The sequence below is a fragment of the Massilia sp. NBRC 108631 genome (genome assembly GCF_059704565.1).
In genome coordinates, this window is the sequence record NZ_BAAKJE010000069.1 from 1 (window position 1) to 55,567 (window position 55,567).

The following is a 55,567-nucleotide window of genomic DNA, read 5'->3' on the forward strand; positions in this document are numbered from 1 at the left end:
CCCAGCGAAACGGCGGCGCCGGCGGCCAGCGCGGCCAGCGCGGCCAGCGCGCCGGCCGCGATCCACGGCGCGGAGCGCAACGGCTTAGGCGACGGCGGCCCCATGGTCCGTCCCTATTGCGGGGCCCGCGCGGCGGGCAGCCGCCCGCGCCACTGCGCCGCAGCGGCCACGTCCACCGGCCGGCCCAGTTCGCCGCGCTCGGCCACTTTGACCATGCGCAGCACGGCCGGCGCCCAGCCGCGTTTCGCCGCCAGCTCGTACAGGCGCAGCGCCTCCGCGTCATCCTTGCGCACGCCGCTGCCCTGCTCCAGCAGCTCGGCCATCAGGTACTGCGCCTCGAGGTGGCTTTGCGCTGCGGCCTTGCGGATCCATTCGCTGCCCAGCTCGGTGTCGGCCGGCACGCCGCGCCCTTCGCGGTAGGCCTTGCCCAGCAAGGTCTGCGCGGGAGCCCAGCCCTTGTCGGCCGCCTTCTGCAGCAGCGGCACGGCTTCCTCGTGGTCGCGCGGCGACTGGGAGCGGTACAGTTCGAACCCCAGCCCCTGCACCGCCACCGGATCGTCCAGCTCTGCGCCCTGGCGCAGCAGGCGCAGCGCCTCTTCAGGGTCGCGCTCGACGCCGTTGCCGGTCTGGTAAGCCCAGGCCAGCGCGGCATAGGCGCGGATCACGCCGGCGTCCGCCGCCTTGCGCAGCCAGACGAAGGCTTGCTCCGGGTCCCTGGCCGTGCCTTTTCCGGTCGCGTACAGTCCGGCCAGGCCCATCATGGCCATCGCGTGGCCTTGTTCGGCAGCCTTCAGCAGCCACGCATGCGCCTGCTGGGCGGTGACCGCTCCGCTTTCCCGGGCCAGGAACAGCGAGGCGATCCTGAACTGCGCCTCTGCGCTGCCGGCCTCGGCCGCTTTGCTCAGCCACTCCAGCGCCTGTACATCGTCGCGCTGCACGCCCTTTCCTTGCTGGAGCATCATGCCCAGCTTGAGCTGCGCGTCGCCATCGCCCGCTTCAGCGGCCGCGCGGGTCTCGGCATAGACCGCCTGCGCCGCCGGGTCCTTGGCATCATCCTTCAGCGTCCACACGTACTGCATCTGCATCCACGCGGACTGCGGCTTGCCGTTGTGGGTGCCTGGCTGAAACTTGCATTTTGCAATGCCGAAGCGCGCCGCCTCGTCCAGCAGCGGGTAGCCGCTGGACTTGGTGACCTTGGATTCCTCGACGCTGCCGTCGGCGCCGATCTTGAACGCCATCGTCACCACCCCGGTCTGCTCGCGGCGCAAGGCTTCCTGCGGCCAGACAGGCTTGTCGCACTGGCTGAAATCGGCAACGGCGGCAGTCGGCGCCGCGCCGCCGGCGCCTTTGGCCCGGGCCTGATCGGCTGCCAGCGCCTGTCCTTGCAGGCCGGCCATCGCCAGCAGCGCCACGGCGGCTGGATGCCTCAGTTTTTGGCTGATCAAGCTCGTCTCCGCGTAGTTAGCAAAAAAATCATCTTACCCGGAAGAATGACCGCTTGTCCACCGCTGGAATCGATGTACACTTTCCGTTACCAGACAATCAGGGAGATGGCCGTATGTCCCGTATCGAATCCAGCAATTCCTTCCGCGTGCAAGGCCCTGTGGCCTCCATCGCCGACCTGGCCAAAGACAAGCCGGGCTTCGTGCTGCCCGCCACGCCCGAGCAGGTGGCGGAATTGCAGCTGCGCGAGGCGCAGATGCAGGCCCGCGAAGCGGCCGCGGTGCGCCACGCCAGGGACAACCCGGATCGGGTCTACGCGCAGATCGTCACCAACGGCGAGGTGGTGGCCACCGTGTATGCGTCGGGCGCCGCCGGCACGGTGCACAAGCTCGGGGTCAAGCTGACGCAAGACGGCTATGGCCTGCCGCTGGCCACAACGCGGCTGGCCGAACTGTCCAAGGCGACGGGTGGGGAAATCGTGTACGCCAAGGGGCCGGTCGCCGCGCCGGCGCCGCTGATGGAGTCCGACTTGCCGCAAGTGACCGCGCGCGGCCTGAACGACATGGTGCAGGACTTTGAATGGGCGCTGGCGCGGGCCCGCATGGAGGGCGGCGCCGAGGGCAAGGCTTAGGCGCCGCGCCAGGCGCCTACTTGACGCGCTGCTTTTCCAGCTTGCGCGCCAGCGTGCGGCGGTGCATGCCGAGGCGGCGCGCCGCTTCGGAGATGTTGAAGTCGGTCTCGGCCAGCACTTCGTGGATGCGCTCCCACTCCAGCGTCTTGATCGACGTGGAGCGGTTGGTCATCTCGACGCCGGCGCTGCCGGCCACGTGGGCGAAGGCCGCTTCGATGTCGTCCGTGTTGGAGGGCTTGGCCAGGTATTGGCAGGCGCCCAGCTTGATTGCCTCGACCGCCGTGTTGATGCTGGCGAAGCCGGTCAGCACCACGATCAGCATGTCCGGGTCGTGCGCGTGCAGCATCTGCACGCACAGCAGGCCGGACGTGTTGTTCTTGAGCTTGAGATCGACCACCGCGTAGCCGGGCGAATGCTCCTCCAGCAGCGCTTCGGCTTCCTCCAGGCTGGCCGCCAGCAGCACCTGGTAGCCGCGCCGCTCGAACGAACGGCCCAGCGTGCGCGCGAAGGCAGCGTCGTCTTCGATAATGATGAGCTGGCGTACCTCAGCCGCTTCCTGCCCTGATGCCTCTTCTGCGCTCATGCCTATTCCTCTTCCACTGCGATGGCCGTAAGCGGCAAGCTCAACTGGACGGCCGCGCCGCCTTCGGGACGGTTGCTGGCGCTAACCGTGCCGCCCAGGGTGCGCGCCACGTTCACCGTCAGGAACAGCCCCAGGCCGCGGCCGGGCGCCTCTTTGCTCGAATTGTAGGGCTTGCCGAACTGCTCCAGGATCCCGGGCGCGAAGCCCGGGCCGTTGTCGCTGACCAGCAGCTTCAGCGCGCCATCGTCGCAGGCGGCTTCCAGCCTGATCCAGTCCGGCGACGCTTCCAGCGCATTGTCCAGCACATTGCAGATCATTTGTTTCAGCGCCGAGTCGAACACCACCGGCAAGTCCGCGATCCGGTTATCGTACTCGAACGCGGCCACCGGGCGGCTGGCGCGCCACTCCTGCACCAGTTCGTCAAGGAAGGTGTTGATGGTGGTGCGCGCCGACGACTCCCCGCGCGCCTCGCCCGCCGACAGCAAAATGCCGCTGACGATGGACTTGCAGCGCGCCAGCTGGGCCTGCATTTCGCCGATTTCCTCCAGCAGTTCGGGATGCTTGCTAAATTCGGGCATGCGGCGCCAGTCCCCCAGTATGACCGACAAGGTGGCCAGCGGCGTGCCCAGTTCGTGCGCGGCGCCCGAGGCGAGCAGGCCCATGCGGACAATGTGCTCTTCCTCGGCGGCGCGCTGGCGCATGCTGGCCAGCATGGCGTCGCCGGCGCGCAGATTGCTCATGATGCGGGTGATGAACACCACCAGCAGCGCCGCGTTGAGCGCGAAGCAGATCAGCATGCCCTGGATGTACAGGCTGAAGTAGCCGCGCTCGTGGAACAGCGGCAGCGCGATCGGCTTGGACCACACCGACAGCCCGGCCAGGCAGGCGCTGGCGATGGCGACGATGGTCCAGGTCGACCACGCCTCCAGCAGCACCGCGCTCAGGATCACCTGCAGCAGGTAGAGGTAGACGAAGGGATTGGAGGTGCCGCCGCTCAGGTAGAGCTGGGCCGTGAGACTGGCCACGTCCACCAGCATGGCGATGAACAGTTCGGCGTTCGACACCGCCCATTTTTCATGCCAGCGCAGCTGGCTGGCCACGTTGAAGGCAATCAGGCAGGCCAGCACTTCCAGCATATACACCAGCGGCAGCTTGATGCCGAAGCCCCAGGCCACCACCGCGATGGTGGTCACCTGGCCGACCACGGCGATCCAGCGCAGCTGGATCAGCTGCTGCATGTTCTGGTGCCCTGCCGCCTGTCCCGCGCTGGCCTGGGCCAGGAAGGACGGCAATTTTGCTATCGAAAGTATTTGGCCCGACATCATCCCTCGCCCGGTTTATGCGTCCGCGCCGTCCCTGCGCGCGCGGCGGCGCTCGTCGCGGATCACCCACGCCAGCGCGGCCGCCATCATAACAGCCAGCGCGTACCAGGTGAGAGCATAAACCAGATGATTGTTGGGGAAAGAAATAACCGTCATGCCGCCGTAAGGGCGCGCGGCCGGGTCCAGGTCGGCCACGTACTGGCCGGCGTCGACATCGACGAAGTAAGGCGCCACGCGCGCCGTGTGCAAGCCGCGCGCGGCCGCCATGGCGTGCACGTCGCGCGCGTACCAGCGGTTTTGCGCCGGCTCGTTGGCGCGCAGGCCCATCGGGCCCTTGCCCACTTCGCTGATGCGCAGCAAGCCGTTCAGGCGCACCGCAGCGCGGCCGGCCAGCGCGGCGGCGGCACAGGCGTCGCTGCCGGCGGGCACGCTGTTGGACAGGCTGGATTCGACTCGGGCGGCAGCGTCCAGCGGCAGGAAGCCGCGGTTGACCATGACAATGCTGACGCCGTTGCTGCCGTCCGCCAGGCACAGCGGCGTCAGCAGCCAATAGCCAGGGCCACGTTCGGTGGTCGCCTGCGCTTTGGTGGAGTATTCGGGGAGCAGCATGCCCGTCAGGTGGACATGCTTGTATTCATCGGCCTGCGCAGAGACCTTGGCCCAGTCCTGCTGGCCGGGGGCGGGCACCGGCTCCGCGTGCACGCGCGCGTTGACGCGTTCGATCAGAGCCAGTTTCCATTGCAGGCGCTGGACTTGCCAGGTGCCCAGCGCGAGCAGTACCGCAATAACGAGCACCGCGCAGCCCACCAGCGTGTAGCGCAGGCCTGCGGAACGCAGACGCAGCGCGGCGGGGGTGCGCGGTGCGGACATCATGGCATGTTGCGCATTTGGTGCGCGTCCATGCCCGGCATCATGTTGGTGTTCATGTGGTACATGACCCAGATCGAGCCGGCCAGCACGATGACCACCAGGATCAGCGTGAACATCATGGCCAGCATCGACCAGCCGCCCTCCACTTTGGCGTTCATGTGCAGGAAGTAGACCATGTGGACCACGATCTGCACGGCGGCGAAGCCGAGGATGGTGAAGGCGGTGGTGGCCGGGTTGGCGAACACATTGCCCATCACCAGCCAGAACGGAATGGCGGTCAGGATCACTGACAGGATGAAGCCGATGGTGTACGACTTCAGGCTGCCGTGGTTGTGGTCGCCATGGCCGTGGTGGCCGTGATCGTCATGGCCATGGTGCTCGTGATTGTGATCGCTCATGGCAGAACTCCCATCAGGTAAACAAAGGTGAACACGCCGATCCAGACCACGTCCAGGAAGTGCCAGAACATCGACAGGCAGGTCATGCGGCGCATGTTTTCATGCGTCAGGCCGTGCTTTTTCAGCTGGAACAGCAGCGTGACCAGCCACACGATGCCGAACGTCACGTGCAGGCCGTGGGTGGCCACCAGCGCCCAGAACGAGGTCAGGAAGGCGCTGCGCTGCGGACCGGCGTTTTCATGCAGCAGGTGCATGAATTCGTACAGTTCCAGCGAGATGAAGGCCGCACCGAACAGGCCGGTGACGATCAGCCAGCCCATGGTGGCGCCCAGGCGTTTGCGGCCCGCTTCCAGCATGGCGAAGCCGTAGGTGATCGACGACAGCAGCAGCATCGAGGTGTTCAATGCCACCAGCTTCAGGTCGAACAGCTCGGCGCCGGTCGGGCCGCCCGCGTAGTTGCGGCCCAGCACGGCGTAGGTTGCAAACAGGACGGCGAAGATCAGGCAATCGCTCATCAGGTAGATCCAGAAACCGAGCAAGGTGCCGTTTTCCGGATGGTGCTCGCGCACGAAGTAGCGCGAGCTTGGGTTCAAAGTGGCGTCAGACATGGGCATTCAGCAGTTGGGTGCGAGCATTTTCGGTGCGGACCACTTCGTCCGCAGGAATGTAGTAATCGCGTTTGTAGTTAAACGTGTGAACAATGATGGTTGCCAGCATGGCGGCGAACGACAGCCCTGCCAGGATCCACATCTGCCAGATCAGCGCGAAGCCGACCAGGCCGCTGATCGCCGCGATGGCGAAGCCGGCCCAGGTGTTCTTGGGCATGTGGATCGCCACGTAGTCCTTCAGCGGACGCTGGTAGCCGTTCTTCTTCATGTCGGCCCAGGTGTCGTTGTCATGCACACGCGGGGTGAACGCGAAGTTGTAGTCCGGCGGCGGCGACGAGGTCGACCATTCCAGCGTGCGGCCGTTCCATGGGTCGCCGGTGACGTCCAGGTTCTGCTTGCGGTCGCGGAACGAAACCCAGAACTGCATCAGCATGGCGCCAATACCGCCGGCGATCATCACCGCGCCCACGGCGGCGATCTGGAACCAGATCTGCAGCGATGGATCGTCGAAGTGGCTCATGCGGCGGGTCACGCCCATCAGGCCCAGCACGTACAGCGGCATGAAGGCGAAGTAGAAGCCCACGAACCACAGCCAGAACGACCACTTGCCCCAGTACTCGTTGAGCTTGTAGCCGAACGCTTTCGGGAACCAGTAGTTGATGGCGGCGAACACGCCAAACACCACGCCGCCGATGATGACGTTGTGGAAGTGCGCAATCAGGAACAGCGAGTTGTGCAGCACGAAGTCGGCCGGAGGCACGGCCAGCAGCACGCCGGTCATGCCGCCGATGACGAAGGTGATGATGAAACCGATGGTCCACAGCATCGGCACTTCAAAGCGGATGCGGCCGCGGTACATGGTAAACAGCCAGTTGAAGATCTTGGCCCCGGTCGGGATCGAGATAATCATCGTGGTAATGCCGAAGAACGAGTTCACGCTGGCGCCGGAGCCCATGGTGAAGAAGTGGTGCAGCCAGACCAGGTAGGACAGGATGGTGATCACGACGGTCGCATACACCATGGAGGTGTAGCCGAACAGGCGCTTGCCGCAGTAGGTCGAGACGATTTCCGAGAACACGCCGAACACCGGCAGCACCAGGATGTACACCTCGGGGTGGCCCCAGATCCAGATCAGGTTCACGTACAGCATGGGGTTGCCGCCCAGCTCGTTGGTGAAGAAGTTGGTGCCGAAGGTGCGGTCCAGCGACAGCATGCCCAGCACGGCGGTCAGCACAGGGAACACGGCCACGATCAGCGCGTTGGTGCACAGGGCGGTCCAGGTGAACACCGGCATCTTCATCATGTCCATGCCGGGCGCGCGCATCTTCACGATGGTGACCACCAGGTTGACGCCGGACAGCAGCGTCCCCACCCCGGCCACCTGTAATGACCAGATGTAATAGTCCACCCCGACGTCGGGCGAAGCCAGGATGCCCGACAGCGGCGGATAGGCCAGCCAGCCGGTGCGGGCGAATTCGCCCACGAACAGCGACGCCATCACCAGGATCGCGCCGAAGGCGGTCATCCAGAAGGAGAAGTTGTTCAGGAACGGGAAGGCCACGTCGCGCGCGCCGATCTGCAGCGGCACCACGTAGTTCATCAGGCCGGTCACGAACGGCATCGCCACGAAGAAGATCATGATCACGCCGTGGGCGGTGAAGACCTGGTCGTAGTGGTGCGGCGGCAGGAAGCCGGCCGAGTCGCCGAAGGACATGGCTTGCTGGGCGCGCATCATCAGCGCGTCGGCGAAGCCGCGCAGCAGCATGATCAGGCCCAGGATCATGTACATGATGCCGATTTTCTTATGGTCGATACTGGTGATCCAGTTCGTCCACAGGTTGCCCCACAGGCGGAAGTAGGAAATGGCGCCGAGCAGGCCTATGCCGCCCAGCACTACGCCGGCGAAGGTCGCCAGCAGGATAGGCTCGTGGAAGGGAATCGCTTCCCAGCTCAGCCGTCCGAAGATGAGATCAGTATCGTGTTGCATTGTTGCTCTTCATGGAAAGATTAGGCACGGGAGTCGGCGTATTGCACAGCTCGGCCGCGGTTTTCGCGCGCACGATGTCATCCGCCATCATCTTGTTCATGCAGGTGGTGCCGTCGCCGACGCAGCGGTTCAGGATCGCGTCGTACAGGTCTGCAGAAACGGTCGGGTAGTAGCGCACCGGCTCTTTTTCGCTCGGCTTTTCCAGCACCTGGTAGTTGGCGCGGTCCAGCGCGACGCTGCCGGTGGCGCCGGAGGCCTTGACCTTGGCCACCCAGGTGTCGAAGTCCGCGTTGCTCACGCCGTGGTACTTGAAACGCATGTGCGAGAAGCCGGCGCCGCTGAAGTTGGCCGAGAAGCCGTCGTATACGCCAGGCTTGTTGATGATGGCGTTCAGCTGCGTCTCCATGCTCGGCATCGCGTAAATCATGCCGGCCAGCGCTGGCACATAGAAGGCATTCATCACGTTCGAGGCGGTAATCTTGAAACGTACAGGCACATCGACCGGCGTCACCAGCTCATTCACCGTGGCGATGCCCTGCTCCGGATAAATGAACAGCCATTTCCAGTCCAGCGCCACCACCTGCACTTCCAGCGGCTTGACGCCGGCGGCCAGCGGACGCTTCTCGTCAATGCGGTCCAGCGGACGGTAGGGGTCCAGCTTGTGGGTGCTGATCCAGGTCAGCAAGCCCAGCACGATGATGATCAGCAGCGGTGCGCCCCAGATCACCAGTTCGAGCTTGGTGGAATGATCCCAATCGGGTTCATATTTGGCTTTAGTGTTGCTTTGGCGATACTTCCACGCAAAGAACAGGGTCAGTGCGATGACTGGGACGACAATCAGCAGCATCAGCAAGGTGGACACCACCACAAGGCGGGCCTGCTGCGCGGCGATATCGCCGGACGGGTTCATCACCACGGTGTTGCAGCCTGCAAGCAACAACAGTGGCAAAAGAGCCAATCCACGATGGTTCAAGGGAGATTTCATGCGGTTATGTACGTTACATAAAATGAATAACATGGTACTGTAACCACAACGGCTGCTCCTGGACATTGGACACTTTGTCCTACCCCCGGGGATGGACCGTTGTACAACTAATAAGCGAGACAAGGAATATGGCCACGACGACAACATTCAACGGCGATCTTCCCGCCGAACATCCATCGCGCCAGACCAGTCAGGGGGCGCGGAATATTAATGCCAGGGATGGGCACATCGAACCCGGAGAGATAGCGATCGGGGTTGTGATAGGCCGAGCATCCGAATACTTCGACTTCTTCGTCTACGCCATCGCCTCGGTGCTGGTCTTCCCGCAAGTCTTCTTCCCCTTCGAAAGCCGCCTCGACGGCACACTGTACTCCTTTGTCATTTTCTCGTTCGCCTTTATCGCACGTCCGCTCGGCTCCATCCTGTTCATGACGCTGCAGCGGCACTTCGGACGCGAAGCCAAGCTCACCGCCGCCCTGTTCTTGTTGGGCACCTCCACCGCCGGCATCGCCTTCCTGCCCGAGTATGCGGACTGGGGCATGACGGCCATCATCATGCTGTCGGTGCTGCGCATCGGCCAGGGCGTGGCGCAGGGCGGCTCGTGGGACGGCCTGCCGTCGCTGCTGGCGCTGAGCGCGCCGAAGAACAAGCGCGGCTGGTACGCCATGCTGGGCCAGCTGGGGGCGCCGGTCGGCTTCATCCTGGCCGCCGGGCTGTTCGCCTTCCTGCTGGCCGAGCTGAACACGCTGGAATTTCTGGGCTGGGGCTGGCGCTACCCGTTCTATGTGGCCTTCGCCATCAACGTGGTGGCCCTGTTTGCCCGCCTGCGCCTGGTTTCCACCACGGAATACACCAAGCTGCTGGACGAGCATGAGCTGGATCCAACCCCGGTCATGGAACTGGCCCGCTCACAAGGCCGCAACGTGCTGATCGGCGCGCTGGCCGCGCTGGCCAGCTACGCGCTGTTCCACCTGGTGACGGTGTTCCCGCTGTCGTGGATCAATCTGTACTCGACCCGTTCGCTGAGCGACTTCCTGGGGCTGCAGATGATAGGCGCGGTGCTGGCCGCGTTCGGCATCATCGTCTCCGGCCTGCTGGCCGACCGCTTCGGCCGCCGCACCACGCTGGGCACCCTGGCCGCGCTGATCGCCGTGTTCAGCGGCTTCGTGCCGATGCTGATGGACGGCGGCGAGAGCGGCCAGAACATCTTCCTGATGGTGGGCTTCCTGCTGCTGGGCCTGTCGTACGGCCAGGCCGCCGGCGCCGTGACCGCCAACTTCCAGACCAAGTACCGCTACACCGGCGCGGCCCTGACGTCCGACCTGGCCTGGCTGGTGGGCGCGGGCTTCGCCCCGCTGGTGGCGCTGGGCTTGTCGGCCAACTTCGGCCTGGCCTATGTCAGCCTGTACCTGCTGTCCGGCGCTGTCGGCTCCCTGGCCGCACTGAGCCTGAACCGCGCGCTGGAAATCCGCGACTAAGCGCCGCCGCCTGAACAGCCAGCATCCCAGGGGCTCCCGGCACAAGCCGCGGGCCCCTGGCTTTCGAAGGCGCCGTTTGCCGCCGATATGAAAATCCGGAAAATATGTCCCTGAGATTGTTCGCCGCCCTGCTGCTTCTGACGCTTGCCAACCCCGCCTCGGCGAGCAGTGCCCCAGCCACCTATGCCGTGCCGTGGGCGGTAGCATCGGAAGTGCTGACCTACAAATCGTGCGGCTGCGCCGACAGCTGCTGGGTCGCCGAGCTAAGGGAGCGCAAGTCGAAGAAGCTGAAGGCCCGCCTGCGCTGTGACTGCTCCAGCCTGTTGGGCCGCTATCCGGCGCAGTCCTCCGAAAGAACGCTGCAGGAAAGTTGCTCGGATATCAACCAGCAGGACGACAAAATGGGCGCGGTGTCCCAAGCCATGAAACGCCTGGTCGGCGGTGAGCCTGCCGCAGCGGCCGGCATCCCTGCCCGCTAGTGCAAACCGGCGTCGCGCCGCACGGCATTGCCGGTGAGGACGCGCAGTATGGTCTTGGGGTCGACGGAATGGGCCAGCAGGTAGGCCCAGGCGTTCGCGGCGCCTTGGGCCGCGTCTATACGCCGGCCCTCTTCGATCACCTTGGCCAGGTCGTGGTTGTTTCGCTTGCAGCTGCTCATAGTACTGACTCCCTCGGGCTGCCTACGGAGCTGGGTAGGCATGTGCTTGCTCTGCACGGAGGACGCGCTGCGGTTTGGGCGCTTGGTACGCTGTTCTGGACAGTGCTGGAAATAGTAGCACGAGCCGGGCCAAAATGTTAATACCAATCCGCTATTTAGTAGTGTTCAGTGCGGCTGCCGGCAAGCGGGCCAGTAGCAGATCGGCCACACCGACGGCCGAGGCCGGATTCTGGCCGGTGATCAGTTCGCGGTCCGAAACGATATGCGGCGCCCAGTTCGGGCCGCTGCTGTACTTGCCGCCCGCGCGCTCCAGCGCCGTCTGCGGCGTCAGTTTCATCACGCCGCCATTCAGGTAGCCCTTGCCGGCCTCCTCTTCCGCATTGCTGATCACCGTCATGCGGTAGCCGGCATAGATCCAGCCCTTGCCGTCCACCCTGGCGCCCGATTCCAGCTTGGCAACGAATGCTTCGGGCTGGTCCAGCGCGGCCACCAGCGCGGCCGGGCCGTGGCAGACCAGCGCGGTAGGCTTGGCGCTGCTGTGGAAATGGGCCAGCAAACGGCCGACCGCCGGGCTGCGGATCAAATCCTGCATCGGCGCGTGGCCGCCCGGTATATAGACCGCGTCATACTGGGCGTAGCCGCCCTGCTCCACGCGGGCCAGGCTGAGCACCGGCGAGGCGGATACCGAGGTCAGCTTGAGCTGCGCCAGCAGCGCCAGATGTTCCCGCATGGCTGCTTCGCCGCCGAACAGCGAGGCGTCCAGCGAATTGCGGTCGACGGCGGGCGCCTTGCCCAGCGGTGTGGCGAACGTGATGCTGTGGCCGGCGTCCATCAGTTTTTTGACAGGCTGCATCAGTTCGTTGGCGTAGAAGCCGGTTTCATAGACGCGCTGGCCGCGCAACGCCAGCGTCGACGCGTCCGACAACACAACCAGCACGTTGGCGGCTTGCGCGCCGGCGGCGCAAAGGCCGAGCACGGCGGCCGAGGCAAGGGCAGCAGCGGTAGGAATGACAGCTTTCATGGCAAAACTCCTTGTGGGCTAAGTGGATAAGCGCTACTCTATTCCCATTGCCAGAGACAATAAACTGCCACCAATTCAAATCATTTGTTCTTGAAAGAGCTTAATGCCTCGCCAATTCGACTACCTGGGCGACGTGGAAGCCTTCCTCGTCATCGCCGACAAGGGCACCATCAGCGCCGCCGCAGTGTCCCTGGGCACGACCGCCTCCGTGCTGAGCCGCGCGGTGGCCCGGCTGGAAGCCCGCCTGGGCGTGCAACTGATGCGCCGCACCACCCGCCGCCTCAGTCTGACCGACGCGGGGAAGGCTTACCTGGACCAGGCCCGCAGCGCCTTCGGCCTGATGGCGGACGCCGAACGCTCGATGCGCGACCAGGGCGGCGAACTGTCCGGCACCGTGCGCCTGAGCGCCCCCACCACCTACGGCCACTACCGCCTGCCGGCGCTGCTGCAGCCGTTCATGGAGCAGCATCCGCGCGTCCTGGTCGAACTGAGCATCTCCAACCGCAATGTGGACCTGGTGCAGGAAGGCTATGACATGGCCATCCGCCAGGGCACGCTGCCCGATAGCGGCCTGATCGCCCGGCCGCTGGAAGATGCGCAACTGTGCCTGGTGGCCTCGCCCGGCTACCTGGCCCGCGCCGGCACACCCGCCAGCATAGCCGACCTGGCCGGGCACGCCTGCCTGCCGTTCACCATGCCCAGCACCGGCAAGGCGGCGCCATGGCCGCTGCGCGATGGCGGCGGCGACGTGGACTGGCTGCCTGCGGCGCGCATGCACATCACTGACGACGTGCTGGGCGTGGTCACGCTGGCCCGGCAGGGCCTGGGCATCTGCCAGACTTACCGCTTCATCGCCGACGAGCGCCTGCGCAGCGGCGAGCTTGTGCCGGTGCTGCCGCAGCATTGGGGCCGCAGCCGCCGCTTTTCGCTGATCTATCCGCCGCACCGCAGCCTGTCCGCCGCCTGCCGCGCACTGATCGCCGCGATCACCGGCGGCGCGGCAATGGAGCCGCGGCAGACTTCCTGACACACTGTTGTGTTCCGTAAACAGGCCATTCGCCAATTCCTTGTCCAGCCTGTAAAATTTTGCTCTACGCCAAGCCCCAACCCCGCTTGCAGTTAACACAATTCAGCCAGGGGCATCTTCATGACGTACCACCAAACCTGCGCGCACGCCTGTGCCGCGCTCTATCTCGGCCTGTGTGCCCAGGCGGCATCTGCGGCAGAATCCGCAGCAGCCGGCGATGCACCGGCACCGGCCGTTCCGGCCGTCACTGCCAACATCACCCTGGCCAGCCAGTACGTCTCGCGCGGCATCCGCCAGACCTGGGACAAGCCGGCCTTGCAAGGCGGGCTGGACTACGTGCATCCCAGCGGCTTGTCGGCCGGCACCTGGGCCTCCGCCATCAGCGACAAGTTCGTCGAAAGCGCTACCGTCGAGTGGGACATCTACGGCGGCTACAGCGGCGCCGTGGGCGGCGTCGGCTACAGCGCCATGCTCTACGTTTACCGCTACCCGAACGCCATCTACCGCGCCACGGGCACCAGATACCACTACAACGAAGTATCGCTGGGCCTGACCTACCGGGCCCTGTACGCCAAGTACAACCGCACCATTTCACGCGACTTCTTTGGCATTCCGGACGCGCGCGGCACCGGCTACCTGGACCTGGGCGCCAATGTCGAAGTGGGCGGCGGCCACACCCTGAACCTGCACTACGGCGACGGCCGCGTGGCCGGCGCGGGCAACCACATCTGGGACTGGAAGGACGGCAAGGTCGGCCTCACCAAGGCGCTCGAGGACGGTTGGAGCATCAGCGGCGCCTACACCCGCGCCAAGGGCGCCACCAACGCCTACGATATCTACACGCTGGGCATACCGAACCGGTCCGGCGCCTTCGACATCTCCAACGTCGCGCGCGGCACGGTAGTCCTGTCCCTCACCAAAGTCTTCTAAAGAAAGGCGACACGCATGAGCATGAGTCCGAAGCAGGCCTACGCCGCCCTGTCCCTGAACGCCAAAATCTGCGCCGCAGCCACCGCGCTGGTGGTGCTCAGCCTGGCCGTCACGGCCACCGTCACCGGCATCAAGAGCAGCAGTTCGGCCGAAGCGGCCGCCATGGAGCTGGCCCACACCGCCGCGCGCGAAGCGGCCGCCGCCGTGCAAGGCCGCATCGGCAGCAACCTGTCGGCCGTGATCAACGCCGGCGGCGCCCTGCGCGCAACCAAGGCCGCCGGCGTGCCGCTGGCGCGCGAGCAGATCGGCGAAATGAGCAAGGCCACCTTGCTCGGCTCGGAAGACCTGCTGGGCGCCGCTGTCACCTTCGAGCCGAACGCCCTCGACGGCAAGGACGCCGACTACGCTGGCAAAAAGCCGCATTACGACGACACCGGCCGCTACATGCCGTACTGGACCCGGAATGGCTCGGCCGTGTCGGTGGAACCCATCGTGTTCGATCCCAAACCCGGCGCCAACGACTGGTACGACATTCCCAAGCGCAGCGGCAAGGTCTACTTCACCGAGCCGTATGCCTATCCTGTCAACGGCAAGGACGTGCTGATGGCGTCGCTGGTCGCACCCATCCTGGTGGACGGCAAGTTCATTGGCGTCTCCAGCGCCGACTTCATGCTGACCCGGCTGGCCAAGATTTTGGCCGAACTGAAGACCATCGAAGGCGGCCAGCTGGCGCTGGTGTCGAACGGCGGCCTGTACGCCAGCAACCCGGACGCGCAGCTCACCGGCAAGCCGGCCAGCGACATCCCTGCCGCCGGCATCGAGCAGGTGCGCCAGGGCAAACCCTACCAATACGAGGACGCCAGCGGCCTGGTGCACCTGCTGCAGCCGCTGTACCTGCACGCCGACATCGCGCCATGGGCAGTGAAGCTGAGCTTCCCGCGCGCCGTGGCCAAGGCGCCGGCGCGCGAGCTGCTGGGCTATACGCTGGTGGTGTCGGTGCTGTGCGCGCTGGCCACGGCGGCGCTGCTGATCATGCTGGTCAACCGCCTCACGCGTCCGCTGCGCACACTGGGCGCGGCCATGACAGGCCTGGCCAGCGGCAATGCCGACCTGGGCGCGCGCCTGAGCGTGCAGGGCCAGGATGAACTGGCCGTCATCGGCAACGGCTTCAACCAGTTCGTCGGCAAGATCCACGGCGTGCTGTCCCAGGTGTGCGTGGCCTCCGGCAGCGTGGCCACCGCCAGCACCGAGATCAGCCAGGGCAACGCGGCATTGTCGGCCCGCACCGAGCAGCAAGCCAGTTCGCTGGAGGAGACCGCCGCCTCGATGGAAGAGCTGACCAGCACCGTCAAGCAGAACGCCGACAATGCGCGCCAGGCCAGCCAGCTGGCCACCTCCGCCTCCGAGGTGGCGGTGCGCGGCGGCGGCGTGGTGGCGCAAGTGGTGCAGACCATGGAGTCCATCAACCACTCGTCAAGGCGGGTGGTGGACATCATCAGCGTGATCGACGGCATCGCCTTCCAGACCAATATCCTGGCGCTGAACGCGGCCGTGGAAGCGGCGCGCGCCGGCGAGCAGGGGCGCGGTTTCGCGGTCGTGGCCTCTGAAGTGCGCAACCTGGCGCAGCGCAGCGCCAGTGCCGCCAAGGAGATCAAGGAACTGATCAACGCCTCGGTGGCGCAGGTGGAGGCCGGCAGCAGGCTGGTGGCCAACGCCGGCAGCACCATGGACGAGGTGGTGGCCAGCGTGGGCCGGGTGACATCCATTATCGGCGAAATCGCCAACGCCAGCGCCGAGCAGAGCACCGGCATCGCCCAGGTCAACCAGGCCATCGTGCAGATGGACGATGTGACCCAGCAGAATGCGGCGCTGGTGGAACAGGCGGCGGCCGCTGCCGAAAGCCTGCAGGACCAGGCCGCCATGCTGGTGGCGCTGGTGGGCGAGTTCCGCATGGGCGACAGCGCACGGCGCCCCGGTCCGGGGCTGCTCCGCTAGCTGTCCGGGTCTGCGCCAGCGGGCCTGTGCTCGGCCAGCTGGTCGAGCTGCATGCAGCGATAGCAGGCCCACAGCAGCAACTCCGGCGTTGCCGGCCCGCCGCGCTGAAACAGCGAGTGGCCTTGGGCGGCAAGCTGCGCACTGCGGACGGCGTACTCGCGGCCGAAGGCCGGCAGCCTGTGCTCCTGCAGCCCGCGCTCGGCCTGCCGGTTCAGCCAGTGCCGGAACTCGCGCAGCGGCTGCAGCGCAGGCTGCGGCCCGCGCGACAGGCGTGCGCTGCCTGCCACTGCCGCTGCCGATCCGCGCGGCCCGGCGGGCAAAGCCCCCTCGGCTGCGGCGACCGCGCCGGCCTCGGGCTGCGGAAAGTGCAGGCAATCCACCGGCATGCCATCGTCGCCCTGCAATACCAGGCTGAGCGGCTCGCCCAGCAGCCCCCCGGCCGTATCGGCGATTCGCGCCACCAGCAGCGTGCCCGGCGCGATTCCGCGCGCCGCATGCAGCTCGATGCGTTCGATGGCCGCCATGTTGAAGGGCGAATACGCCAGTTCCAGCACCAGCGGCGCATCCAGGCTGTCATACACCGTCCAGCACAGCGTCTGGCGGGCCGCGTCGAACACGGGCAAGCCCCAGCGGCGCGGCGCCAGCACGCACCAGTCGCGCATCGGGTCCGGTTCCGCCAGCAGACTGCGTCCCCACTGCGCCCGCTGCGCCGCGATATCGGCCCAGCGCGCGCGCGCCGGCAGACGGGCCGCGAAGCCAGCCGCTGTCTCCACGCTGGCTGTGGTGCGCTCGGCGGGCGACAGCCGGCCCGTGTCGTTGAGCTGCGGATTGACCAGCCGGACCAGCCGCCCGGTCGCCGCCGCCGGCGCGTGCAGGCCCTGCCAGGGCCCCGGTGCGCGGTAGCGCGCAAGCGGATTGAACCCCCGTTGCAGTACCGGGCGTGCCTCGGTGCAGGCGGTGAACTCGCGGCTGGACTCGGACCAGAACAGCATCGTCAAACCGGTGTATCCGGCCGGCGTGCGCCATGCGTGCGCGCCCAGGCCCAGCAAATCCAGCGTGCCGCCGCCCTCGTAACTGCTGCGCGCCCTGCCCAGCAAATGCTGCGGCGGCCGCTCGCCCGCCGCCTGCAGCGCGCGCGCCAGCCCGACGGCCAGTGCAAGCTGCTCCAGCAGCCGGTGCTCGTCGGCGCCGGCGCCGCGCGCCAGCAACGCAGCCGCATGGTCGGCGATCCGGCGCAGCAGCAGCGCCAGGCGGTAACAGTCCGCGCCCTGCGCCCACACGGCCAGGGTGTTGAAGCGTTGCTGCGTGTTGTCGGACAGGTGCGACAGGCCCAGGCTCAAGCAATCCTCGGCGGCGCCGCACACCGCCGCGAGCAGCCTGCGCCGCGATTCATCCTGCCTGGATTGCAGCGGCGGCCTGCGCGGGGCGTCGGCGGCGGACGAAGCGGACAGTGTGGCGGACGGTTTGGCGGACCGTGCGGCGGCGGGCGCATCCTCGACCCCGTTCAGGCGGCGGAAGGCCAGCGCCGCGGCGACCTGGATCCGGGGCAAGTGTGTCGTGGCGCTGCCGGCTACCATCGCCGCCAGCCCGCCGCCCATGTAGCGCAAGGTGATACGGGGATGGCGCAGCGCCAGCACGATGCTGCGGTCGCCGGACACCGTCAGGCCGCGCCGCAGGTCCAGCGCCTGGACGTACTCCCACGCCCATCGATAGCCGGCCAAGCCCGCGTGCGCCGTCAGGGCCTCGGCCGGCAAGGCGAGCAGCTCCGCGGCGAGGAGATCCAGACCATCCGGGTCCGCTGCCGCCACGGGCCCGTCACCCGATTCGGCCTGTCCTTCCCCGGCTGGCGCCTGGGCCGGCAGAGGCACGCCAGGCGGCGCAGGAGCCGTGGACAGCGTACCGGCCGTGATCCGCTGCAGACCGATCGCGGCAGCCAGGATGTGCTGGCAGACGCCGGCCGCCGGGCAGCTGCAGCGCGCCTGCGCCGGCCCGCGCACGTCGAACAGGATGCGCTGCCCGCCCATGCTCACCGCCAGCGTGGCCGGGTCGGCACCGCCGTCATCCACAATCTCGGCTTGCTGCGTCTCCAGGTCCTTCAGCGCGCGGCGCAACAGGCCGCGATTTGCCAGCGCAACCCAGGCGTCGTCGTCAAAGCGCGCCAGCTGGGCCGCCAGCGCGCCGAGCAAAGGATGGCGCGTGCTCACGAGACCACCTTCACCAGCCAGTGCGCCAGGCGCTGCGGCGTCAGCGCGGCGATCTCCATGCCGGATGCCGCCAGCGTGTCGGCCATCTGTCTGTCATAGACCGGATTGGCGCTGCCGTCCAGCGCCGCCAGTCCAAGCAGCCGCACGCGGGCTTCGGCCAGCTTCTGCACTGCGCGTACCAGTTCGCCCGGCGGCGCCCCTTCGCAAAAGTCCGTCACCAGTACCAGCACCGTGCGCAGCGGATTTTCAACCAGCTGGCTGCAATAGCGCAGCGCCTGGCCGATATCCGTGCCGCCGCCCAACTGCACGCGCATCAGCGTTTCCACCGGATCGTCCGCCGCCTCGGACAGGTCCACTACGCTGGTATCGAATACCACCAGCTTGACGCGGAAGGCCGGCAAACCCGCCAATATGCCCGCCATCACCGCGCTGTGGATCACCGAATCGGCCATGCTGCCACTCTGGTCCACGCACAGGATGATGTCCCAAGGAAGACGGCGCGCGTTGCGTTCAAAGAACAGCAACTGCTCCAGCACGATCTGGCGCCGTTCCAGGCTGTAGTGCTTCAGGTTGCGGCGCAAGGTGCCTGCCGCGTCGAAATTGCTGGCCTGTGCCATGGGCGAATGGCGGAACCGGTTGCGGCGGCCGGACAGGGTCCGGCGCACTTCCGGCTCCAGCTTGCGGCGGATTTCCTCCACCACCTGTCGCACGATGCGGCGCGCCATGTCCAGCACCTCGCCTTTCAGATGGCCGCGCAAAGCCAGCAAGGTGCGCAGCAGCTGTTGGTTGGGCTCCAGCCGCGCCAGCGTGTCGGGATCGGTCACCAGCTCGGTCATGCCGTAACGGTCCAGCGCGTGCTTCTCGATGATTTCCACCGTCTCGCGCGGGAACAGCGCGCGCACCTCGCCCAGCCAGTTCACCACCGTAAGCTGGGTCGCGTCCAGGGAGCCTGGACGCACGCCCCGGCCGCCGTATTCGCGGCCGTAAAGATACTCCAGCGCCTGGTCCATGCGGCTATGCGCCCCCTCCAGGGCCCCGCCCGGCAAGCTGTCTTCGGCGTATTTGCCCAGCACCAGGCGCCAGCGCTGGCTAGTCATGCCCCGCTCCCCATCCGGCCAGGCCATCCTGCTCCAGCGCTGTGCGCACCGCCTGCGACAGCGCGAGATTGGCCTGCAACTGGCGCTCCGTTACGCCGTGGTGGACCAGCTGGCCAAGACTCTGTCCGCCGTGCAGCGCGGCCACCGCTTCGGCGATGCGGCAGGTCTCGCGCGGCGTCATGGCGGCGAAGGCCAGGCGCAGTTCCGGCAGGCAGCCGATGAACTCGGCCTCCGGCCAGCGCGCCAGCATGCCGTTGACCGATTCCAGCAAGGCCGGCAGCTGCCAGGCCGCCTCGCGCGCACTGCTCAGCAAGCCACGCAGGAAGGCCACGGCTTCGGGCGGCGCCAGCAAGCCTTCCAGGTGGCCGCGCAGCGAGGCCGCCAGCGCGGCGTCATCCAGGTATCCGCCGCCGAACAGCACGCCTGCGGCGGCGCCGCGCAGCATGGCGGAGGGATGGCGGCGGAAAGCATGTTGCGCCATGTTCCAGAATAGTGCAGCGTCCAGCCCCCGGCCGGCCTCGCTGGCAAGCAGTTCCCGCAAGCGCATCAGCGCAGAAGCCTGCGCGTCGTGCGCTGCGCCGCCACCCGAACTGCCTGCAGCACCGCCGGCAGGATCGCTGGCGCTGGCCGTGGCCAGGTAGATGGCCCGTTCGTAGGCGGCGCCCAACACCAGCGGCAGTTCGCTTGCGTGCCGCGCTTCCAGCGGTTCGCGCGCCTCCCACAGCAGGGCGATGGCGACAGCGGCGCTGGTGACGCGTTCGTACCGCGCATCCGCCGCCACCGACTGGCGCAGCAAGGCCAGTACGCGCGGCAGCTCGGCATGCAAGCCCAACACGCACCCTTGCGCCAGGGCGCCGGCGGCCGCCGCGGCATCCGCCGCGCCGTTGTCGTGCAGGCGCTGCAGCTGTGCCGCGTAGCGGCTGGCGACGGCCTGCGGCAGTGTCATGCCGTAGACCGAGGCTTCCACCAGGGCCGCCTCCGTCATCGGCGTATAGGCGTACTCCCAGTGCTCCTGCAAGCGCTCCAGCCCATGCCCGGCAACGAAATCCGGCCCCGCCGTGCGCACAGCGAATGGCACCTCAAGCAGGGCCAGACCGTGCAGCAGACGGCTGGTGGCGCGGTGTTCGCTGCGGCGGTAAATGTCCAGCACCACGCGCCGGATGCCGCCCGCCTGCAGTTTGAGCCGCTGCCGCAGCGCCCGCTGCTCCACGTCGCGCACCAGCGGCGGTGCTGCGCCACCGGGCGGCGCCGTCCCCATGCGCTCGCCGCACATCAAGCGCTGCGCTGCCTGGCGCACCAGGCGGCCTTCCGCGTCCGCGTCGCCCTTGATATAGCAACTGGTGACGGCGTCCATCACGTCGTCCCGCACCGGCCCGGAGCGGCCGCGCAGTGCGGCCAGGCCAAGCGCCTGTTCATAGGCGGCCGCCAGCGCGGGCATGGGAACTGCGACGCCGTGGCTGTCGCGCAGTTGCGCGGCCAGCTCGTACAGGGTGGACAGCGCGGCTTCCTGCCGCACCCGCGCTTTGCCCGCCACGCCTGCGCGCTCGTGCTTCTGCAACAGGTCCCAGATGCGCTGGTGCCAGCCGGGCGAGGTGATGCCGGCCGCATAGCCGTTCAAGCGGTCCAGTCGTTCAAAGCTGTAGCGGATCAGGGCGTCGGCGGCGTCCAGCACGCCGGTTTCCGCTGCTTGCGGAAACCGGCCGGCTTGCAGGCGGCGCTCTTGCAGCAGCGCCGGCATGGCGACGGCATGAAAGCCCCCAAGCACGGCGACCACCGGCCCGTCTCCCCGGCGGCGCTCGGACAGCGCCGAAAGGATGCGGGCGGCCATGCCATCTTCCCGCGCCAGCGTGCCGTCCGCCATCAATTCCTCGCTGGATGCGTTGGCACGGGCCAGTGCGCAATAGGCCGCCACGTTCGCGACGTGCTGCTCCAGCGCCAGGCCGGGCGCGGGCTGTTCGAACAGGTGCTCCCACAATTCCTCGTGGTCGCGGCAGCCGGCGCGGCTGGCCAGTTCAGCGAGGTACCGGCTGTGCCGGTAGTGCCGTTCATCCAGCAGCGAACGCCCGCCGCTGTCGGGCCCATCGTCGTGCGCCGCGCTGAAGCGGAGCTGCTGGACGAAATCGAGGTCGACAAAGCGCGCCGGTATGCCCAGCCGGCGCGCCTCGCGCAGCGCCAGCAACTCCGGCGAATAGTCGCAAAATGGATAGTAGGCAGCATGGCGCTGCCCGCCCTGCAGCACGGCGTAGGTGTAGATTGCCAGCGGGGCCTGCGCTTCCGGCGCCGTCAGCGCCGGTATCAGCGGCGTGAAGGACGCCGGCCCCTCCACCAGCACCATGCTCGGACCGCGCGCGGCGAACAGCCGCTGCAGCTGCAGCGCGCAGGCGGGACTGTGGTGACGCACGGGGAACAGCACCAGCTCGTCGGACAGCAAGGACTCGCCCAACCGGGTCAGGCCAGGCACGTCCAGCATGGCCTCGGCAAGCGCAGCCACGCCAGGCGGGTCCGCCGGATGCGTCATCAGCGCTCCAGTTCCCGGCGCGCTTCGAGCACGCGCTTCCATTGCGCGCTGCGCTGGGCGCGCTGCTTGACCACCACGTCGAAGTAATGGCGCAGCTTCTTGCCGTCGTCGGGATTGTCCTTCAGTACCGTGCCGATCAGCTGGCGCGCCACGTGCTCCCCGCCCACGGCGCCGTCGCCGAAATAGTGGGCGTCCAGGCAAGCCGCGTAAGCCACCGCCACCGCTTCGGCGGACGACATCACCGCCGTCGCGCGCTCCAGCACCACGCCTTCCGCCGTCGCGCCCTCCCGCATGTCCTGGAACGCCGTCACCAGCAGCTCCATCACTTCCGGCGCCAGCTCGACCTCCACCTGCGCGTGCCGCAACAAGGCCTCGGTCTGCTCGCGCACCAGTTTCAGTTCCAGCTGCCGGTCCGCGATCGGCCGCACCGTTTCAAAATTGAAGCGGCGCTTCAGGGCGCTGGACATTTCATGCACGCCCCGGTCCCGGAGGTTGGCCGTGGCCAGCACATTGAAGCCCCTGGCAGCGTACAGCGTGCCATCCTCGCCGTTCAGCTCGGCCACGTGGATCACCTTGTCGGACAGCAGGCTGATTAAACAGTCCTGGATCTCGGGCTGCACCCGCGTCACTTCCTCGAAGCGGCACAGCCAGCCGCCGCGCATGGCCTGGTACATCGGCCCGGGCACCAGCGCGCGCTGCGTCGGCCCTTCCGCCAGCAGCAGCGCGTAGTTCCAGCTGTACTTGATCTGCTCTTCGGAAGTGCCGGCCGTGCCCTGGACGGTGCACGCCGATTGCCCCGAGATGGCCGCCGCCAGCAGTTCCGACAGCATGGATTTGGCCGTTCCGGGCTCGCCCACCAGCAGCAGGCCGCGCTGACTCATCAGCGTGACGATGCAACGGTCGATCAGGGCGTCGTCGCCGTAGAACTTGCGGCGTACGTCCAGCCTGTCGTCGCCGATGATGAAACTGCGCACTGCGCGCGGCGACATCCGCCAGCCCGGCGGGCGCGGCCCGCTGTCGCGTTCGGCCAGGCGGGCCAGGTCGGCCGCGTGCACTTGCTCGGCCGGGGCGCGCAGCACCGCACGATGCGGCTCCGTGCCTTGCGGAAATACAGGTGGAATGGTATTCATCAAGGCTCGCTTTGCTGCTTGTTTTAGTAGTTACTGAGCGACTGCCAGTCGGCATGGAAGCCGCTGCCGTCGGAAGCAATCAGGCGCATGTCGTTGTAGCACTCGGAGATCAGCACTTTCGGGATCGAACTCAGGGGCAGGCCCGCCGCCCCGCCGCGCCCGCCGCCCGGGCCGGCAAAGGCGACCTTCAGCAGCGCCACCTTGCGGTTCTCCTCGGGCAGGCCGTTGCCGGTGAATTCGATCAGCGCGGTCACCCCTTGCGTGGGAAAGCGCTTCTCGTAGACATAGAACCAGCCGCCGTCCTCCGCGGCGCCGCGCGTGTAGCCCAGCTTGAGCGCGCGGTTGCGCAATGCGAAGGTCTCTATCATATGGCCCTTGTGGTCCTCGATGCCGGTGGCGTCCTGCTGCCCCTGCGGCAGCGAGTAGACGCCTTTGCCCAGCTGCTGGAACAGCGGCGCCACTTCGTAGTCGGCCATGTGCTGCAGCCAGCCCGCCACCTCTTCGGCCGGCAGGCAGGAATCGTGCGCGACGCGAATGCGGGCGGCCGGGGCCAGCGATACCGGATTGTCATCGCGGTCGGTGAGCGTGCCATCGTCCAGCGGCCGGAACGAACGCACGGCCACGCCGTCTTGCATTTCCACCCACACCAGGCGCTGGATCAGGCGGCGCACGATGGCGTGCTGGTTCAAGTACTGCTGCCAGTCCTCGAAAGCCCAGTCGCGCTCCGTGCACAGCGCTTCGTACAGGCGCTCGCCCTGCAATTTGACGATGCCCTTGATTTCCTTCTTCGCAGCCGACAGCGCCGCCTTGGACTCCTTGGCCAGCGCCGCGTCGTCGTCGGCGCGCGGCTCGGGCAGCGCGCCGATGGCTTTGCCTTCCGGATTGAACAGCTCAACCTTGAAGTCGGGCATGAGGCGCGCGGTAAACGCGCGCTCGCCGTAGCTCAGCTCCAGCACGCCGTGTTCGTCGAAGCCGCCGGCGGGGATGGTGCGATCGGCCAGTTCCGACAGCGTCCAGCCCTTGCGCTCGGCCAGCGCCTCGGCCTGCAGCGTGGCTTCCTCCTGGAAGCTGCGGGTGCGGAAGCGGTTCCCCACCGACAGCATCAGCTGGGTGGCGCCGGGATGATCGATCCAGGCCAGCATGGCGATCAGCGCCTTGCCGTGCGCAGCGCGGGTACCGTACCACTGCTTCAGGTAAGCCGCCACCGGCGCGGCCGCGCGCCCGCCCGCGCAGGCCGACGCTATCGCCAGCAGGCCCTTGCTGGCAATGGCGCTGCCGGCCGGCTGGCGCAGCCGGCGCGGCAGCGCGCTGGCCACCAGGTCCGGCAGCGGCCGCCCCAGCAAAGGATGGTTCTCGTAGTATTGCGGCCAGTTCTGCATGCCGTGAAGTAGCGTAGCGCCGTCCGAGGCGGCCAGTTCGGCGGCCACCGAGGCCGGTATCGGCCGCACGTCCTCCTCCAGCCACGCCTCCAGCACGAACTGCCCCAGCGCCTCCCGGCCCTGCGGCGCGAACATGACGCAAAATTTGCGCAGCACCGCGTTGGGTTCCGGGGACTTCTGCTTGAAGGCCTGCACCAGCAGCAGCTTCAGCACCTCATGCGGCACGGCGGTGCCGTTGTCGGCCCACGCCACCGCCGGCAGGTGCTCCCAGGGGAACCATGCCAAGTCCTTGTGGATGCCCTTCTCCAGCGTCTTGCCGGCTTCCTTCAGCAGCGCTGCGCGGTCCAGGTATTTTTCCACCGGCTGGCCGAAGCGCTGCAACGCGTCCAGCATGGCGCCCTTGGCCAGGTCGTGCTTCTCTTTCGCTACGGCCGCTTCGAGCTGCGGCACGGCGGCGCTGTGGCCGAGCCGCATCAGCCACTGCGCGGCGACCGCACGTACCTCGGCCTTGCCGCTGGCCAGTGCGGCCGTGATGCGTGCTTCCTTGCCCGGAAAGCCGTCCAGCGCTTCCTGCGCACCGGGACGCGCGCTCTTCAAGGAGCTCAACGCCAGCTCGAACAGGGCATCGGCGACCTGCGGCGGCAGCACCGGGAAAGTCTTCAGCGCCGCATACAGCTTGCGGCGCTCGAAACGGTAGTCGTCGTCGCCCGGAGAGAGGATGCGCTGAACCAGCAAATCCCGGTTATGGGCGAGGAAGGGCCACACATCTTCGGCAGCCATGTTGGCGCCGACCGCGCACCAGCCAGCGCAGTAATTGTCCAGCACATCGCGCGCGGTGCTCCCCGCCCCTTCGGCCAGCAGCTGGTATTCCAGCAGCGTGGGATGGCCGGTGGCGCGGTACAGCGCATCGAACGCCGGCGTCACATTGGAATTGAGCAGGACGTCGCGCTTTTCCGTGAACGTCATGGCCGTCTTGGCCAGTACCGCCGGCGTCACGCCCGGCTGAACGGCAAACGTCGCCAGCGCATCGCTGGAAAAATGCAGCTCGCAGATGCCTGCGCCGGGGCGCCCGGCACTGCCTGCCTCGGCAAGATAGGCCCGCAGGCGCTCCAGGCTGGACGCAGGCAGCGGCGGTTCCAGCTCCAGTTTCCAGTTGTGGCCACGGGCCGCCGACTTCGCGTGCCACTCGGTGCGCTCCTGGTTGCGCAGCACGATGCGCTCGCCGATGCTTGCCCACAATGCCTCCAGCGCGGCATCCAGTTCAGGCGTCAGCGCCGTGGACCAGCCGATCACCGGCATCGTGTACGCGCAGGCGTCGCTGTGCGGCACGGCCGCGCTTTCCCATTCGCCCAGCAAGGCTTGCACGGTTGCGGCCTTGTCGGCTGCGGCCAGGCCGCGTGCCTGTTCCATCAGGGCCGCATCGCCGCGATCCGCGCCCACCTGCCGCAGCAGCCGCAACGCGTGCAGGCGCTGGTCCGGCTTGCCACTCGTTGCCAGCCTCACCAGCTCGGGCGATACCGCTATTGCGGCCCTGCGCGCCAGCGGTTCGGCTGCAACGCGCACCTGCTTGCTGCCGCAGGTGGCCAGGCCCGCCAGTTCGGGAGCAAGGGCGGCCAGCGTCGCGTCGCCGCATGGCCTTAGTAGTTCCATGCTCATCACGCGCCGCTTGGTGTCGCCGGCATCCAGCAATGGCCTTACCGACTCCACGTGCCGCTGCACGTAGTCCGCATACCCTTCAAGCTCCGTCACGCCGGGCACACGGTGCCCGGTGTAGAAATTGTGCTCCGCCGGTGTGCCGAAGACGCCCAGCAGCAAGGCGTCCGCCGCAAGCCCGGCCTCGGTCAGCAGGCCCTCGACTCCGGCCGCGCTCAGGCCCCGCATGGCTGGCGTGGGCCAGCGTAACCCACGGCAGATAAGGCCTCGCGCGTGTGTCATCAAGGCCTCGGCCCAGTGGCTGCCGTCCGGCATGACGATGCCATAGCACTCAACGCCGGCGTCGGTGCCGGCCGCCTCCAGCAGGTGCGCCCAACGCAAACCCGTGGCGCTGCCGGCCTGGCACAGGGCCTGGTAGAAACGCCCCAGTTCGTCCCGGCCAGCCTCTTCGCGGTCGACATCCAGGTGCAACTGGCTGCTGACCGGCGACAGCCAGGTCGCCTCGCCCAGCACGGCGCGCGGCTCGCCGCGCAGCAGGTAGGATTCGATGTCGGCCGCCAGCCCGGCGCGTGCGCCGGGACGCTGGTCCAGCCCTTCAAGCGCGCGCCGCAAATGCACCAGCCACGCGGCGGCGTTGTCGTGGTCCGGCGGGGCCGCCTGTTGCTCCTGCACTGCTGCACTGCGCATTGTCGCTCCTCAAAAATGGTCCGGCCGTTAGCAAATCGGACATGTTGCCCTCATTCTACATTGGCTTCCCGCTTCTCGGTATGGCCGCTGCCGGCGGCGGCCAGCAGCCGCATGTCGTGATAGCACTCGGACAGCAGCACGGCGGGAATTTTGCCCAGCGGCGCCGCCGAGCCGCTGCGGTTGTCGGTAAACGACAGCCGCGTCAGCACGGTCTCCCGGTCCGCCTCGGGCAGGCTGTTTCCCGTAAATTCGACATGCGCGGTCAGGCCCAGCGCAGCGAAGCGCCTGTCGTAGGAATAGAACCAGCCGCCGTCCTGCGTGGCGCCGCGCGCATAGCCTAGCTTCTGCGCACGGGTGCGCAAGGCAAAGGCCTTGATGGCGTGGCCCTTGAAGTCGTCGATGCCGGCCGCGTGCCGCAGCGCTTCCGGCAAGGCATAGACGCCCTTGCCAAGCTGCGGGAACAGCGCGGCCACCTCGTAGTCGGCAAGGTGGGCCAGCCATCCGGCCACTTCCTCTTGCGCCAGGATGGTATCGTGTGCCAGCCGGATGCGCGCGGCCGGCGCGGGCCGCACGGCTTCCTCGTGCCGGCTGGTGAGCGTGCCGTCGTCAAGCGGGCGGAAGGTCCGCACCACGCGCGCGCCGCCCTCTGCGCCCTCGACCTCGGCCCAGACCAGCTGCTGCGCCAGGCGCCGCACGATGGGGTGCCGGTTCAGGTACAGCTGCCAGTCCTCGAACTGCCACTCCCGCTCGAGGCACAGCGCTTCGTACAAGCGGTCGGCCTGCTGCGACACGACCGTCTTGAGCTCCTTTTTCGCAGCCGCCAGCGCGGACCTGGCGTCCTTGGCCAGTGCGGCATCCTCGCCCGCGCGCGGCTCCGGCAGCGCGGCGATGGCCTTGCCTTCCTCATTGAACAGCGCCACCTTGAAGTCCGGGCCGAGGCGCGCAGTGAACACGCGGCTGCCTTCGCCCGCTCCGAACGGCAGCTCGAGCACGCCAGCCTCGTCGAATCCCGCTCCCGGCACGGTGCGGTCGGCCAGTTCGGCTACGCTCCATCCCTTGCGCTCGGCCAGCGCCTCGATCTGACGGCTGGCTTCCTCCTGGAAGCTGCGGGTGCGGAAGCGGCTGCCCACGGCCAGCACCAGCTGGATGACAGACGGCTGGTCGATCCAGGCCAGCATGGCGATCAGGGACTTGCCCTGGGAAGGGCGGGTGCCGTACCAGGCTTTCAGGTAGCGCTCCACCGGCGCTGCGGCGCGCGCCCCGGCGCAGGCCGCAGCCACGGCCAATACGCCTTTGCTGGCAACGGCGTTTCCGGCCGGCTGCGACAATCGCTGTTTCAGGCACCAGGCGATCAGTTCCGGCTCGGAACGGCCCTCCATCGGATGTCCCTGGTACAACCCCGGGATCTGCTGCATGTCGGCGTGCAGCGCGCGGCCGTCGTGTATCGCCATGGCGGCGGCATCGGCCTGCGAGACGGTGCTCACATCCTGCGCCAGCCAGCATTCCAGCACGAACTGGCCGAAACAGTCGCGCCCGGCCGGCTCGAACATGCCGCAGAACTTGCGCAGCACCGCGTTCGGCTCGGGATTCTTCTGTTTGAAGGCCTGCACCAGCAGAAATTTCAGGATATCCGGCGCAACCGGAGCAGCGCTGCCGGCCCACGCCACTTGCGGCATGGCGCCCCAGGGGAACCAGGCCAGGTCCTGGTGTATGTCCTTCTGCAGCGTTTTCCTCGCCTCCTTGAGCAGCGCGTCGGGGTCCAGGTACTTTTCAACCGGCTGGCCGAAGCGCTGCAAGGCGTCCAGCATGGCGCCCTTGGCCACATCGTGCTTTTCCCTGGCCACGGCCGCTTCCAGCGCGGCCACCGCCGGCGCGTGGTTCAGCCGCATCAGCCAGTTCGCGGCGGCCGTGCGCGCATCGGCCTTGCTGCTTGCCAGAGCCGCCAGGATGCGCTCCACCTTGCCCTCGAAAGCAGCCAGCGCGTCCTGCGCCGGCAAGCGCCAGGATTTTTGCGCCCCCAGCGCCTGCTCGAACAGCACGTCGGCATAGGCCGCTCCCATGCGCGGCAGCATGGCAAGGGCGCGGTACAGCTTCATGCGGTCGAAACCATAGCGGTCTTCGGCAGGCGCTGCCAGCTTGCGGCGCACCAGGTCCTGGTGCTGCTCCAGGAAAGGCCAGATTTCGTGCGGCAGCCAGTCGAACTGCAAGCCGCTCCAAGTGTGGAAATAATCGTCGAACACCTGTTCGGCCGTGACGCCGGCCGGTTCGAGCAACTGCTGCAATTCAAGCAGCGACGGCCTGCCATTGGCACGATGCGCCGTTTCCAGCAATTTGACCAGGATCTTCCCGGCCGCGGCCTTGGCGGGGGCAAACGCCAGCAGCAGCTTGACCACGGCTGCCGGCGTGACGCCCGGCCTGGCGGCGAAGGCCTGCAGCGGTTCGCCGAACGGGCTCCAGCCATAGCGTCCTTCGAGCGGCGGCGCCGCCAGGGCGTGCTCGCCCAGGAAGCCGCGCAAGGCGGCGGCGTCGGCATCGGTGAGGTAATCCCACAATTCCAGCGGCGGCGCGCCTTTCTTTCCGGACTCCTGTATCGCTTCATCGTTGCGTTCGCGCACCGCTATATATATAGCGTCCGCGAGGTCGGCCAGGGCCGCGTCCAGTTCCGCTGTCAACGGCAGCGACCACTGCATGGCTGGCCGCGCGGCGGGCGGCGCCGCTGCTGCGGCGGCGCTGCTGCTCCATTCGGCGGCCAGCGCCTGCACCGCGCCGGCCTTGTCCGCCTGGGCCAGCGCGAGCGCGGCCGCCCGCAGTCCGGCGTCGCCCTGCTGGCCGGCGATCAGCCACAAGCCGCGCAGCGCATGCAAACGCTGCTCGGTCTTCCCCTTGACGGCCAGCTTGTGCAGTGCCGGTACCAGCAGCATGCCGCCCTTGAACAGCAGCGCTTCGGCTGCGCCCCGCACCTGCTTGCTGCCGCAGGTGGCAAACTCGGTGACTTCGGGCGCCAGTTCGGCCAGTGTGGCCGGATCGGCCTGCGCCAGCAGTTCGGCCAGCAGGGCGCGCTGCTCCGCCGACGGCGCGGACAGCAGCGGCCGCACCAGCGCCAGGTTGCGCTGCAGCTGCTCTGGAAAACCTGGCAGGTCGGTCACCAGCAACGCGGCCCGCCGCACCCAGGAGTACACCTCGGCCGGCACGGTAAACGCCGCCAGCAGCAGCGCCTGCGGCGGCAGGCCGGTTTCAGACAGCAGCGCTTCCATGCAGCTTGCGCTGGGACCGACGGCCCGGTCGCGCTGGCCGGCCTGTCCCCTCGCCTCGGTCGCTGCATGCACCAGCAAATGCTCCGCCCAGTGGCTGCCGTCCGGCATGGCCAAGCCGTGATGACGCGCGGCGCCGTCATTCCAGCCGGCGTCCAGCACCTGTGTCCAGCGCAGTGCCACGGCAGGCGGCAGGCTGCTGAAGCCGGCGTAAAACCCGCGCAGCGCCTCCTCGTCCAGCGGCGGCGGCAGGCCGCACAGGCGCAGTTGCTGGCCGAGCGCACGCACCGCCGTCTTCAGTTCCGCCGGCACCGTGCGCGGCTGGCCAGTCAGCACGTAGCCGGCGATATCGCGCTCCAGGCCCGCGCGGGCGCCGTAGCGCGACTCGAGTCCCGCCAACTGCCCATGCAGGCTGGCGGCCCAGGCCTCAGTGCCGCTCTCCGAAGTCCATGCAGCCTGCTGCGCCATGTCAAGCATTGCCATCTCCTGATGATATATTTAACTTAGCAAAAAAACCATGTTGCCAGCATTCTACAGTGACTGATTTGAGTCCACCGCACGGCACGGCTATGCTTTAGAATCACTGGCTTCCGCGTGTTGCATGAATATCCACATCAACGCGCCTTTAAAACGATCAGGGACCATGAGACATGATTGAAGACGGGAAGAATGAACTGAAGCGCGGCCTGAAGAGCCGCCACATCCAGCTGATCGCGCTGGGCGGCGCCATCGGCACCGGCCTGTTCCTGGGCATTGCGCAGACCATCCAGATGGCCGGTCCCTCGGTGCTGCTGGGCTATGCAGTGGCGGGTTTTATCGCGTTCCTGATCATGCGCCAGTTGGGCGAGATGGTGGTGGACGAGCCGGTGGCCGGCTCCTTTGCCTACTTCGCCGACAAATACTGCGGCAACATGGCAGGCTTCGTCGCCGGCTGGAATTACTGGGTGCTGTACGTGCTGGTGAGCATGGCCGAGCTGACCGCGGTCGGCATCTACGTGCAGTACTGGTGGCCCGCCATTCCGACCTGGGTGTCGGCGCTGGCCTTCTTCGTCATCATCAACAGCATCAGCCTGGCCAACGTGAAAGCGTTCGGCGAGATGGAGTTCTGGTTCGCCATCATCAAGGTGGTCGCCATCGTGGCCATGATCGGCTTCGGTGTCTACCTGCTGGTATCTGGCAGCGCCGGCCCGGAAGCGGGTGTCGCCAACCTGTGGCAGCACGGCGGCTTCTTCCCGAACGGGATTTCGGGACTGGTGATGGCCATGGCGGTCATCATGTTCTCCTTTGGCGGCCTGGAACTGGTGGGCATTACCGCCGCCGAAGCGGCCAACCCGTCCGAGACCATCCCGAAGGCCACCAACCAGGCCATCTACCGCATCCTGATCTTCTACATCGGCGCACTGGGCGTGCTGCTGTCGCTGTACCCATGGACCAAGGTGGTCACCGGCGGCAGCCCCTTCGTGCTGATCTTCCACGCGCTGAACAGCAACGTGGTGGCCAATGCGCTCAACATCGTGGTGCTGACGGCAGCACTGTCGGTATATAACAGCTGCGTATACTGCAACAGCCGCATGCTGTTCGGCCTGGCCAAGCAAGGCAACGCGCCGCGCTCGCTGCTCAAGGTGAACCAGCGCGGCGTGCCGCTGGCGGCGCTGGGCGTGTCGGCGGTGGCCACCGGCATCTGCGTGGTGGTCAACTACTTCCTGCCGGGCCAAGCCTTCGGCATGCTGATGGGCCTGGTGGTCTCGGCGCTGATCATCAACTGGGGCATGATCAGCTGGATTCACCTGCGCTTCCGCGCGCAAAAGCAGCTCGAAGGCAAGGTCACCGGCTTCCGCAGCCTGGGCTACCCGCTCACCAATTACCTGTGCCTGGCCTTCCTGGCCGCCATCCTGGTGGTAATGTATCTGACGCCGGACCTGCGCCTGTCGGTCTACCTGATTCCAGCCTGGCTGCTGGTGCTGGGCGTGGGCTACTGGAGCAAGCAGCGCGGCACCCAGGCTGCCAGCGCTTAATCCTTCCCGGGACTGGCGCCGGCCGGATTGTGGTCCGGCCGCCTGGCGGGCGCCAGGTGCCAGTCCTCCTTCGGCACCACCATCGGCGCCGGCGGATCCGCCATATAGTGCGGCGACATCATCTGCACGCCGAACTCGTTGAACACGTCGATAATGTGCTGGTGCAGCTGGTTCAATACTTCCACACGCTTGCGCGGCGCTTCCGCCTTGGCGTACGCCACCAGCCGGTACTCCACATAGTAGTCATGCAAGGCCACCTGCATCACGTAGGGCTTGGGCGACGGCGCCACATCCTCGGTGCGCGCGGCCGCCAGTTCCAGCATGGCGTGCACCTGGCGCCACGGCGTGTTGTAGCCGATGGTGACGCTGGCGTCGAGCACGAAACCGGTGCCGGTGTGGGCGCGCGAGTAGTTCTTGGTGGTCTGGCCCATGACCCAGGCGTTCGGCAGCGCCAGTTCCTCGCCCAGGCCGGTGCGCAGGCGGGTTTCGAACATGCCCACTTCCAGCACCGTGCCTTCGCTGTCGCCGACCTTGACGTACTCGCCCTTGCGCAGCGCGCGTGTATACATCAGTATCAGGCCGCTGGCGCCCTGGCCGACCACGCTGGACGCGCCGATCGACACCATCAGCCCCACCAGCACCGACAAGCCCTGGAACGCAGCCGTGTGCGCGCCGGGAAGATAGGGATAGGCCATGGCCAGCGCGAACAGCCAGATCACCACGCTGGCGATGCGGCGCGTGGGCAGTGCGGTGTCGCGGTCCAGCCAGCCCATTTGCAGCTCGCCGCTTTCAAAGCGCTTGAAGAAGGACGAGGCGGTCAGCGCCACCAGGCGCGCGAAGGCGAAGATGATCAGCACCAGCACCATGCCGGGCAGCGCGCCGGCCACGGCGCGGCCGACGTCGCCCGCCACGTCCAGCAGGTAGCCGCTCAGGCGCTCGCCCCACGCGCGGGTGTAGGGCACGCGGCCCAGTACGAAGGCCAGCCACAGGTAGGTGGCCATCAGGAACAGCAGCCAAAGCGCGGCGTTGAGCAGGTGGCGCGCGAAGACGATGTAGTGTTCGGCGTCCAGCACGCGCACATTCTTCAGGCGCACGTCGCGCAGCCGCATGCCCAGCAGCGCGGCGCTGCGGCGCGCGGCCCAGCGGTGCAGCAGCGACAGGCCGCGCAGCAGCAGCGCATACACCAGCGTGGCGCCGGCGCAGTAGGCGGCCGCCACGGCCAGGTAGCGCAAGCTGCCCTGCTCCTGGTGCTCCGCCAGCGCCATGCCCAGGTGCGCGGCGGCGGCGCCGGCCACGCTGTCGGTGCTGTCGCCGGCCAGCAGGTTGATGTCGGCCGGCGTCACCACGAACAGTTGCATGCCGTCCAGCAGCACTTGCGTGCCTTCGGGGATGCTGCGGATGGCAGGCTTCAGCGGCCCGCCCCTGGCCATGGCGGCCTCCAGTCGGCGCAGCGCGCCGGCGGCGCGGTCCGACGGCGGATAGCCCGCCAGCGGGGCGCGGAACACGAACACGCTGCGGTTGGCGAAGACCAGTGCCGAGGTGGGCGCGGGCAGGACCGGCCCCGGCGCCGCGCCGGGAACCTGGCCGGCTGGGGCTGCGGCGGCGGCTGGCGCGCCAGCGACAAGCTGCGGCGGCTCGGCGGCGCGCGGCGTCAGCGGCAGGGACAGCAGCGCCAGCAGTAACAGCAGCGACAGCAGCGGCAGAACAGGCAGCGGTGTGGAACGAGAAAAAGCGGGCATGGGACCGGGACAATGATTATCAAACCGCCATCATGCCACGCAAACCCCTTGCGCTACCGCATAAGCATATGATTAAGCTGTCGCTTGCCCTGCAAGACAGGATGGCCCGCGATCCGTTACAATGTCAGTTACGCCACTAATTTTCTACGGCGCCATCCCCCTGCTCAGCCGATTGCCAAGCAAACGCCCACCGCGCGGGGCCTGGTGCTTTCACTTTTTAGTCAATCGGGATCAGACAATGAGCAACATGAACGAGGAGAAGGTTTTAAGCGTGCACCACTGGACGGACACCCTGTTCTCCTTTACCACCACGCGCGACCCTGCCTTGCGCTTTTCCAACGGCCACTTCACCATGATCGGCCTGCGCGTCGACGGCAAGCCGCTGCTGCGCGCCTACAGCATCGCCAGCGCCAACTACGAAGACCACCTGGAATTCTTCAGCATCAAGGTTCCGGGCGGCCCGCTGACCTCGCGCCTGCAGCACCTGCAGGTGGGCGACACCGTGATCGTCGGCCGCAAGCCGACCGGCACGCTGGTGTCCGACTATCTGCTGCCGGGCAAGCGCCTGTACATGCTGTCGACCGGCACCGGCCTGGCGCCGTTCCTGAGCATTGTGCGCGATCCGGAAATCTACGAGAAGTTCGACCAGCTGATCCTGGTGCACGGCGTGCGCCAGGTCGACGAGCTGGCCTACCACGACATGCTGGTGGAGCACTTGCCCAACCACGAGTTCCTGGGCGAACTGGTGACCAGCAAGCTGCGCTACTACCCGACCGTGACCCGTGAAGAGTACAAGAACATGGGCCGCGTGACCGCGCTGATCGAAAGCGGCAAGCTGTTCGAAGACCTGGGCGTGCCGGAACTGAACCCGAACGAAGACCGCGTGATGATCTGCGGCAGCTCGGACATGCTGCGCGACCTGAAGGAAATGCTGGAAGCGCGCGGCTTCAAGGAAGGCAATACCTCCACGCCGGGCGACTTCGTCATCGAGCGCGCCTTCGCCGAGAAATAATCCGGCGCCCGCCAGGGCACCGGAAGCCAGTCCCGAAAGCCCCTGCCCCGCCAGGGGCTTTACTCATTCCACGTCGGCGATCGCGCGCTGCAGCTCGGTGATGCCGGCCGGCTTGGTCAGGTGCAGGTCGAATCCCGCCGCTTCGGCGCGCTGCTTGTCGGCGGCCTGGCCGTAGCCGGTCAGCGCGATCAGGCGCAAGGCGCCGCGGCTGCGGGCGCGCAGCGCGCCGGCCAGCTGGTAGCCGTTCATGTCCGGCAGGCCGATATCGACAATGGCCACCTCGGGCTGCTCCGCAGCGAAACTGTCGAGCGCGGCGCAGGCGCTATGGACTGCCACCACCTCGTGGCCGCTCAATTCCAGCAGGGCCTGCAAGCCCTTCGCGGCGTCCTGGTTGTCGTCCACCACCAGGATGCGGCGGCGCGCCGGCTCTGACGATGTCGCATCGGCATGCGCGGCGCCGGCATCCGGCTCATGTTCCGGCGCGCCGTCGGCAGGCAGTCCCAGCCTGGGCGCGGCGATGGCAGGCAACAGCACTTCGAAAGTGCTGCCCTGCGCCTGCCCAGGGCTGATGGCGCCGATGCGCCCGCCGTGCCGTTCCACGATATTGCGGGCAATGGCCAGGCCCAGCCCCAAGCCGCCGGCCGCCCGCGCCAGCGGCTGAGGGGCCTGGTAGAATGGCTCGAAAATATGCTCCAGCATGCCCGGATGCATGCCGACGCCGTGGTCGCGCACCTGCAGGCGGGCCTGCCCGGACACCACTTCCAGCGTTACCGCAATGGCGCCATCGCCGCCGAAACGCACCGCGTTCGACAGCAAATTGGTCAGCACCTGCACCAGCCGGCTTTCATCGCCCATGACCCAGGCGCTCTCCGGCATGCGCACGCCGATGGCGGGCCCGCGCAGCTTGGCGCCGTTGGCCGCGTCCACCGCCTGGGCCACCACCTGGCACAGGTTCACCGGCGCCATGACCAGTTCCAGCTTGCCGCGCGTGATGCGCGACACGTCCAGCAAATCGTCCACCAGCCGCTTCAGGTGCACCACCTGGCGCCGCATCACGTCGCGCTCGCGCTGGTACACGCCCTGCTCGCGCGCCGACATCAGGTCCAGCGCGCTGACGATCGGACTTAAAGGATTGCGCAGCTCATGTCCCAGCACGGCCAGAAAGTCGTCCTTGGCGCGGCTGGCGCTCTCGGCGCGCGCCAGCGCCTCCTCCTGCGCCTTCAGCGCCTGTTCCAGCGACGCCAGCAAGTGTCCGCGCTCGCGTTCATGGCCGGTGCGCTGGTGCGCCGCCGCCTCCAGCGCCAACCCCATCATGTTCACTTCATAGATGCCGGACGGCGCAATCTGCACCGGCTCGCCGCGCCCCAGCCGCACCGCCTGCTCCTGCAGCGCACCGATCGCCGCCACCATGCGGCGCGCGATCAGCACCGCCAGCCCGGTGCACAGCAGCAGCGAAGCGATGATGGCGCCCGCGTACACCGCCGCGCTTTGGGCCAGGATGCCGGTTAGCGCGGCGGTCGGCGCGCCGACCGCCACGGTCCAGCCGTAGCGCGACAGGCGCGTGTAGGCCGACACCACTTCCACGTTTTCCAGCGTGCGCGTCACGCCCACGCCTTCCATCGGCCCGTTCTGCATCAGCTGCGCCAGGCTGGGGCTGGGTCCGGTGCCGATGGTGCGCTCGTGGTCCAGCGAACGCGCCACCCGCAGGCCGCTGCTGTCATGCACCGAGATCACCCAGCCGTCCGGATTGCGCTGGCGCTGCACCAGCTTGAGAATGCGGCTGGGCTGGATCGCCGCCGTCAGCACATAGAGATTGTTCTGGTTGTCGGTCACCGGCACCCGCACCGGGAAGGCCGGCTGCGCCGCCTGGCCGTGCGCGATGCGGCCGATCACAGGCTGGCGCAAGGACATGGCGCGCTGCAGGCTGTCCGGATCGATCACCCGCCCGTCCTGGGAGCCGTAGGGCAGCACGGTCTTGAACACGACTGCGCCGTTGGCGTCGGTCAGCACCACGCTGGACCAGTCGGATTGCATGTGCACCTGTTCCTTGGCGAAGTCGTAGAAGGCGCGCATGTCGCCGCTGCCCAGCGCGGGAGTGCGCGCCATGGTGCGCAGCGTGCCGACCCAGCCGTCCAGTTCCGCATCGACGGCGCTGGAGAGCGCGCGCGACAAATCCAGCATCGAGCGCTCCAGTTCGCGCCGCTGATGGTCGGCCGTCATCTTGACGCCCCAGGCGCCAATCAGGATCAGCGGAATAAAGCCGATCGCGGTCAGCAGCACCAGCAAATGGCGCAGCCGTACCGGGACACGGGATGGGACTAACATTTCACGGTTGGGAGGCTACTCCGGCAAGGCCAGGCGCGGCGCGAAGTAGCATGCGCCCGCATTGTTTTCCAGGATGGTGCGGTCCAGCACGTCGATCACGCCGCGGCGGCACTGGATCGCCCCTTCGGCCTGCAGCTTGGCGGCGCTGGCGGTAATGCTTTCGCGGCGCACGCCCAGCAGGTTGGCGATGTTCTCCTGCGTGGCTTTCAATTCAGTACCGATGGAGCGGTCCAGGCGCTCCAGCAGCCAGCGGCACAGTTTCTGGTCGATGCTGCTGTGGCGGCTGCTCACCACGTTCTGGGCCAGCTGGGTAAACATGCTGCTGGTGTAGCGCATCAGCTGCTGGGCCAGCATGCCACCCTCGGCGAACATGCCGCGCAGCGCCTCGGCATGCAGGCGGTAGCCGTAGCCGGCGCCGGTGACCACGGCGGTGTTGCTGGCGCGCTCGCCACGGTAGACGGCCACGCCGGCCACGCCTTCGCGGCCGACCACGGCGATCTCGGTGGTGGCGCCCTCCTCGTTAATATATTGCAGCGAGACGATGGCGTTGGTGGGGAAGTAGCAGTATTCGAGTTCGTCGCCGAAGTCGTACAGGCATTGGCCGGGCTTCAGCGGCACCAGTTCCATGTGCCCGAACAGGCGCTCCAGGTCGGCCTCGGGCAGGGCCCGCAGCAGCTCGTTCTGGCGGGCGCCGGCCAGCGACATGGCAGGCGCGGCGGCCGGACGGCGCACGGCTGGGGGAGGGGCGATGACACTATTGTGAGCGGCTGGGAACATGGGACACCTGATCTGTTGTTGTTTTCTTCAGGCTCTACTTTAATAGCGCCGGCAGCTCAGCAGTATCGGACCAGAAGATCGCCGCGTGTAGTACATCAGCAGGCGAAAATGTCATCTTATTCCTACGTAGTGAGAGGTAACGCACATTCAGCCATTCCCGGCTCGCCGATAATAGACCCATGGCAGCGCACCGCCCCACTACTGTTCGACGACACCAGATGGACAACTACTCCCAAGCCCTGTACGCCCTGAAACGCCAGAAACTCGCTGTCGAGCGCACGCTCGGCGCCAGGTCTACTGAAGAATGCGTGGTTGCGTCGCGCTGGGTGAGTGCCTGGCAGAAGCTGGTGCAGGCCCGGCTGGACCGCACCGCCGCCGCCTCGGCTGCCCCGATGCCGGCCGCCAGCCGCTACGTCGACCGCGCCGGCCGCCTGCTGCACTAATCGCCGCAACACCTCTCCACGTCTCCGTCCTTGCCATGGTGCCAACAAGGCGCCTTGTGCTAGTATGCGGCAGCGTCCAGCCATGATCTGGCCAGGCGCCCATACTTAAAAAATCTCAAGACAGAGACACATTGGAGAAACACGATAGTGAGCATCTTTAGAACCAAGAATCTAGACGACATGGTCGCCGCCAGCCGCAAACCGGGCGGCCTGGCCAAAGTACTCGGCCCCTTCGACCTCATCCTGATGGGCATAGGCGCCATTGTCGGCACCGGCATCTTCGTGCTGACCGGCACCGGGGCGCTGACCGCCGGTCCGGCCCTGACCATCTCCTTCGTGATCGCCGCCATCGCCTGCGGCTTCGCCGCCCTCTGTTACGCTGAATTTGCCTCCTCGGTGCCGGTTGCCGGCTCCATCTACACCTACAGCTACGCCACCCTGGGCGAAGTGGTGGCCTGGATGATAGGCTGGGACTTGCTGCTGGAATACGGCCTGGCCACTTCCGCCGTGTCGGTCGGCTGGTCCGGCTACCTGCAGTCGCTGCTGGCCAGCGTCGGTTTCCGCCTGCCGGTGGAGCTGACCGCCGCGCCCGGCGCCGTGCCCGGCGTGAGCACCTGGTTCAACCTGCCCGCGCTGCTCATCATGCTGGTGCTGACGGCCATGCTGTCGCTGGGCGTGCGCGAATCGGCCCGCGTCAACAACATCATGGTCGCCATCAAGATCGGCGTGGTGCTGCTGTTCATCGCGGTCGGCATCGGCCACGTGGAGCCGAGCAACTGGCAGCCGTACGCGCCGTTCGGCGCCACCGGCATCATGAGCGCCGCCGCGCTGGTGTTTTTCGCCTTCATTGGCTTCGACGCGGTGACCTCGGCCGCCGAGGAAGTCAAGCGCCCCGAGCGCGACTTGCCGATCGGCATTATCGGCTCGCTGGCCGCCTGCGCCGTGCTGTACGTGATCGTCTCGGCCATCATGACCGGCATCGTGCCTTACCAGAAATTCCTGGGCGTGGACCATCCGGTCACCCTGGCGCTGGAATATGCGGGCGAAAACTGGGTGGCGCGCTTCGTCAACCTGGGCGCCATCCTCGGCATGACGACGGTGATCCTGGTGATGGCCTACGGCCAGACCCGCATCATCTTCGCCATGTCGCGCGACGGCCTGCTGCCGAAAAAACTGTCGGAAGTGCACCCCAAGCACCACACGCCGTTCTTCGCCACGTGGATGGTGGGCCTGATCTTCGGCGGTATCGCCGCCCTGGTGCCGCTAAACGTGCTGACCGAGCTGATCAACATCGGCACGCTGGCCGCCTTCTGCCTGGTGTCGGTCGCCGTGATCGTGCTGCGCAAGAAGCGCCCCGACCTGCACCGCGCCTTCCGCTGCCCCGGCGTGCCGGTGGTGCCGGCGCTGGCGGTGGTGCTGTGCCTGGCGCTGATGAGCTTCCTGGCCTGGTTCACCTGGGTCGCCTTCGGCATCTGGCTGGCCATCGGCCTGGTGGTGTACTTCGGCTATGCCCGCCACCACTCGCTGCTGAACCAAACGGCGCCCGCCGGCCTCCCTGCCAAATAGCAGAGCGCCGGATTTCCGGCAATGGCTTATGATGACGGTTTACGTATTTGACAATCACATCAGCCGGAGCCGGAAATGATAGAAGGAAAAACCCTGCGCAGCGACCTGCAACACCTGTCGCGCGCGCTCAGGACGCTGCACAAAGCGCTGCTGGACGTCGAAACCCAGTATTTCGGCAACGTCGGCAGCGCTCTCGAACACCTGCAACTGGTCACCAGCCACCCGCATTTCGCCTGGCTGCAAAAGCTGTCCGGCATCATCAGCACGCTGGACGAATGCCTGGACGACGAGGAAGCCCTGGTGGTCGACCTGGAACGCCGCTTCCGCGCCGAGGTCGAAGGCCTGGTCGGCCCCCTGCCGGCCACGGACGAGGATTTCCGCCTGCGCTACAGCGCCATGCTGCACGATTCGCCCAAGGTCGCCATGGCGCATGGCGCGCTGCGCAAGGTACTGGCACAACTGCCGGCCGCCCCGGCGGACTAAGCACCATCCCGCACAAGCGCCGCGCCTGCCCCTCAGCCCGCTAAGCCTGTTTCAGCTGCTCCGCCTCCACCGGCAGGCGGCGCAGCCGTTTTCCGGTAGCCGCGAACACCGCGTTCACCAGCGCTGGCGCCACCATGGCGCAGCCGATCTCGCCCACGCCCCCCGGCGCCAGGCCATTCTGCACCAGGTGCACCTCGATGGGCGGCACTTCGTTCATGCGCAGCACCGGATAGTCGTGGAAGTTACCCTGCATGACGCGCCCGTTCTCCAGCGTCAGCTTGCCGTACAAGGCGGCCGTCAGCCCGTACACGCTGCCGCTCTCGATCTGCGCGATCACCCCGTCGGTATTTACAGCCTGGCCGCAATCGATGGCCGACACCACCCGTTTCAGACTGACCTGGCCCGCCGCGTCCACCGCCGCTTCCACCACGCAGGCGGCATAGCTGCCCCAGGCCACTGCCAGCGCCAGCCCCATGCCGGTCCCCGGCGCCATGGTCTTGCCCCAGCCAGCCTTTTGCGCCGCCAGCTCCAGCACCGCCAGCGCGCGCGGCTCCTTGCTCAGCACGGCGCGCCGATAGGCCAGCGGGTCGGCCTTGGCGCCGGCCGCCAGTTCATCCATGAAGCCCTCGATGACGAAGGTGTTGTGGGTAGGCCCGACACCGCGCCAGAAGCCGGTCGGCACCGCCGTCTCCACCGGGTGGAATTCCACCACCTTGTGGGCAAAGTCGTAGGGGCTGGCGGCGGCGTCGATGGCATCCGTGTCGATGCCGTCCTTCATCCATGCCGGCGCGTAGCGCGCCTCGACGGCCGAGCCGGCGAAGCGGTGGCGGAAGCCCACCGGCTTGCCCTTTGCGTCCAGCGCCATGGCCAGCTCGTCGCGGTATAGCGGACGGAAATAATCGTGCTGCATGTCCTCTTCCCGGCTCCACACCACCTTCACCGGGTAACTCACCTGGCGCGCGATCAGCGCCGCCTGCACGATGTAGTCCACCTCCAGCCTGCGCCCGAAACCGCCGCCCAGCAGGAAGTTATTGATGCGCACCGTGCCCGGGTCCACGTTCAGCGCCTTGGCCACGAAGTCCTGCGCCCGGCCCGCCGCCTGGGTGCCGGTCCAGATGTCCACGCCGTCCTTGCGCACGTGCGCGGTGCAGTTCATCGGCTCCATGGTGGCGTGGGCCAGGAAAGGCATCATATAAACCGCCTCCACCTGGCGCGCGCCGCCCTCGACCAGCTTGGCGTAGCCGCCTTCGCTCACCGCCAGCAGGCCCTTGCCGTTCATGGCCGCTTCCAGCTGGCGCTCCCATTCGGCTCCCGAGAACCTGGCGTTCGGTCCCTCGTCCCAGGTGATGGCCAGCGCGGCCAGGCCCTTGCGGGCGGCGCCGGTGTGGTCGGCGATGACCGCCACCGCATCGTCCAGCTTGACCACCTTGCGCACGCCCTTGACCGCGCGCGCCTTGCTGTCGTCCACCGACGCCAGCTTGCCACCGAAGACCGGGCAGGCCGCCACCGCCGCCACCTTCATGCCCGGCGCCTGCGCGTCGATGCCGAATTTGGCCGTGCCGTTCACCTTGGCGGCAATGTCCAGCCGCTTGGCCGGCGTGCCCACCAGGCGGAAGGCCGACGCGGGCTTGAGCGGCACCTCCGTGGGCGGCGGCATGGTTGCCGCCTTGGCCGCCAGTTCGCCGTATGTCAGCTTGCGGCCGCTGGCCTGGTGCGTCACCACGCCTTGCGCTACCGTGCAGCTGCCCGGCTCCACGCCCCAGGTGGACGCTGCGGCCGACACCAGCATGAGGCGCGCCGACGCGCCGGCCTTGCGCATCGGCTCCCACGCGCCGCGCACGCTGGCCGAAGCGCCCGTCAATTGCGCGCCGAACAGCGGGTGGCCGTACAGTTTTTCGTCGGCCGGGGCGTGCTCCACGCGCACGTTGGCCAGGTCCACTTCCAGTTCCTCGGCCAGCAGCATGGGAATAGCCGTGTAAGCGCCCTGCCCCATTTCCACGAATGGGCAAACCACCGTCACGCTGTTGTCGGCGCCGATGCGCAAATAGGCGTTGGGCGCGAATGCGGGGCCGGGCGCCATCTTTGCCGCAGCACCGGCGGACGGCAGGCAGAACGACAGCAGCAGGCCGCCGGCAGCGCCAAGACCGGTCTTCAGGAAGGCGCGCCGCGCCGCAGTGCGTGGCGTCGCATGCTTATCGTTACGCAGGTCGGATGCGTCCATGGCGGTCATCCTTTCTGCGCGGCGGTCTTGATGGCGGCGCGGATGCGGCCGTAAGTGCCGCAGCGGCACACATTGCCGGACATGGCCTGTTCAATGTCGCTGTCGCTGGGCCTGGGATTGGCCGCCAGCAGCGCCGTGGCCGACATGATCTGGCCGGATTGGCAGTAGCCGCATTGCGGCACCTCGTGCGCCACCCAGGCTTGCTGGATACGCTTGCCAGCCGGGGTGGCGCCGGCCGCTTCTATCGTCACCACCTTGCCCTTGCCAACGCTGCCGACGGGGGTGACGCAGGAGCGTACCGCCTGCCCGTTCAGGTGCACCGTGCAGGCGCCGCACAGCGCCATGCCGCAGCCGAACTTGGTGCCGGTCATCTGCCACACGTCGCGCAGCACCCACAGCAGCGGCGTGTCCCCCTCCACGTCGGCGGTCCGGCTCTTGCCGTTCACGTTGATTACATAGCTCATCATCATCCCCCCGGGTTGTTGTTCGCCTGCAAACAACATTATTGGACTATTCCGGGCCGAACTAAAGCAATGATGCGCTACCTCTTCCTTCTGGCTGAGCTGCGGCTCTACCGCCGCGTGCTATTCCTCGGCGGCGCGCTGCTCGCATATCCTGGTCAGCATGTCGATCTGCTTTTGCTGCATGGCCACCAGTTCGCGCCACTGCTCCTCGCGCAGATGGTCCAGCTTTTCATGCAGCAGCAGGATCTCCACTTCTGCCTTCAGGTTCACTTCGTAGTCGTGCTCCACGGTCATCCTGTCTTTCTGCGCCTGGCGGTTTTGTGACATCAGGATAATGGGCGCCTGCACCGAGGCCAGCATGGACAGGAACAGGTTCAGCAGGATGTAGGGGTAAGGGTCGAAGGGCTTGCCATGCCGCACCAGGATGACCGAGTTCAGCACCACCCAGGCCAGCAGTGTAGCCATGAACAAGCCGATGAAGGTCCACGAACCGCCAAAGGCGGCCACCGCGTCGGCCGCCTTCTGGCCGCGCGTGGCTTGCTGGTCGCCCTCCTGCGCCAGGTTGCGCGAAACGTGCTGGCGCGCCGCCAATTGGCGGGCTACCCGCTTGCATGCGGCATCCAGTTCGGCTTGAGAAGGCTCGGCGGCGGACGGCGGCACGGGCGGCGAAGAGACTGCAGGCATCGATTTTTTCATACTGTTAAGAGTAATACTAAGCGGCCGTGCAGGCAAACTGTGCGCAAGCGTGGCACGGCCGCTCCCGCTCAGCGCGCGCTGGCCATCTCCGCCGCCCAGTGGAACGACACCTCGCGCGGCCCATGGCCGACGTTGGCCGACCGTACTTGCTGCCGGCCGTCGACGTTGGCGATGATGCGGTAGCTGCCCGGGGGTAGCTTGGCATACACCATGGGACCGGCATCGGGCAGTTCAAGCACCGTGCGCCCGCGCCGGTCGCGCACGGTGACGGCCACGCCGGCCTGCATTTCGCCGTTGCGGTCGGCAAAGGTCAGCAGCAGGTTGTACTGATCCCGCTGCGCCTTCATTTCCTCGCGCTGTTCCGCGCCCACGCCGCCGGTAATGTATTCGGCCTCCTGGGCGCTGGCCAAAGCGCTGCTCAGTGTCAATGCTACCGTCAGCGCGGCCGCCTGCATGGTGCGAGCGGGCTTGCTGATATAGCGATTCGTGCAGGTATTCATCGCGTCCTCCTTGCCAAAGTAATGGCTCAGGGTAGCGCCGAGGCCGCAGCCATTCTGTACGCTAGCCCTCAGAGGCGCGCGGTCCGCCTTACAGCCACACCGCCAGCGCGGAATACGCCGTCAGCGCAATCATGGTGAAGCAAAACGCCTTTTGCCAGAACGGATCGGCCAGGTAACGGCGCAACAGCGCCCCCGCGCCCGCCCACAGCGAAATGCACGGCAGGTTCACCGCGCAAAACACCAGGCAGTACACGGCGATCGCCAGCGACACCGGCGCCATCTGCGGCAGGAAGGCCGAGCCGCCGGTGATGGCCATGATCCACGCCTTCGGATTGGCGAACTGGAAGATGGCCGCGCCCAGGAAACTCATGGGCCGGTGCGTTTTCTCGGCCTCCCGGTCGAAACTCATGGCGCGCATCTGCCAGGCCAGATACAGCAGATAGGCCGAGCCGGCCACCTTCAGCAGGGTCTGCATGGCCGGCACCGCCATCACCAGCGTGCCGATGCCCACCGCGCAAATCGCCAGCAGCACCCCGAAGCCGATGGTGATGCCCAGCATATGCGGAATGGAACGGCGGAAGCCGAACCAGATGCCGGACGAGGCCAGCATGATGTTGTTGGGACCGGGCGTGATGGACGAAACGAAGGCAAACGTCATCAGCGGGGCCAGCGGCAGCAGCAAGTCCATGGGATTCTCCTTATCAAGGCCCCCATGCTAGCGCACCCCTCCAATACAGTACCGATACACTTTACCGCAAAGTCGACTTAACTGTAACGGCCATCCACCCAATACAAGCACGGAAGTCACTCCGTGCCGCGCAGCACCAGCTCGCAATAGGCAACGTCCTCCCCCTGGTTCGCCGCAACCAGGCCCCAGCCCAGCTGGCGCCGGATCTCGGGCATCGACGGCGGCGGACACTGCTGTGCCTGCCGCGTTTCCATGTATTGCCGAATCTGCTCTTTGCTCGGCTGTTGCTGCTGTCCCATCTTTGTCTCCTGATCCAAACAAACCGCTCACATTGCGGATTTCATCTTAGGAGGCCGGCGCATATCTTACCAATTCATAATTTCTTATAAGCGATATCAATACGGGTATCTATCTTTTAGCAACATTCACAATTCGAATGTCTGGCATCGGTATTTGCAATTGGATTTATATGCTGCAGCGCACTAATATGAACTCATCGCAATCCTACATGCAGGAGAACAACATGAATTTCCCACCCTACCCACCCTACGCCGTAAGTCAAGTCATCTACGGCCCATCGCCATCCGACGTGCGTCTCTGGACCCGTTTCCTGCGTGCCAAGCTGCGCAAGATCATCGAGCACATGGGCCGGCCATACATGGACGGCTACCCGCCAGCCTGAGCGGCCGTGTAAGCAATCCTTGCATCAAGGGCGCGCGGAATCCAGCTGCTGGCCCTTGCTGATCACCTCCTGGGCCTTGCCGTAGCTCTCGCTCAGCAATTGGTACTCGGGGAAGATCCGGGAGTAAATGGCAGCCCACTCCTGCGCATCGTCGCGGTGCCAGGTCTTCTGCAGTTCCGCCGCCACCGCCGCCGTGTCCATCGGCACCACACCGGCCTGCACCACGCGGGCCAGCGTAATCTCCTGCGCCATCTTGGAATACGTGCCTGACGCATCGACCACGGCGAACACCTTGTAGCCGTCGCAAACCGCGCTAATCGCCGGAAACGCCATGCATACGCTGGTAATGGTGCCGGCGATGATCAGTGTCTTGCGTCCCGTCGCCTTGACCGCCGCCACGAAATCCGGGTTGTCCCAGGCATTGATCTCGCCGCGCCGCGCCACGTACTGCGCGTGCGGCGCGTTGGCATGAATCTCCGGGATCAGCGGACCGTTCGGCCCCTGCGGCACGGACGCCGTGGTGATCACCGGCAGCTTGGCCAGCGCGGCCATCTTCGCCAGCGCCGCGGCGTGGGCGCGCAAGCGCGGCATCGGCATGTCGTTGACAGTCTGGAACAGGCCGCTCTGATGGTCAATCAGCAGCATCGCCGCGTCGGCCGGGTCAATCACAGGGCGCGTGCCGCCGCAGTTGGCGATATTGTTCGGCATACTCATTTCTAGTCTCCTTGGAAAGTTGGCTCGTGCGAAACCGCACTGCACCGATGCTATTCCCGGAACAATGCCGCCACTAGCCACTAGTTTCCCAACTCAGCGTCCCATCGACAGAACAGTGAGCGGCGCGGCACAGTTGACGACCACCGCCAAATGGTTCAACATCACGAAATGGTAGCGCTATTCATTTCGAATCGCGCACTGATAACGATAAATACGAGACAACATGACAAGCATCGCAGACAGCTCCACGGCGAAACTGGGGACGTTGGAGAAAATCGGCTACAGCCTGGGCGACCTGGCGGCCAACCTGATCTTCCAGACCCTGCTGACCTTCATCGCCTTCTTCTACACGGACGTGGCGAAGATCTCCCCCAACGCGGCGGCCAGCATCATCTTCGCCGGCGGCCTGGTGGGCGCCTGCTTCAACCCCATCATGGGCCTGATCGCCGACCGCACCGTCACGCGCTGGGGCAAGTTCCGCCCCTGGATACTGTGGACCTCGGTGCCCTTCGGCCTGGTCGCCATCCTCGCCTTCAGCGTGCCCGACCTCGGCGCGCAGGGCAAAGTCATCTACGCCACACTGACCTATGTGCTGCTGATGCTGATCTATTCGGCCAACAACCTGCCCTACTCCGCCCTCAGCGGCGTGCTTACCGGCAGCATGGAACAGCGCAACAGCCTGTCGGCCTACCGCTTCGTGGCCGTGATGGTGGCGCAGTTCATCATTCAGGTGCTGCTGCTGCCGCTGGTGCTGATCCTGGGCGGCGGCGACAAGGTGCAAGGCTTCCAGAACACCATGATCATCTTCGCCGTGGCCGGTACGCTGTGCTTCCTGGTCACCTTCTTCACCACCAAGGAGCGCATCGTACCCACCGCCGAGCAGCGCTCCAGCATCCGCCAGGACATCATCGACCTGCTGGGCAACCGTCCATGGGTGGTGATGCTGGTGCTGACCATCCTGGTGTTCATCACGCTGGCCCTGAAGGGCGGCATGTACATTTTCTACTTCAAGACCTATCTGGACGAAGCGTCGCTGGCCGCCTTCCTGCGCGACGTGGGCTTTATCGGCTTCATCAACGGCCTGAACTCGGTCCTCACCAGCGTCGGCCTGACCAAGTTCCAGTGGCCGGAAGACGCCGCCACCTCCGGCTTCAGCCTGTTCAACGCCGCCGGCATCCTGATGATGATCATCGGTATCGGCTTCTCCAAGCCGCTGGCCGACCGCTTCGGCAAGCGCGACGTGTTCGGCGCCGCGCTGCTGGTGTCCACCCTGTTCATGCTGGCGTTCTACTTCTATGCGCCCAGCTCGATCGGCCTGGTGTTCGTATCCCAGACCCTGCACGGCTTCTTCTACGGCATCACCATCCCGCTGCTGTGGGCCATGATCGCCGACGTGGCCGACTACTCTGAATGGAAAAACAACCGCCGCGCCACCGCGCTGCTGTTCTCGGCCATGATCTTCGGCCTGAAAGCGGGCCTCAGCATCGGCGGCGCGCTGGTGGCCGCGCTGCTGTCCATGATCGGCTACGACGCCCTGCTGGCGGTGCAGCCGGAAACCGTGGCGGTCGGCATCAAGCTGTCAGTCAGCATCTACGCCTCGATTCCCTTCCTGCTTGGCGTGGCCAGCCTGGTGTTCTACGACATCCGCAAAGCCACCGAGCGCACCATCGAACAAGAACTGGGCATGCGCCGCGCCGCCGCCCAGCGCTAAGCACAACAATCCACTACAAACTTAGGTAACAGAAATGCCAGAACAGGAATTGAAGCAGGACGATCTGCAGCAGCTGAAGGCGCGCGCCATCTCGCAGCCCCTGGTTGAGCACATCTACACGGCCGACCCGTCGGCCCATGTATTCAACGGCCGCCTCTACGTCTATCCGTCGCACGACATCGAAGCCGGCATCGCCTTCAACGACAACGGCGACCACTTCGCCATGGAAGACTACCGTGTACTGTCGATGGAGCGCCCCGGCGCCGAAACGGTGGACCACGGCGTGGCGCTGCACGTGAATGACGTGCCCTGGGCCGAACGCCAGATGTGGGCGCCCGATGCCGCCTTCAAGGACGGCAAGTACTACCTCTACTTCCCGGCCAAGAAGGCCGACGGCATCTTCCAGATCGGCGTCGCCATCGGCGACGGCCCGGCCGGCCCCTTCGTGCCCGAAGCGGCGCCGATCGAAGGCAGCTACTCCATCGACCCGGCGGTGTTCGAAGACGGCGGCGAGCACTACATGTACTTCGGCGGCATCTGGGGCGGCCAGCTGCAGAAATACCGCGACAACGTCTACAGCGCGGCGCACCAAGAACCGGCCGACGGCCAGCCCGCGCTGCAAGCGCGCGTGGCCCGCCTGGGCGGCGACATGAAGCAGTTCGCCGAAGCGCCGCGCGCGGTCGTCATCCTGGACCAAAACGGCAAGGAACTGCTGGCCGAAGACCACGACCGCCGCTACTTCGAAGGCCCGTGGATGCACAAGTACAAGGGCAAGTACTACTTCTCCTACTCCACCGGCGACACCCACTTCCTGTGCTACGCCACCGGCGACAGCCCGTACGGCCCGTTCACCTACCAGGGCCGCATCCTGAGCCCGGTGATCGGCTGGACCACGCACCACTCCATCTGCGAATTCGAAGGCCGCTGGTACCTGTTCTACCACGACAGCAGCCTGTCCGACGGTGTCACCCACCTGCGCTCGGTCAAGATGACCGAGCTGCAATACGACGCTGACGGCAAGATCATCCCCATCTCTCCCTACGGCAAATCCGCCTAACCCGGACCACACCGTAGCTTCCGCCCAGCCGGCCCCGCCCGCTGGGTTTTTTTACAGCAAAATGGGGTCAGGGTTAATTGTTTTGTCTTGGACAAGATAATTAACCCTGACCCCATTTTGGTTTTTAGAAAGTTAAAGCCCGGCAGGGGTGAGGCTGGCGCTGGCTTAGAACGAGGTGTGTGGCGACAGCAGTAGCTGGCGCCTGGCCTCCCTACGGCAAATCCGCCTGACCCGGAGCCCACTGTCGCTTCCGCCTGCCGGCCCCGCCCGCTGGGTTTTTTTACAGCAAAATGGGGTCAGGGTTAATTATTCTGTCTTGGACAAAATAATTAACCCTGACCCCATTTTGATTTTTGGAAAGTTAAAGCGCGGCAGGGGTGAGCTGCCGGGCCGGATGAGGCTGGCGCTGGCTTAGAACGAGGTGCGCAGCGACAGCGTGTAGCTGGCGCCTGGCTTGTACTCGTCGAAGATGGCGTTGCTGAACTGCGTGTAGGTCTGGCTGATGGCCTTGTTGGCGTTCCACACGCTGAACGTGACGTCGGTGTTGTAGCGGAAGTTGAACATCTGCTTGAGGTTCATGCCGACCGATGCGTCCACTTGCGCGCGTTCGGTGGTGTACGCGTAGGCGCCGCCCGGCACGTTCAGGCCGGTGCTGGTGTTGACCACGTGCGCTGCCGTGTACTGGCGGGCCACACGCACGTTCAAGCCGTTGCGCTCATAGTACAGCGTCAGGTTGTTGGTGCGCGGCGGCACGCCGGCCACCGGCGGCGCGTTCTTGGCCGAGTCGGTCTGCTTGGCGTAGGTGAAGTTGGCCGTCAAGCCGAAGCCTTTCACCGGCAGCATGTCCAGCGGCTGCTGCCAGGTCAGCTCGACGCCACGCACTTTGAGCTTGGTGTCGATGTTGAACGGCTCGGTGATTTCCACCAGGTGCTTGTCGCGCCCCCCGCTGGCGGTCACCGACTGCTGCTGCGCGTCCGTCAGGCCGATGGTGCCGAACATCTGGTCCAGCTGCGCCAGCGAGTAGGTGGTGATGCGCTGGCCCGGACGGCTGATGATGTCCTTGGCGAAGCCACTGGCCGACACGTAGGATTCGCGCGTCATGTAGTACTCCAGGCCCACGTCCAGGTTCTCCGCTTCGAACGGCTTGAGCTTGGGATTGGTGACGCTGCCCTGGCGCGCGCCCTGGTCGCCCAGCGTGAGCTGGGTCTGGCGCAGGTCGGCCGGGCTGGCGCGTGTCATGGACTTGGAGCCGGAGGCGCGCAGGATCAGCTTGGGCGTGATGTTGTAGGCCAGCGTGCCCGATGGCAGCGCGTTGCCGTACTTGACCGATTCGTAGGCCCAGACGCCAACGTTGTCGTACAGGCCGCCGTTCAGCAAGGCGGCGTTGCGCGGGTCGGCGCCGACGCTGAGCGCGCCGATGGTCTGCTTGGTCTCGGCATAGCGCACGCCGGCGTTGTAGCGCAGCGTGCCGCCGAACAGCTGGGTGCGGCCAGTGGTTTCCACATAGGCTGCGCTCACCACTTCGCGGATGTAGCCGCCGCTGCCGTTCTGGAAGCCCTTCTTGATGTTGTCGCGGAAGTACTGGTAGTCCGTCGCTTGCGCGAACTTTGGCCAGTCCAGCGTGATGAAGCCGTTGCCCGATGGCTTGGCGTAGTTCACCACGGCGGAGTTCGGCACCACCGAGCCCAGGTAGGTCAGCGGCGCGGCGCCGGCGGTGGAGCCGGTGCCGTAGCCCGGATAGGCGGTGGCCACGTCGGTGACCGCGCCCGGCGTGCTGCGGCCGTCGCAGCCCGGGGTGCGGATCTGCGTGTTGGGCTGGAAGAAGCGGTAGCTCATGTTGTTGCCGCAGGCGACGTTCATCCACGCGTCGGCCACCGAGTAGCTGCGGTAGCGGCGCTCGATGTCGTCCCACGAACCGCCTACTTTGATGCTGAAGTCGTTGTCGCCCCAGTTGACGTTCAGGCGCGAGCCCTTGGTCTTGTTGTTGCGCTCGTACAGGTCCATGCGCAGGCCGGACAGGCCCTGGCCGGCCTGGTACCAGCCGAAATTGGCCGGGTCGTTCACGTCCAGGTTGCCGGAGTAGATGGGCGCCCGGCCCGATACCGTGTTGTCGTAGTTGATGACCGAGTTCGGCGACTTGGTGGCCAGCAGCACGGTCGGCATGTCGCGGAAGAAGGTGCTGTTGGTGGCGTTGAAGTGGGCGTCGATCACCCACTTGTCGGCCGGACGGAATTCAAAGCCCGGGTTGAAACTGCGGAACTTGGTCTTCTCTTCCATCGGCCGGTACTCCAGCGACCAGAAGGTGTTGGCGAAGGTGGCCTTGGTGATGGTGCAGCCGATGGTGCAGTCGCTGCGGTCGAACTCCATGCCGATCGGGATCACGGTGTTGGCGCGGGTGCCGGCGTTCATGGCCTCGTAGGTCATCTTGTTGTTCTTCTGGGCGAACAGCGTGTCGAGGTAGATGTCCCACTTCTCGTTCGGCTGCCATTGCAGGCTGATGACTTCGCCGGCGCGCTTGCGCTCGCCCTCGTACACCAGGTGGCGGCCCAGGCGGCCCATCAGGCCGTTGTCGATCTGCCCCATGGTGGCGCCGGGGTTCAACGCCAGCAGCATGGCGCGGTCGATCTGCTTGCCTGGCACCAGGATGGGGCGCGCATAGGCGGGCAAGGCGTCCAGCGCCAGGCCGGACGGCACGGTGTCCGGCGTCGATTGCGAGCCGCCGCCGGTGCTGTTTGGCTTGTCGGTGGCGTTGCTCTGGAAGCTCTTCAGCTGCAGGTTGCGCATGTCCACGGTCTGGAAGCCGTCGGTCTTGTATTCGGTGTTGCCCCATGCGATACCGGCCAGCGCGCCGAATTTGCCGAAGCGGCTGTCGTTCCAGGTATTGCTGACCAGGGCCGAGCCGGTGTGGCCGGTCTTGCTGTTTTGCTCGCGGTAGTTGCCGCTCAGGGTGAAGGCAGAACGGAAGCCGGACTTGTCGAACGGGCGCACGCTGCGCATGTTGACCGTGCCGGCGATGCCGCCTTCGATCAGGCTGGCCTGCTGGCTTTTATAGACGCTGGCACTGCGGAACAGTTCGGACGGCAGGAAGTCCATGTCCACTTCGCGGTTGGCGCTGATGGAGCCGCCCCAGCTGCCGGCCGAGGCCGACGCCATCGGCGCATTGTTCAGCAGTACGCGCGTGAAGGCCGGGCCCATGCCCCGGATGGAGATGTTCAGGCCTTCGCCGTCGATCTCGGCGCGGCGCACGGTCACGCCCGGCACGCGGGCCAGCGCGTCGGCGATATTAGGGTCGGGGAACTTGCCCATGTCCTCGGAGAACACGGTGTCGCTCAGGCCGATGTTGTCGCGCTTTTCCATCGCGGACAGGCCCAGCGAGCTGCGGAAGCCGCTCACCGTGACGACCGCCTTGTCGGCTGGCGACTTGGCGATCGCTTCGGTATTCGATTGGGCGGTGGTTTGCGTGGCCGCAGGCGTGGTGCCCTGCGCTGCGGCCGGTTCGGTCTGTGCGTATGCGGTGGAAATCAACCCCGCGAGGACGGTCATTACAAACACTTCTCCCCCCGAGCCAAAGCGCCGGACGGCGCCTCCCAGTTGCTTGGTCATACTTGTCTCCTCTGTTGTGGCCTCTTGTGCCTTGGTTGTCTGCGCCAGCGGGCGCATCAATCTTCTTATGTCAGGAAAAGCAAATTGTTGGTTGCGCAAACGCTCTGTGCGCCGCCATATAAGATCAGGTGCGGATACCCTCCTTCGTTAAAATTCAATGGTAGAGATATTCAAATGAATAGCGCTACCATTTGATTGTGACCTTTTCAGCAACGCTGCGTCAACAACATCGTGTCCATGCGTTGTTACATGGACACGAAACGACTTAATTAATTTGCTTGCAACGTGGTCGACGCGCCTTGCAGCGCTGCGGATTCGGCACGCACGGTGATGGCGCCGCGCTGGCCGGGCTTGCCGCGCACAATCACCAGCGCCAGGCCGTTGAAGGCTGGCCGCTCGGCCGACGGGAACGGTACGAAGCTGGTCGGATCGCCGTTGTCGGTGGCGACGATCTCGCCCGGGCCTTCGATGCTGAACTTGACCTGGTTCTTCGCCATGGGCGCGGTGTTGCCATCCTTGTCCGCCACGCGCAAGGTGATGAAGGACAGGTCCAGGCCGTCGGCGGCGATCTGCTTGCGGTCCGGCGCCAGGTCCAGCTTCGCGGCGCTGCCCACGGTGCGCACGGTGGAGGTGGTCCATTCCTTGCCCTGCTTGTAGGCCACCACTTTCACCTCGCCCGGTTCATACGTCACCAGGTCCCAGCGCAGGCGGTATTCGAACTCGGTGCGCTTCTTGCGGCCCTGGCTTTTGCCGTTGACGAACAGCTCGGCCTCGTCGCCGGAGGTAAACACATGCACCGGCGTGACCTTGCCTTCGCGGCCCGGCCAGGTCCAGTGCGGCAAGATGTGCGCCAGCGGCAGCTCGGGCCTCCAGCGCGCCTGGTACAGGTAGAAGCGGTCCTTCTTGAAACCGGCCAGATCGATCATGCCCGAGTAGGAACTGCGCGAGGAATAGAACGGCGTCGGTTCGCCCAGGTAGTCCCAGCCGGACCAGACGAATTCGCCCGCCACGAAGGGATACTGGTCCTGCGCGGCCCAGGAGCGGTCCGCCGAGGTGCCGAAATCGGCCGCGTACAGCTCGTAGGCGCTGACCTGGCGCGTGGCCCAGTCGCCGCCCGCGTCCGGACGCACCGGCGAGGTGAGCGCGCCGGTCACCGGGAACTGGTACTCGCCGCGGCTGCTCAGCGCGGACGCGCTTTCGCTGCTGAAGATTACCTTGTCCGGGAAGCGCGCGCGGAACTCGGGGAAGCGGCCCGGATTGGTGCGGATGCCCGCACCCTGGTAGTTCACGCTGATCATGTCCACGGTGGTGGGCAGCGGCATGTCGGCGCGGGCGAAGTTCATGGCTGTCATGGTCGGGCGGCCGGGGTCTTCCTCGCGCACGATGGCGTGCAGCTTGCGGCCGATGGCGGCGCCGGCCTCGCCCGAATACTGCTCGCCCACCTCGTTGCCGATGCTCCAGATCACCACGGATGGATGGTTGCGGTCGCGCCGCAGCATGGAGCGCAGGTCCTGCTCGTGCCAGTCGGGGAAGATCAGGTGCGTGTCCAGCGCAGTCTTCTTGCGCTCCCACACGTCGAACACTTCGTCGATGACGACAATGCCCATGCGGTCGGTCAGTTCCAGCAGCTCGGGCGCGGGCGGATTGTGGCTCATGCGCAGCGCATTGGTGCCCATCTCGATCAGGATCTCCAGCTGGCGCTCGGCGGCGCGCACGTTGAAGGCGGCGCCCAGCGCGCCCAGGTCGTGGTGGTTGTTCACGCCCTTGAACGGAATGTGCTCGCCGTTGACGAACATGCCCTGGTTGGGGTCCATGCGCACCTCGCGCACGCCGAACTTGGTCTCGTAGCTGTCCACCACGGCGCCGTCACGCTTCACGGTGGTCACGGCCACATAGCGGTTCGGACGCTGCGTCGGCGGCGGCCCCCACAGGCGCGGATTGGCGATGGCCACCGAGCCGCTGGCCGTGCCGCTGGCGCCGGCCGCCAGCCGGATGCGCGCCGGTGCGATGGAGGCGACCACGCCGCCCGTCTTCGCGCCCTTGTCGTCCAGGTTGTAGATGGCGGTGGCCACTTCCACCTCCGCTGCGGCGCCGGAATCGTTATCCACCGCCACGTCCAGCGACACTTCGGCGGATGCCTTGCTGACCTTGGCGGTCTTCACATGTGTACCCCACTGGCCCACGTGCACCGGGTTGGCCTTGGTCAGCCACACGTTGCGGTAGATGCCGCCGCCCGGATACCAGCGCGACGATTCCGGCGGGTTGTCGAGACGGATCGCCAGCGTATTGGCGCCTCCCGGCACCACGTAGGGCGTCAGGTCCACGCGCCAGGAGTTGTAGCCGTAAGGCCAGCCGCCCACCAGTTTGCCGTTCAGCCAGACCGACGAGTAGGACATGGCGCCTTCCACGTCGAGGAAGATGGAGCGGCCCTTGTCGGACGCGGGGATGGCGAGCTGCTTGCGGTACCAGCCTATGCCCCAGCTGGGCAGGCGGCCCACGCCGCCGTATGGCCCCTGCTCCAGGAAAGGCCCTGCGATGGCCCAGTCGTGCGGCAGGCTGACGCGCTTCCAGGCGCTGTCGTCATAGCCGGTCTTCAAGTAGGCCACATCCAGCCTGGGCTCCTGCGCGGGGCGCCGGTGGCGGCGCGCCGGGTCGCGGATGAAGGCGTTGCCGGTCGGGAGTATCCACGCTTTGAGCACCGGGGCCTGCGCCGCGCCGGCCTGGACGGCGGCATCCGGCACCGCGTCCGCCGCCTTGCCGTCTTCGCTGATTTTCACTTCGGGGCGCACGTCGTAGCGCAGCGAATCGGACGTGCCGGCCGGGTCGCCCATCTGGAAGCGCCAGTCGGCGTTGATCAGCACGCGCTCGCGCTGCGCCGGGCTTGCTGCCGGGGTCGCGGCCGCAGCGGCTGCCGCACTGCCGAATCCGACCGCCATACCCGCATACAGCATCAGGCGGCCAAGCGCCGTGTAGTTAGGAATTGGTTTCATGTCTCGTTGTCGTCGTATTAAAAAAA

At 66.5% G+C, this 55,567-nt stretch carries 42 protein-coding genes; 14 read left to right on the forward strand and 28 right to left on the reverse strand.

The annotated features are described in order from the left end of the window. Window positions 1-113: 113 nt before the first annotated feature. A complete protein-coding gene (locus AC6H42_RS08530) occupies window positions 114-1,445 on the reverse strand; it encodes a TonB family protein (protein ID WP_057156441.1) in 1,332 nt (443 codons plus the stop codon). Between the two features lie 113 nt (window positions 1,446-1,558). Here AC6H42_RS08530 and AC6H42_RS08535 point away from each other — a divergent pair, with 113 nt between their 5' ends. After that, a complete protein-coding gene (locus AC6H42_RS08535) occupies window positions 1,559-2,074 on the forward strand; it encodes a hypothetical protein (RefSeq protein WP_057156440.1) in 516 nt (171 codons plus the stop codon). Window positions 2,075-2,090: 16 nt separating this feature from the next. Here AC6H42_RS08535 and AC6H42_RS08540 read toward each other — a convergent pair whose 3' ends face one another. The 7 genes from AC6H42_RS08540 to cyoA all read right to left on the reverse strand — a co-directional run bounded on the left by AC6H42_RS08540 (window position 2,091) and on the right by cyoA (window position 8,827). Further along, window positions 2,091-2,657 (reverse strand): response regulator transcription factor, encoded by a 567-nt coding sequence (locus AC6H42_RS08540; protein WP_057156439.1) that lies wholly within the window; start codon window positions 2,655-2,657, stop codon window positions 2,091-2,093. A 2-nt stretch (window positions 2,658-2,659) separates the two neighbouring features. Next, on the reverse strand, window positions 2,660-3,895 hold the full coding sequence (locus AC6H42_RS08545) for an ATP-binding protein (RefSeq protein ID WP_497547848.1): 1,236 nt from the start codon (window positions 3,893-3,895) through the stop codon (window positions 2,660-2,662). Window positions 3,896-3,994: 99 nt separating this feature from the next. Continuing rightward, window positions 3,995-4,852 (reverse strand): SURF1 family protein, encoded by an 858-nt coding sequence (locus AC6H42_RS08550; RefSeq protein WP_057156438.1) that lies wholly within the window; start codon window positions 4,850-4,852, stop codon window positions 3,995-3,997. After that, window positions 4,849-5,247 (reverse strand): cytochrome o ubiquinol oxidase subunit IV, encoded by a 399-nt coding sequence (gene cyoD / locus AC6H42_RS08555; RefSeq protein WP_057156437.1) that lies wholly within the window; start codon window positions 5,245-5,247, stop codon window positions 4,849-4,851. Before cyoD ends, AC6H42_RS08550 begins: the two co-directional genes overlap by 4 nt. Continuing rightward, window positions 5,244-5,855 carry a cytochrome o ubiquinol oxidase subunit III gene (gene cyoC / locus AC6H42_RS08560; protein WP_057156436.1) on the reverse strand — a complete coding sequence of 204 codons (612 nt, stop codon included), beginning with the start codon at window positions 5,853-5,855 and terminating at the stop codon, window positions 5,244-5,246. Before cyoC ends, cyoD begins: the two co-directional genes overlap by 4 nt. Next, the gene (gene cyoB / locus AC6H42_RS08565; protein WP_057156435.1) at window positions 5,848-7,842 is read right to left on the reverse strand and encodes a cytochrome o ubiquinol oxidase subunit I; all 1,995 of its coding nucleotides are present in this window, start codon (window positions 7,840-7,842) and stop codon (window positions 5,848-5,850) included. Before cyoB ends, cyoC begins: the two co-directional genes overlap by 8 nt. After that, the gene (cyoA, locus tag AC6H42_RS08570; RefSeq protein ID WP_082551923.1) at window positions 7,826-8,827 is read right to left on the reverse strand and encodes a ubiquinol oxidase subunit II; all 1,002 of its coding nucleotides are present in this window, start codon (window positions 8,825-8,827) and stop codon (window positions 7,826-7,828) included. The genes cyoB and cyoA overlap by 17 nt, the downstream gene beginning before the upstream one ends. 128 nt (window positions 8,828-8,955) lie before the next feature. Between cyoA and AC6H42_RS08575 the strand changes: the two genes are divergently transcribed. Both AC6H42_RS08575 and AC6H42_RS08580 read left to right on the forward strand, forming a co-directional pair. Beyond that, a complete protein-coding gene (locus tag AC6H42_RS08575; protein ID WP_057156434.1) occupies window positions 8,956-10,305 on the forward strand; it encodes an MFS transporter in 1,350 nt (449 codons plus the stop codon). 104 nt (window positions 10,306-10,409) lie between these two features. Beyond that, window positions 10,410-10,784 carry a hypothetical protein gene (locus AC6H42_RS08580; protein ID WP_157201008.1) on the forward strand — a complete coding sequence of 125 codons (375 nt, stop codon included), beginning with the start codon at window positions 10,410-10,412 and terminating at the stop codon, window positions 10,782-10,784. Here the strand turns inward: AC6H42_RS08580 and AC6H42_RS08585 are convergent. Continuing rightward, window positions 10,781-10,963, reverse strand: a complete 183-nt coding sequence (locus AC6H42_RS08585) for a hypothetical protein (protein WP_057156432.1) — start codon at window positions 10,961-10,963, stop codon at window positions 10,781-10,783. The genes AC6H42_RS08580 and AC6H42_RS08585 overlap by 4 nt on opposite strands. Window positions 10,964-11,114: 151 nt before the next feature. After that, window positions 11,115-11,984, reverse strand: a complete 870-nt coding sequence (locus tag AC6H42_RS08590) for a type 1 glutamine amidotransferase domain-containing protein (protein WP_497547831.1) — start codon at window positions 11,982-11,984, stop codon at window positions 11,115-11,117. Window positions 11,985-12,087: 103 nt separating this feature from the next. Between AC6H42_RS08590 and AC6H42_RS08595 the strand changes: the two genes are divergently transcribed. The 3 genes from AC6H42_RS08595 (at window position 12,088) to AC6H42_RS08605 (ending at window position 15,936) form a co-directional block, all read left to right on the forward strand. Further along, window positions 12,088-13,011, forward strand: coding sequence for a LysR family transcriptional regulator (locus tag AC6H42_RS08595; protein WP_497547832.1), 924 nt, complete (start codon window positions 12,088-12,090; stop codon window positions 13,009-13,011). Between the two features lie 120 nt (window positions 13,012-13,131). Beyond that, window positions 13,132-13,941, forward strand: coding sequence for a TorF family putative porin (locus AC6H42_RS08600; RefSeq protein ID WP_057156427.1), 810 nt, complete (start codon window positions 13,132-13,134; stop codon window positions 13,939-13,941). 15 nt (window positions 13,942-13,956) lie between these two features. After that, the gene (locus AC6H42_RS08605; protein ID WP_497547833.1) at window positions 13,957-15,936 is read left to right on the forward strand and encodes a methyl-accepting chemotaxis protein; all 1,980 of its coding nucleotides are present in this window, start codon (window positions 13,957-13,959) and stop codon (window positions 15,934-15,936) included. On the opposite strand, the gene AC6H42_RS08610 is transcribed toward AC6H42_RS08605, so the two are convergent. From AC6H42_RS08610 to AC6H42_RS08635, 6 genes are read right to left on the reverse strand one after another with little or no spacing between them, the layout of a single operon-like run. Continuing rightward, a complete protein-coding gene (locus tag AC6H42_RS08610) occupies window positions 15,933-18,140 on the reverse strand; it encodes a YehQ C-terminal OB-fold domain-containing protein (protein WP_497547834.1) in 2,208 nt (735 codons plus the stop codon). The two genes, AC6H42_RS08605 and AC6H42_RS08610, sit on opposite strands and share 4 nt — an antisense overlap. After that, complete coding sequence (locus AC6H42_RS08615; RefSeq protein WP_497547835.1) at window positions 18,137-19,237, reverse strand: VWA domain-containing protein; 1,101 nt, start codon at window positions 19,235-19,237, stop codon at window positions 18,137-18,139. The genes AC6H42_RS08610 and AC6H42_RS08615 overlap by 4 nt, the downstream gene beginning before the upstream one ends. Then, entirely contained in the window at window positions 19,230-21,755 is a 2,526-nt protein-coding gene (locus tag AC6H42_RS08620; RefSeq protein WP_497547836.1) for a DUF5682 family protein, read from the reverse strand. The genes AC6H42_RS08615 and AC6H42_RS08620 overlap by 8 nt, the downstream gene beginning before the upstream one ends. Further along, on the reverse strand, window positions 21,755-22,885 hold the full coding sequence (locus AC6H42_RS08625; protein WP_057156421.1) for an ATP-binding protein: 1,131 nt from the start codon (window positions 22,883-22,885) through the stop codon (window positions 21,755-21,757). Before AC6H42_RS08625 ends, AC6H42_RS08620 begins: the two co-directional genes overlap by 1 nt. 23 nt (window positions 22,886-22,908) lie before the next feature. After that, window positions 22,909-26,604 (reverse strand): DUF4132 domain-containing protein, encoded by a 3,696-nt coding sequence (locus tag AC6H42_RS08630; protein ID WP_497547837.1) that lies wholly within the window; start codon window positions 26,602-26,604, stop codon window positions 22,909-22,911. A gap of 50 nt (window positions 26,605-26,654) precedes the next feature. Next, entirely contained in the window at window positions 26,655-30,332 is a 3,678-nt protein-coding gene (locus AC6H42_RS08635) for a DUF4132 domain-containing protein (protein ID WP_497547838.1), read from the reverse strand. A gap of 173 nt (window positions 30,333-30,505) precedes the next feature. Here AC6H42_RS08635 and AC6H42_RS08640 point away from each other — a divergent pair, with 173 nt between their 5' ends. Continuing rightward, window positions 30,506-31,870, forward strand: a complete 1,365-nt coding sequence (locus AC6H42_RS08640) for an amino acid permease (protein ID WP_057156415.1) — start codon at window positions 30,506-30,508, stop codon at window positions 31,868-31,870. Here the strand turns inward: AC6H42_RS08640 and AC6H42_RS08645 are convergent. Then, entirely contained in the window at window positions 31,867-33,609 is a 1,743-nt protein-coding gene (locus AC6H42_RS08645; protein ID WP_497547839.1) for a mechanosensitive ion channel family protein, read from the reverse strand. The genes AC6H42_RS08640 and AC6H42_RS08645 overlap by 4 nt on opposite strands. A 238-nt stretch (window positions 33,610-33,847) precedes the next feature. Between AC6H42_RS08645 and AC6H42_RS08650 the strand changes: the two genes are divergently transcribed. Beyond that, entirely contained in the window at window positions 33,848-34,621 is a 774-nt protein-coding gene (locus AC6H42_RS08650; protein ID WP_057156411.1) for a ferredoxin--NADP reductase, read from the forward strand. A gap of 63 nt (window positions 34,622-34,684) precedes the next feature. On the opposite strand, the gene AC6H42_RS08655 is transcribed toward AC6H42_RS08650, so the two are convergent. After that, complete coding sequence (locus AC6H42_RS08655; protein ID WP_497547840.1) at window positions 34,685-36,946, reverse strand: hybrid sensor histidine kinase/response regulator; 2,262 nt, start codon at window positions 36,944-36,946, stop codon at window positions 34,685-34,687. 15 nt (window positions 36,947-36,961) lie between these two features. Beyond that, complete coding sequence (locus AC6H42_RS08660) at window positions 36,962-37,723, reverse strand: Crp/Fnr family transcriptional regulator (RefSeq protein ID WP_057156408.1); 762 nt, start codon at window positions 37,721-37,723, stop codon at window positions 36,962-36,964. 218 nt (window positions 37,724-37,941) lie between these two features. Between AC6H42_RS08660 and AC6H42_RS08665 the strand changes: the two genes are divergently transcribed. From AC6H42_RS08665 to AC6H42_RS08675, 3 genes are all read left to right on the forward strand, one after another. Next, window positions 37,942-38,166, forward strand: coding sequence for a hypothetical protein (locus tag AC6H42_RS08665; RefSeq protein ID WP_157201006.1), 225 nt, complete (start codon window positions 37,942-37,944; stop codon window positions 38,164-38,166). Window positions 38,167-38,313: 147 nt separating this feature from the next. Next, entirely contained in the window at window positions 38,314-39,732 is a 1,419-nt protein-coding gene (bcaP, locus tag AC6H42_RS08670) for a branched-chain amino acid transporter BcaP (RefSeq protein WP_057156405.1), read from the forward strand. Between the two features lie 75 nt (window positions 39,733-39,807). Beyond that, the gene (locus tag AC6H42_RS08675; RefSeq protein ID WP_497547841.1) at window positions 39,808-40,215 is read left to right on the forward strand and encodes a hypothetical protein; all 408 of its coding nucleotides are present in this window, start codon (window positions 39,808-39,810) and stop codon (window positions 40,213-40,215) included. 40 nt (window positions 40,216-40,255) lie between these two features. On the opposite strand, the gene AC6H42_RS08680 is transcribed toward AC6H42_RS08675, so the two are convergent. The 6 genes from AC6H42_RS08680 to AC6H42_RS08705 all read right to left on the reverse strand — a co-directional run bounded on the left by AC6H42_RS08680 (window position 40,256) and on the right by AC6H42_RS08705 (window position 45,083). After that, window positions 40,256-42,436, reverse strand: a complete 2,181-nt coding sequence (locus tag AC6H42_RS08680; RefSeq protein ID WP_497547842.1) for a xanthine dehydrogenase family protein molybdopterin-binding subunit — start codon at window positions 42,434-42,436, stop codon at window positions 40,256-40,258. 5 nt (window positions 42,437-42,441) lie between these two features. Next, window positions 42,442-42,900 carry a (2Fe-2S)-binding protein gene (locus AC6H42_RS08685; RefSeq protein ID WP_057156750.1) on the reverse strand — a complete coding sequence of 153 codons (459 nt, stop codon included), beginning with the start codon at window positions 42,898-42,900 and terminating at the stop codon, window positions 42,442-42,444. 120 nt (window positions 42,901-43,020) lie between these two features. Beyond that, window positions 43,021-43,584 carry a DUF1003 domain-containing protein gene (locus AC6H42_RS08690; protein ID WP_057156400.1) on the reverse strand — a complete coding sequence of 188 codons (564 nt, stop codon included), beginning with the start codon at window positions 43,582-43,584 and terminating at the stop codon, window positions 43,021-43,023. Between the two features lie 80 nt (window positions 43,585-43,664). Further along, on the reverse strand, window positions 43,665-44,096 hold the full coding sequence (locus AC6H42_RS08695; protein ID WP_497547843.1) for a hypothetical protein: 432 nt from the start codon (window positions 44,094-44,096) through the stop codon (window positions 43,665-43,667). Window positions 44,097-44,184: 88 nt separating this feature from the next. Continuing rightward, window positions 44,185-44,784, reverse strand: coding sequence for a LysE family translocator (locus AC6H42_RS08700; RefSeq protein ID WP_200953995.1), 600 nt, complete (start codon window positions 44,782-44,784; stop codon window positions 44,185-44,187). Between the two features lie 116 nt (window positions 44,785-44,900). Further along, window positions 44,901-45,083 carry a hypothetical protein gene (locus AC6H42_RS08705; RefSeq protein ID WP_082551977.1) on the reverse strand — a complete coding sequence of 61 codons (183 nt, stop codon included), beginning with the start codon at window positions 45,081-45,083 and terminating at the stop codon, window positions 44,901-44,903. A gap of 224 nt (window positions 45,084-45,307) precedes the next feature. Here AC6H42_RS08705 and AC6H42_RS08710 point away from each other — a divergent pair, with 224 nt between their 5' ends. After that, window positions 45,308-45,466 carry a hypothetical protein gene (locus tag AC6H42_RS08710; protein ID WP_497547844.1) on the forward strand — a complete coding sequence of 53 codons (159 nt, stop codon included), beginning with the start codon at window positions 45,308-45,310 and terminating at the stop codon, window positions 45,464-45,466. 24 nt (window positions 45,467-45,490) lie between these two features. On the opposite strand, the gene AC6H42_RS08715 is transcribed toward AC6H42_RS08710, so the two are convergent. After that, window positions 45,491-46,180 carry an isochorismatase family protein gene (locus tag AC6H42_RS08715; protein WP_497547845.1) on the reverse strand — a complete coding sequence of 230 codons (690 nt, stop codon included), beginning with the start codon at window positions 46,178-46,180 and terminating at the stop codon, window positions 45,491-45,493. A 223-nt stretch (window positions 46,181-46,403) separates the two neighbouring features. On the opposite strand from AC6H42_RS08715, the gene AC6H42_RS08720 reads away from it, so the two are divergent. Together AC6H42_RS08720 and AC6H42_RS08725 are read left to right on the forward strand one after the other, a co-directional pair. After that, window positions 46,404-47,891, forward strand: coding sequence for an MFS transporter (locus tag AC6H42_RS08720; RefSeq protein WP_057156391.1), 1,488 nt, complete (start codon window positions 46,404-46,406; stop codon window positions 47,889-47,891). A gap of 34 nt (window positions 47,892-47,925) precedes the next feature. Beyond that, the gene (locus AC6H42_RS08725) at window positions 47,926-48,948 is read left to right on the forward strand and encodes a glycoside hydrolase family 43 protein (protein ID WP_057156389.1); all 1,023 of its coding nucleotides are present in this window, start codon (window positions 47,926-47,928) and stop codon (window positions 48,946-48,948) included. A 411-nt stretch (window positions 48,949-49,359) separates the two neighbouring features. On the opposite strand, the gene AC6H42_RS08730 is transcribed toward AC6H42_RS08725, so the two are convergent. Both AC6H42_RS08730 and galB read right to left on the reverse strand, forming a co-directional pair. Beyond that, the gene (locus AC6H42_RS08730) at window positions 49,360-52,551 is read right to left on the reverse strand and encodes a TonB-dependent receptor (protein WP_497547846.1); all 3,192 of its coding nucleotides are present in this window, start codon (window positions 52,549-52,551) and stop codon (window positions 49,360-49,362) included. A 269-nt stretch (window positions 52,552-52,820) separates the two neighbouring features. Further along, a complete protein-coding gene (galB, locus tag AC6H42_RS08735; protein ID WP_497547847.1) occupies window positions 52,821-55,541 on the reverse strand; it encodes a beta-galactosidase GalB in 2,721 nt (906 codons plus the stop codon). Between the last annotated feature and the right edge of the window lie 26 nt (window positions 55,542-55,567).

Excerpts from the sequence above, each read along its gene's own strand:
- cyoB (WP_057156435.1), bottom strand. The coding sequence starts at position 7,842 with ATGCAACACGATACTGATCTCATCTTCGGACGGCTGAGCTGGGAAGCG.
- AC6H42_RS08635 (WP_497547838.1), bottom strand. The coding sequence starts at position 30,332 with ATGCTTGACATGGCGCAGCAGGCTGCATGGACTTCGGAGAGCGGCACT.
- cyoD (WP_057156437.1), bottom strand. The coding sequence starts at position 5,247 with ATGAGCGATCACAATCACGAGCACCATGGCCATGACGATCACGGCCAC.
- AC6H42_RS08600 (WP_057156427.1), top strand. The coding sequence starts at position 13,132 with ATGACGTACCACCAAACCTGCGCGCACGCCTGTGCCGCGCTCTATCTC.
- AC6H42_RS08590 (WP_497547831.1), bottom strand. The coding sequence starts at position 11,984 with ATGAAAGCTGTCATTCCTACCGCTGCTGCCCTTGCCTCGGCCGCCGTG.
- AC6H42_RS08665 (WP_157201006.1), top strand. The coding sequence starts at position 37,942 with ATGGACAACTACTCCCAAGCCCTGTACGCCCTGAAACGCCAGAAACTC.
- AC6H42_RS08605 (WP_497547833.1), top strand. The coding sequence starts at position 13,957 with ATGAGCATGAGTCCGAAGCAGGCCTACGCCGCCCTGTCCCTGAACGCC.
- AC6H42_RS08620 (WP_497547836.1), bottom strand. The coding sequence starts at position 21,755 with ATGACGCATCCGGCGGACCCGCCTGGCGTGGCTGCGCTTGCCGAGGCC.
- AC6H42_RS08675 (WP_497547841.1), top strand. The coding sequence starts at position 39,808 with ATGATAGAAGGAAAAACCCTGCGCAGCGACCTGCAACACCTGTCGCGC.
- AC6H42_RS08655 (WP_497547840.1), bottom strand. The coding sequence starts at position 36,946 with ATGTTAGTCCCATCCCGTGTCCCGGTACGGCTGCGCCATTTGCTGGTG.
- AC6H42_RS08660 (WP_057156408.1), bottom strand. The coding sequence starts at position 37,723 with ATGTTCCCAGCCGCTCACAATAGTGTCATCGCCCCTCCCCCAGCCGTG.
- AC6H42_RS08585 (WP_057156432.1), bottom strand. The coding sequence starts at position 10,963 with ATGAGCAGCTGCAAGCGAAACAACCACGACCTGGCCAAGGTGATCGAA.
- AC6H42_RS08695 (WP_497547843.1), bottom strand. The coding sequence starts at position 44,096 with ATGAATACCTGCACGAATCGCTATATCAGCAAGCCCGCTCGCACCATG.
- AC6H42_RS08535 (WP_057156440.1), top strand. The coding sequence starts at position 1,559 with ATGTCCCGTATCGAATCCAGCAATTCCTTCCGCGTGCAAGGCCCTGTG.
- AC6H42_RS08615 (WP_497547835.1), bottom strand. The coding sequence starts at position 19,237 with ATGACTAGCCAGCGCTGGCGCCTGGTGCTGGGCAAATACGCCGAAGAC.
- AC6H42_RS08680 (WP_497547842.1), bottom strand. The coding sequence starts at position 42,436 with ATGGACGCATCCGACCTGCGTAACGATAAGCATGCGACGCCACGCACT.
- AC6H42_RS08720 (WP_057156391.1), top strand. The coding sequence starts at position 46,404 with ATGACAAGCATCGCAGACAGCTCCACGGCGAAACTGGGGACGTTGGAG.
- AC6H42_RS08650 (WP_057156411.1), top strand. The coding sequence starts at position 33,848 with ATGAGCAACATGAACGAGGAGAAGGTTTTAAGCGTGCACCACTGGACG.
- cyoA (WP_082551923.1), bottom strand. The coding sequence starts at position 8,827 with ATGAAATCTCCCTTGAACCATCGTGGATTGGCTCTTTTGCCACTGTTG.
- cyoC (WP_057156436.1), bottom strand. The coding sequence starts at position 5,855 with ATGTCTGACGCCACTTTGAACCCAAGCTCGCGCTACTTCGTGCGCGAG.
- AC6H42_RS08595 (WP_497547832.1), top strand. The coding sequence starts at position 12,088 with ATGCCTCGCCAATTCGACTACCTGGGCGACGTGGAAGCCTTCCTCGTC.
- AC6H42_RS08705 (WP_082551977.1), bottom strand. The coding sequence starts at position 45,083 with ATGGGACAGCAGCAACAGCCGAGCAAAGAGCAGATTCGGCAATACATG.
- AC6H42_RS08700 (WP_200953995.1), bottom strand. The coding sequence starts at position 44,784 with ATGGACTTGCTGCTGCCGCTGGCCCCGCTGATGACGTTTGCCTTCGTT.
- AC6H42_RS08625 (WP_057156421.1), bottom strand. The coding sequence starts at position 22,885 with ATGAATACCATTCCACCTGTATTTCCGCAAGGCACGGAGCCGCATCGT.
- AC6H42_RS08575 (WP_057156434.1), top strand. The coding sequence starts at position 8,956 with ATGGCCACGACGACAACATTCAACGGCGATCTTCCCGCCGAACATCCA.
- AC6H42_RS08730 (WP_497547846.1), bottom strand. The coding sequence starts at position 52,551 with ATGACCAAGCAACTGGGAGGCGCCGTCCGGCGCTTTGGCTCGGGGGGA.
- AC6H42_RS08540 (WP_057156439.1), bottom strand. The coding sequence starts at position 2,657 with ATGAGCGCAGAAGAGGCATCAGGGCAGGAAGCGGCTGAGGTACGCCAG.
- AC6H42_RS08580 (WP_157201008.1), top strand. The coding sequence starts at position 10,410 with ATGTCCCTGAGATTGTTCGCCGCCCTGCTGCTTCTGACGCTTGCCAAC.
- galB (WP_497547847.1), bottom strand. The coding sequence starts at position 55,541 with ATGAAACCAATTCCTAACTACACGGCGCTTGGCCGCCTGATGCTGTAT.
- AC6H42_RS08690 (WP_057156400.1), bottom strand. The coding sequence starts at position 43,584 with ATGCCTGCAGTCTCTTCGCCGCCCGTGCCGCCGTCCGCCGCCGAGCCT.
- AC6H42_RS08550 (WP_057156438.1), bottom strand. The coding sequence starts at position 4,852 with ATGATGTCCGCACCGCGCACCCCCGCCGCGCTGCGTCTGCGTTCCGCA.
- AC6H42_RS08725 (WP_057156389.1), top strand. The coding sequence starts at position 47,926 with ATGCCAGAACAGGAATTGAAGCAGGACGATCTGCAGCAGCTGAAGGCG.
- AC6H42_RS08640 (WP_057156415.1), top strand. The coding sequence starts at position 30,506 with ATGATTGAAGACGGGAAGAATGAACTGAAGCGCGGCCTGAAGAGCCGC.
- AC6H42_RS08630 (WP_497547837.1), bottom strand. The coding sequence starts at position 26,604 with ATGCGCAGTGCAGCAGTGCAGGAGCAACAGGCGGCCCCGCCGGACCAC.
- AC6H42_RS08710 (WP_497547844.1), top strand. The coding sequence starts at position 45,308 with ATGAATTTCCCACCCTACCCACCCTACGCCGTAAGTCAAGTCATCTAC.
- AC6H42_RS08715 (WP_497547845.1), bottom strand. The coding sequence starts at position 46,180 with ATGAGTATGCCGAACAATATCGCCAACTGCGGCGGCACGCGCCCTGTG.
- AC6H42_RS08545 (WP_497547848.1), bottom strand. The coding sequence starts at position 3,895 with ATGCAGCAGCTGATCCAGCTGCGCTGGATCGCCGTGGTCGGCCAGGTG.
- AC6H42_RS08685 (WP_057156750.1), bottom strand. The coding sequence starts at position 42,900 with ATGAGCTATGTAATCAACGTGAACGGCAAGAGCCGGACCGCCGACGTG.
- AC6H42_RS08645 (WP_497547839.1), bottom strand. The coding sequence starts at position 33,609 with ATGCCCGCTTTTTCTCGTTCCACACCGCTGCCTGTTCTGCCGCTGCTG.